The 57671-nt window shown below is 72.7% G+C and carries 48 protein-coding genes (2 of these 48 running past the window's edge); 24 read left to right on the forward strand and 24 right to left on the reverse strand.

All coding sequences use genetic code 11. The features are described 5' to 3' along the window. Positions 1-979, forward strand: the 3' portion of a protein-coding gene (locus tag QSK36_RS32635) for a globin domain-containing protein (protein WP_285785030.1). 206 nt of this gene lie to the left of the window's left edge; 979 of the gene's 1185 nt are visible here — the last part of the coding sequence; its start codon lies off the left edge, out of view; it ends in the stop codon at positions 977-979. Positions 980-1059: 80 nt separating this feature from the next. Then, entirely contained in the window at positions 1060-2136 is a 1077-nt protein-coding gene (locus QSK36_RS32640) for a WD40/YVTN/BNR-like repeat-containing protein (RefSeq protein WP_285785031.1), read from the forward strand. A gap of 123 nt (positions 2137-2259) precedes the next feature. Here QSK36_RS32640 and thyX read toward each other — a convergent pair whose 3' ends face one another. After that, entirely contained in the window at positions 2260-3042 is a 783-nt protein-coding gene (thyX, locus tag QSK36_RS32645; protein ID WP_183532692.1) for an FAD-dependent thymidylate synthase, read from the reverse strand. 86 nt (positions 3043-3128) lie between these two features. Continuing rightward, positions 3129-3941 (reverse strand): TetR/AcrR family transcriptional regulator, encoded by an 813-nt coding sequence (locus QSK36_RS32650; RefSeq protein ID WP_285785032.1) that lies wholly within the window; start codon positions 3939-3941, stop codon positions 3129-3131. Positions 3942-4060: 119 nt separating this feature from the next. Between QSK36_RS32650 and QSK36_RS32655 the strand changes: the two genes are divergently transcribed. Continuing rightward, on the forward strand, positions 4061-4486 hold the full coding sequence (locus QSK36_RS32655; RefSeq protein ID WP_139577953.1) for a nuclear transport factor 2 family protein: 426 nt from the start codon (positions 4061-4063) through the stop codon (positions 4484-4486). Between the two features lie 13 nt (positions 4487-4499). Here the strand turns inward: QSK36_RS32655 and QSK36_RS32660 are convergent, their stop codons facing one another. Both QSK36_RS32660 and QSK36_RS32665 read right to left on the reverse strand, forming a co-directional pair. Continuing rightward, positions 4500-5726, reverse strand: coding sequence for an amidohydrolase family protein (locus QSK36_RS32660; RefSeq protein ID WP_285785033.1), 1227 nt, complete (start codon positions 5724-5726; stop codon positions 4500-4502). A 58-nt stretch (positions 5727-5784) separates the two neighbouring features. Next, positions 5785-7920, reverse strand: coding sequence for an anthranilate synthase component I (locus QSK36_RS32665; protein WP_285785034.1), 2136 nt, complete (start codon positions 7918-7920; stop codon positions 5785-5787). 282 nt (positions 7921-8202) lie between these two features. Between QSK36_RS32665 and QSK36_RS32670 the strand changes: the two genes are divergently transcribed. Together QSK36_RS32670 and QSK36_RS32675 are read left to right on the forward strand one after the other, a co-directional pair. Next, complete coding sequence (locus QSK36_RS32670) at positions 8203-9876, forward strand: CocE/NonD family hydrolase (RefSeq protein WP_285785035.1); 1674 nt, start codon at positions 8203-8205, stop codon at positions 9874-9876. A gap of 44 nt (positions 9877-9920) precedes the next feature. Continuing rightward, positions 9921-10418, forward strand: coding sequence for an NUDIX domain-containing protein (locus QSK36_RS32675; RefSeq protein ID WP_285785036.1), 498 nt, complete (start codon positions 9921-9923; stop codon positions 10416-10418). A gap of 63 nt (positions 10419-10481) precedes the next feature. On the opposite strand, the gene QSK36_RS32680 is transcribed toward QSK36_RS32675, so the two are convergent. After that, positions 10482-12110 (reverse strand): ABC-F family ATP-binding cassette domain-containing protein, encoded by a 1629-nt coding sequence (locus tag QSK36_RS32680; RefSeq protein ID WP_285785037.1) that lies wholly within the window; start codon positions 12108-12110, stop codon positions 10482-10484. A gap of 40 nt (positions 12111-12150) precedes the next feature. Next, positions 12151-12678, reverse strand: a complete 528-nt coding sequence (locus QSK36_RS32685; RefSeq protein WP_285785038.1) for a DUF1697 domain-containing protein — start codon at positions 12676-12678, stop codon at positions 12151-12153. A gap of 336 nt (positions 12679-13014) precedes the next feature. Here QSK36_RS32685 and QSK36_RS32690 point away from each other — a divergent pair, with 336 nt between their 5' ends. The 4 genes from QSK36_RS32690 (at position 13015) to QSK36_RS32705 (ending at position 19658) form a co-directional block, all read left to right on the forward strand. Beyond that, on the forward strand, positions 13015-13236 hold the full coding sequence (locus QSK36_RS32690) for a DUF3311 domain-containing protein (protein ID WP_205826108.1): 222 nt from the start codon (positions 13015-13017) through the stop codon (positions 13234-13236). Further along, a complete protein-coding gene (mctP, locus tag QSK36_RS32695; protein WP_285785039.1) occupies positions 13233-14825 on the forward strand; it encodes a monocarboxylate uptake permease MctP in 1593 nt (530 codons plus the stop codon). Before QSK36_RS32690 ends, mctP begins: the two co-directional genes overlap by 4 nt. A 116-nt stretch (positions 14826-14941) precedes the next feature. After that, on the forward strand, positions 14942-16261 hold the full coding sequence (locus tag QSK36_RS32700) for an amidohydrolase family protein (RefSeq protein ID WP_285785040.1): 1320 nt from the start codon (positions 14942-14944) through the stop codon (positions 16259-16261). Positions 16262-16343: 82 nt separating this feature from the next. Beyond that, positions 16344-19658 (forward strand): ATP-binding protein, encoded by a 3315-nt coding sequence (locus QSK36_RS32705; protein WP_285785041.1) that lies wholly within the window; start codon positions 16344-16346, stop codon positions 19656-19658. 56 nt (positions 19659-19714) lie between these two features. On the opposite strand, the gene QSK36_RS32710 is transcribed toward QSK36_RS32705, so the two are convergent. Then, a complete protein-coding gene (locus tag QSK36_RS32710) occupies positions 19715-20377 on the reverse strand; it encodes a DUF4386 family protein (RefSeq protein WP_183532703.1) in 663 nt (220 codons plus the stop codon). Positions 20378-20555: 178 nt separating this feature from the next. Here QSK36_RS32710 and QSK36_RS32715 point away from each other — a divergent pair, with 178 nt between their 5' ends. The 3 genes from QSK36_RS32715 to QSK36_RS32725 all read left to right on the forward strand — a co-directional run bounded on the left by QSK36_RS32715 (position 20556) and on the right by QSK36_RS32725 (position 23117). After that, positions 20556-21722 (forward strand): sensor histidine kinase, encoded by a 1167-nt coding sequence (locus QSK36_RS32715; protein WP_183532705.1) that lies wholly within the window; start codon positions 20556-20558, stop codon positions 21720-21722. Beyond that, positions 21719-22402, forward strand: a complete 684-nt coding sequence (locus QSK36_RS32720) for a response regulator (RefSeq protein ID WP_285785042.1) — start codon at positions 21719-21721, stop codon at positions 22400-22402. Before QSK36_RS32715 ends, QSK36_RS32720 begins: the two co-directional genes overlap by 4 nt. Positions 22403-22469: 67 nt before the next feature. Further along, the gene (locus tag QSK36_RS32725; RefSeq protein ID WP_183532709.1) at positions 22470-23117 is read left to right on the forward strand and encodes a hemerythrin domain-containing protein; all 648 of its coding nucleotides are present in this window, start codon (positions 22470-22472) and stop codon (positions 23115-23117) included. Positions 23118-23187: 70 nt separating this feature from the next. Here the strand turns inward: QSK36_RS32725 and QSK36_RS32730 are convergent, their stop codons facing one another. From QSK36_RS32730 to QSK36_RS32745, 4 genes are all read right to left on the reverse strand, one after another. Continuing rightward, positions 23188-24660, reverse strand: a complete 1473-nt coding sequence (locus tag QSK36_RS32730; protein WP_285785043.1) for an alpha/beta fold hydrolase — start codon at positions 24658-24660, stop codon at positions 23188-23190. 129 nt (positions 24661-24789) lie between these two features. After that, the gene (locus QSK36_RS32735) at positions 24790-25683 is read right to left on the reverse strand and encodes an IS982 family transposase (protein ID WP_285785044.1); all 894 of its coding nucleotides are present in this window, start codon (positions 25681-25683) and stop codon (positions 24790-24792) included. 297 nt (positions 25684-25980) lie between these two features. Beyond that, on the reverse strand, positions 25981-26160 hold the full coding sequence (locus QSK36_RS32740; RefSeq protein WP_139572980.1) for a hypothetical protein: 180 nt from the start codon (positions 26158-26160) through the stop codon (positions 25981-25983). Positions 26161-26163: 3 nt separating this feature from the next. Continuing rightward, positions 26164-26775 (reverse strand): TetR/AcrR family transcriptional regulator, encoded by a 612-nt coding sequence (locus QSK36_RS32745; protein WP_183532715.1) that lies wholly within the window; start codon positions 26773-26775, stop codon positions 26164-26166. Between the two features lie 53 nt (positions 26776-26828). Here QSK36_RS32745 and QSK36_RS32750 point away from each other — a divergent pair, with 53 nt between their 5' ends. After that, on the forward strand, positions 26829-27854 hold the full coding sequence (locus tag QSK36_RS32750) for a glycoside hydrolase family 113 protein (protein WP_285785045.1): 1026 nt from the start codon (positions 26829-26831) through the stop codon (positions 27852-27854). Between the two features lie 74 nt (positions 27855-27928). Here the strand turns inward: QSK36_RS32750 and QSK36_RS32755 are convergent, their stop codons facing one another. After that, on the reverse strand, positions 27929-28480 hold the full coding sequence (locus QSK36_RS32755; RefSeq protein WP_285785046.1) for a TetR/AcrR family transcriptional regulator: 552 nt from the start codon (positions 28478-28480) through the stop codon (positions 27929-27931). A gap of 375 nt (positions 28481-28855) precedes the next feature. Between QSK36_RS32755 and QSK36_RS32760 the strand changes: the two genes are divergently transcribed. From QSK36_RS32760 to QSK36_RS32775, 4 genes are all read left to right on the forward strand, one after another. Further along, positions 28856-29062: a hypothetical protein gene (locus QSK36_RS32760; protein WP_285785047.1), complete on the forward strand. Its 207-nt coding sequence runs from the start codon at positions 28856-28858 to the stop codon at positions 29060-29062. A gap of 101 nt (positions 29063-29163) precedes the next feature. Next, the gene (locus QSK36_RS32765) at positions 29164-32487 is read left to right on the forward strand and encodes an ATP-binding protein (protein ID WP_285785048.1); all 3324 of its coding nucleotides are present in this window, start codon (positions 29164-29166) and stop codon (positions 32485-32487) included. Between the two features lie 92 nt (positions 32488-32579). Then, positions 32580-33209, forward strand: coding sequence for a hemerythrin domain-containing protein (locus QSK36_RS32770; protein ID WP_225897505.1), 630 nt, complete (start codon positions 32580-32582; stop codon positions 33207-33209). A 6-nt stretch (positions 33210-33215) separates the two neighbouring features. After that, entirely contained in the window at positions 33216-33680 is a 465-nt protein-coding gene (locus QSK36_RS32775) for a nitroreductase/quinone reductase family protein (protein ID WP_139577940.1), read from the forward strand. 146 nt (positions 33681-33826) lie between these two features. On the opposite strand, the gene QSK36_RS32780 is transcribed toward QSK36_RS32775, so the two are convergent. Both QSK36_RS32780 and QSK36_RS32785 read right to left on the reverse strand, forming a co-directional pair. Further along, positions 33827-35656, reverse strand: coding sequence for an MFS transporter (locus QSK36_RS32780; protein ID WP_285785049.1), 1830 nt, complete (start codon positions 35654-35656; stop codon positions 33827-33829). A 207-nt stretch (positions 35657-35863) separates the two neighbouring features. Continuing rightward, on the reverse strand, positions 35864-36475 hold the full coding sequence (locus QSK36_RS32785; protein ID WP_285785050.1) for a TetR family transcriptional regulator: 612 nt from the start codon (positions 36473-36475) through the stop codon (positions 35864-35866). A gap of 144 nt (positions 36476-36619) precedes the next feature. On the opposite strand from QSK36_RS32785, the gene QSK36_RS32790 reads away from it, so the two are divergent. Beyond that, positions 36620-38059, forward strand: coding sequence for a serine/threonine-protein kinase (locus QSK36_RS32790; RefSeq protein WP_285785051.1), 1440 nt, complete (start codon positions 36620-36622; stop codon positions 38057-38059). A gap of 113 nt (positions 38060-38172) precedes the next feature. On the opposite strand, the gene QSK36_RS32795 is transcribed toward QSK36_RS32790, so the two are convergent. The 3 genes from QSK36_RS32795 to QSK36_RS32805 form a co-directional block, all read right to left on the reverse strand. Continuing rightward, entirely contained in the window at positions 38173-39804 is a 1632-nt protein-coding gene (locus tag QSK36_RS32795) for a WS/DGAT/MGAT family O-acyltransferase (protein ID WP_285785052.1), read from the reverse strand. 61 nt (positions 39805-39865) lie between these two features. After that, complete coding sequence (locus QSK36_RS32800) at positions 39866-40816, reverse strand: peptidylprolyl isomerase (RefSeq protein WP_285785053.1); 951 nt, start codon at positions 40814-40816, stop codon at positions 39866-39868. After that, positions 40813-45159, reverse strand: coding sequence for a glycoside hydrolase family 38 N-terminal domain-containing protein (locus tag QSK36_RS32805; protein ID WP_285785054.1), 4347 nt, complete (start codon positions 45157-45159; stop codon positions 40813-40815). The genes QSK36_RS32800 and QSK36_RS32805 overlap by 4 nt, the downstream gene beginning before the upstream one ends. 190 nt (positions 45160-45349) lie before the next feature. Here QSK36_RS32805 and QSK36_RS32810 point away from each other — a divergent pair, with 190 nt between their 5' ends. Further along, complete coding sequence (locus QSK36_RS32810) at positions 45350-45643, forward strand: putative quinol monooxygenase (protein WP_285785055.1); 294 nt, start codon at positions 45350-45352, stop codon at positions 45641-45643. On the opposite strand, the gene QSK36_RS32815 is transcribed toward QSK36_RS32810, so the two are convergent. Beyond that, positions 45633-46340, reverse strand: coding sequence for an MBL fold metallo-hydrolase (locus QSK36_RS32815; RefSeq protein ID WP_285785056.1), 708 nt, complete (start codon positions 46338-46340; stop codon positions 45633-45635). The genes QSK36_RS32810 and QSK36_RS32815 overlap by 11 nt on opposite strands. 193 nt (positions 46341-46533) lie before the next feature. On the opposite strand from QSK36_RS32815, the gene QSK36_RS32820 reads away from it, so the two are divergent. Then, complete coding sequence (locus tag QSK36_RS32820; RefSeq protein WP_285785057.1) at positions 46534-48819, forward strand: glycoside hydrolase family 3 N-terminal domain-containing protein; 2286 nt, start codon at positions 46534-46536, stop codon at positions 48817-48819. A 37-nt stretch (positions 48820-48856) separates the two neighbouring features. Here the strand turns inward: QSK36_RS32820 and QSK36_RS32825 are convergent, their stop codons facing one another. The 4 genes from QSK36_RS32825 to QSK36_RS32840 all read right to left on the reverse strand — a co-directional run bounded on the left by QSK36_RS32825 (position 48857) and on the right by QSK36_RS32840 (position 50985). Beyond that, positions 48857-49273, reverse strand: a complete 417-nt coding sequence (locus QSK36_RS32825) for a DUF3592 domain-containing protein (protein ID WP_183532742.1) — start codon at positions 49271-49273, stop codon at positions 48857-48859. Positions 49274-49341: 68 nt separating this feature from the next. Then, entirely contained in the window at positions 49342-49755 is a 414-nt protein-coding gene (locus QSK36_RS32830; RefSeq protein ID WP_285785058.1) for a PH domain-containing protein, read from the reverse strand. 143 nt (positions 49756-49898) lie between these two features. Further along, positions 49899-50456: a DUF5709 domain-containing protein gene (locus QSK36_RS32835; protein ID WP_285785059.1), complete on the reverse strand. Its 558-nt coding sequence runs from the start codon at positions 50454-50456 to the stop codon at positions 49899-49901. A 37-nt stretch (positions 50457-50493) separates the two neighbouring features. Next, positions 50494-50985 (reverse strand): metallophosphoesterase family protein, encoded by a 492-nt coding sequence (locus QSK36_RS32840; RefSeq protein ID WP_183532748.1) that lies wholly within the window; start codon positions 50983-50985, stop codon positions 50494-50496. Between the two features lie 131 nt (positions 50986-51116). Here QSK36_RS32840 and QSK36_RS32845 point away from each other — a divergent pair, with 131 nt between their 5' ends. Further along, entirely contained in the window at positions 51117-51257 is a 141-nt protein-coding gene (locus QSK36_RS32845; RefSeq protein WP_161628093.1) for a hypothetical protein, read from the forward strand. Between the two features lie 90 nt (positions 51258-51347). Here the strand turns inward: QSK36_RS32845 and QSK36_RS32850 are convergent, their stop codons facing one another. Further along, positions 51348-51662: a hypothetical protein gene (locus QSK36_RS32850; RefSeq protein WP_183532750.1), complete on the reverse strand. Its 315-nt coding sequence runs from the start codon at positions 51660-51662 to the stop codon at positions 51348-51350. Between the two features lie 126 nt (positions 51663-51788). Next, positions 51789-52742 (reverse strand): Ppx/GppA family phosphatase, encoded by a 954-nt coding sequence (locus QSK36_RS32855; protein ID WP_183532752.1) that lies wholly within the window; start codon positions 52740-52742, stop codon positions 51789-51791. 248 nt (positions 52743-52990) lie between these two features. Here QSK36_RS32855 and QSK36_RS32860 point away from each other — a divergent pair, with 248 nt between their 5' ends. From QSK36_RS32860 to QSK36_RS32870, 3 genes are all read left to right on the forward strand, one after another. After that, complete coding sequence (locus tag QSK36_RS32860; RefSeq protein WP_285785060.1) at positions 52991-54739, forward strand: RecQ family ATP-dependent DNA helicase; 1749 nt, start codon at positions 52991-52993, stop codon at positions 54737-54739. 125 nt (positions 54740-54864) lie between these two features. After that, positions 54865-55245, forward strand: coding sequence for a hypothetical protein (locus QSK36_RS32865; protein ID WP_183532756.1), 381 nt, complete (start codon positions 54865-54867; stop codon positions 55243-55245). Between the two features lie 585 nt (positions 55246-55830). After that, positions 55831-57671, forward strand: partial view of a Tex family protein gene (locus QSK36_RS32870; RefSeq protein WP_285785061.1) — the 5' portion only. 589 nt of this gene lie beyond the right edge of the window; the window shows 1841 of its 2430 coding nt (coding positions 1-1841); its start codon is at positions 55831-55833; the stop codon falls past the right edge of the window.

Here is a 57671-nt window from a genome sequence, read left to right on the forward strand (position 1 = left end):
GGCGTCCTATCTCGCCCAGCTAGGGCGGGACCATCGCAAGTACGGCGTGTCCCCCGAGCACTACAGAGCCGTGGGAAGCGCACTTCTCGCAACGATCAGGCATTTCGCCGCCGAGATCTGGACCGACGAGATCGAGGCCGCCTGGACCGAGGCGTACGACATGGCGGCGAAGATCATGATCGACGCCGCCACCGCGGAGACCACGCCCGCCTGGTGGCTGGCGGAGGTGATCGACCACGAGCCGCGCACCCGGGACATCGCGGTGCTCACGCTGCGGCCCTCGCAGCGCATGGACTTCGTCCCCGGGCAGTACGTCACGGTCCAGACGGCGAGGTGGCCACGGGTGTGGCGGCGGTTCTCCATCGCCAACGCGCCCCGCGCGGACGGCACGCTCCGCCTGCACGTGCGCGCCGTGCCGGGCGGCTGGGTGAGCACCGCACTGGTCCGCCACACCCGTATCGGCGACCAGCTCCTGCTCGGCCCGCCGGTGGGCACGATGACGCCGCCCGAGTCCGATCGCGACCTCCTCTGCGTCGCCGGCGGCACCGGCCTCGCGCCGCTCAAGGCCGTCATCGAGCACGTCATCGCCTCCGGCGACCGCCCGAACATCCACCTGCTGTTCGGCGTCCGCCGCGCGTGCGATCTGTACGACATGCCGGACCTGGCGAGGATGGAGGCCAGTTTCCCCTGGCTGCGGGTCGTGCCGGCGGTCTCCGACGACCCGGCCTACGACGGAATGCGCGGCCGGCTCCCCGACGTGGTCGAGAGGTTCCACTCCTGGGCCGACCACGAGGCGTACGTCTGCGGGCCGACCGCGATGGTCAACGAGACCGTACGGCGCCTGCAGATCTCGGGGGTGCCGCTCGCGCGGATCCACCGCGACCCGATACAGAGCGACACAGTGCGGAGCGACACAGTGCGGAGCGACACGCTGCTGAGCAGCACAGCGCAAGGCCGAGCAGCGCAGAGCGAGGCTTGACCGGAACGGCGGGCGACGTGGACGCTTTCCTGGCAGGATTCGAATCGAAAACATAATCGAAATCGACACAGGGAGGACATATGACCGCACTGCTCGCGATCGGTACTCGCAAGGGATTGTTCCTCGCGCGCTCCTCGGAAGGCGGCTCGTTCGAGGTCGAGCCCGTGCGGTTCTCCACGATCGCGATCCACTCGGTCGCGATCGACACCCGCGGGAGCACGCCCCGCCTCCTCGCCGGCATCGAGTACGGCCACTTCGGCCCGTCGGTGATGTGGTCCGACGACCTCGGCGAGACCTGGGAGGAGGCGACGACCCCGCCGGTCGCCTTCCCCGAGCGCACCGGGGCCGCACTGGCCCGGGTCTGGCAGCTACAGCCGTCGCCGTCCGAGCCGGACGTGGTCTGGGCGGGCGCCGAGCCCGCCGCGCTGTTCCGGTCGGAGGACCGCGGGGCCACCTACACCATGGTCGACGGCCTGTGGGACCATCCCACCCGGCCCCAGTGGCAGCCCGGTGGCGGCGGCCTGTGCCTCCACACCGTGATCCCCCACCCCTCCGACCCGCGGCGCATCGGGGTCGCCGCCTCGGCCGTGGGGTTCTTCCGCAGCGACGACGCGGGGGCCACCTGGCGGCCGTCCAACAAGAACATCCGCGCGCCCTTCCTTCCCGAGGGCGCACAGTATCCCGAGTTCGGCCAGTGCGTGCACAAGGTGACGCAGCATCCCGCGGCGCCCGAGCGGCTCTACCTGCAGCACCACTTCGGGGTCTACCGGTCCGACGACTTCGGCGACTCCTGGACCGAGATCGGGTCCGGCCTGCCCTCCGACTTCGGGTTCCCGATCGCGGTCGATCCGGACGACCCGGACAGGCTGTACGTCTTCCCGCTGCACGGTGACGTCGACCGGACGCCGCTCGGCCACCGATACCAGGTGTTCCGCAGCGACGACGCCGGGGCCACGTGGCACGGACACTCCGCCGGGCTGCCCGAGGGCCCGGTGCACGCCTCGGTGCTCAGGGACGCGATGTCCGCCGGGCCCGCCGGGGTGTTCTTCGGCGCCAGGGACGGCGAGGTGTACGGCTCGGCCGACGCGGGCGAGACCTGGTCGCTGATCGCCCGTCACCTGCCCGACGTGCTGTGCGTGCGGGCCGCCGTGCTCTGACCCGCCGCCACTGACCCCGCGGCGCCCTTCCGGGCGACCGCGGGGCGGCGGTTCACGACCTCCGCGGATCAGACCTCACTGGCCCTTCGGGGCCCGACCTCCGACGAGGCAGGCCTCGATGGCTCAGACCTTGCGGTAGCCGGGAACCCAGGCGCCGTCCTCGACGACGTAGTCGCCGAACAGGGCCGGGGCCTCCTCCTGCATGATCTCCCCGATGCGGTTGAAGACGAGGCGGATCTCCTCCTCGGCTCCCGCGGCCGTACGGGCCTCGATCGTGTGCCGCAGGGTGCGCACGTTGGCCGTCCAGACCAGGCCGGTCCCGACGCCCTCGGGCGCGAAGCGGCGCATGAACGAGGTGCGGTGCTTCTTCTCCGCGAACGGCACACCGTCCTCGTCCAGCCCGAAGTGGGCCGCCATCCAGTTCTGGAACTCCTCCATCCGGTCGAGCATCTCGGTCGCCCGCTTCATCAGCTCGGCGTCCTCCCGCGCCCACTCGGGGAACCAGAACGGGATGTCGCTCAGCCGGACGAACCGCAGCGACTCCTGCGAGATCGCGACCCCGGGCCGGTGCCGTACCAGCTCGTGGGTGAGCACCCGCGAGACGTTGTGCAGCACGAAGCTGAAGCTGAGGTGCTCCAGGACGCTGCCGTGCGCGCTGGCCAGGATGTTGCGCAGGTACGCCTCCTGGTCGGTGCGCACCCTCGTGACGTTCGGGTTCAGGCCCGGCTCGAACGACCGGTAGCACAGTCGTCCGGCGAACTCGGCGAGGTTCTGGGCGTCGAACTCGCCCCGCTCCAGCCGCTCAAGCCAGCTCTCCCCGCCGATCTCGTGGAGGTAGCGGGCCAGTTCGTCGTAGTCGACGGACGGTTTGGCGACGAGGAAGACCTCGGGCTCGACGCTGCGCATTCACATTCCCCGTGAAGTGGTGCCGATGGGTGACCGTCCAAGCAAACCAGCTCAGGCCCACGATCGCGACCCGGCCCCCGCCCGCCTCAGCGCGCGGCGGCCCGGCGGCGGTGCGCCTTCTGCCGGCATGCGGGGCCGCAGAACCGGGCCGGCCGCCCCGTGCGGGAGAGCCGGAGGGGCCGACCACACTCCGGGCAGCGCGGTCCATCCTCCTCTCCGGATCCGTCCGCGCCGTCAGTTCCGTTACCGCCGGCCACACCCGCAACCGAGTTCCGTGACAGATCGGGAGGAAGTTTCGTTACGGCGGGGAGCGGAGGACGCCCGCCCGCCGGGGAGGGACGCAGCCCGTCGAGGACGATCGCCGTCGCCCGTCCGGGGGCGCGACCCGGCCTGCCCTCCATCGCCAGGCAACCGGCGAGGAGCGCCTGCATGTCGGCCGCGTCGACGTCCGGCCGTACGGCGCCGGCCCGCTGGGCCCGGTCGAGCAGCACGCCGAGGGCGGCCGCGTACTCCTCCCGGACCGGCGCGGCGAGGCGCAGGTCCACCCCGGCGGACAGGGCGTCGCACAGCGCCTTGTTCAGCGCCGCCCGTTCGACCGTGAGGCGGACGGCGTGGAAGAAGGCCTCGGCTGGACGAGGCGAAGCGGCCAGGGCGAGGACCTCCTCGGCGAGCCGTTTCAGGCGCTCCAGCACCACGGCCTCGAACAGGGCTTCCTTGCTCGGGAAATGCCTGTAGACCGTGCCGGCTCCCACTCCCGCGCGCCGCGCGATCTCGTCGAGCGGCACCGCGAGGCCGAGCTCCGCGAAGGCACGCTGCGCCGCCCCCAGCACGCGCCCCCGGTTGCGCCGCGCGTCCGCCCGCGCGGGCGCGGCGCCGACGCGACCGTCGTCGTCGGACATGTGCTCCTCCTTCGCCCGCGTTGACAACCGGGGCGACCGTTCCGTAACGTCCCAACCGGGCCGATCGTTCCGATTCTATCCGCGGCCGCCGCACGGCCGGGCTTCCCTGAAGGAGTTCCATGAGCACGCCCTCCCCCCGCGAGATCGTCGACCGCTTCCTGCGCGCCTCGGCCGCCAACGCCTGGGACGACCTCGCCGACCTGTACGCCCCGGACGCGATGGTCGAGATCCCCTTCGCGCCCGAGGGCGTCCCCGCCCGATCACAGGGGCGGGAGTTGTTCCGCGCCCGGTTCAAGGCCGCCGCACCGCTGCGGCGGTTCGAGAAGGCCGCTCCCGTCGTCGTCCACGAGACCCGCGACCCGGAGGTCGTCATCGTGGAGTACGACCTCCACGGGTCCATGACGAGGTCCGGCCGGCCCTTCGTCTTCTCCTACGTCATGGTGATGCGCATCAGGGACGGCCTGATCGTGCACTCGCGCGACTACGCCAACCCCCTGGCCGGGGCCGAGTTCCGCGACGAGCTGGCCGAAGCGATCAGGCAGTGAGCCGGCTCGACGATCACAGCCGGTAGACGCGGCGGGCGTTGCCCGAGCCGATCATGTGAGCGATCCGGGCGGCGTCGGCAGGGCTCCACTCGCCTTCGGCGATCCGGTCGGCGAGCACGCGGGCCAGGCCGCGGCGGTGGCAGAGCGCGGCAAGGAAACACAGCTCGGCGGCGCCATGGCAGCCGGAGCCGTACATCTGTTTGTGGAACGGGACGAGTTCGAGCAGCTCGCGCAGGACGTGGGCGGAGCCGGCGGCGGTGTGGGCGACGGCGGGCCCGGCGTCCACGTACACATGCGGGAAGACGCCCGCGAGGTGCGCCGCCTGGCGGTGGTAGGGGTAGCAGTGCAACAGGACGACCGGCACCCCGAGAGGGGCGAGGGCACGGACGAACCCGGTCAGCAGTGCGGGATCGGTCAGGTGGCCGGCCCCGATGCCGGGCAGCGCACCACCGGACAGCCCACCGCCGGACAGGCCCCAGCCGGACAGACCACCGCCGGATAGACCACAGTGGAACTGCAGCGGCAGGCCCCGCTCTCTGGCGACGTCGACCGCCGCCCAGAGCAGGTGCCGTACGAGGACGGGGTCGTCCAGGCGCGACTTGGGGTCGGCGAGCCTGCGGCCGGCCGCCGCGATCACGCTGCCGCGCGAGGGCCTGGAGGGGTCGAAGCCGAGGCCGCAGTGGTGCGCCGCGACCGACTTGAGCGCGGCGGCGCGGGCGGCGCGGACCGCGAGCTCGTCTCGCAGCATCCCGGCGTAGTCGGCGGCGGGCAGCCCGGCCTCGGCGACGTCCTGCTCGGCCTGCTCCAGCCGGACGATCTCGTCGGCGGCGGCCGAGCCGAGACGCCCCATCTCGGCGGGCGAGAGCAGCGCGGGGACGTCGGGCCCGGTGTCGACGAGGAAGGCCGACACCCCGGCGCCGCGCAGCAGCCGCCGGTTGACCTCGGCCGCGCCGAGTTCGGCGCGGCGCGACAGGTAGACGGTGGGCGAGGCGTGCGGCTCCAGGCCGAGGACCGGCGCGCACCAACGGCGGATGGCGGCGCCGGCCGGGGTGTCGAAGTGCGTGGTGCCGGGCGGCGCGGGCGTGCCGCCCTCGCCGATGAGCTGCTCGAATCCCGACCTGGTGGTGTCGTCTCTGCGCACGCCGCAGCAGTGCTGGTCGACCATGGGCGCGAGCAGGGCGGCCCGCACCGCGTCGGGAAGGGGTACGGGCAGCATGTCGTGGGATCTCGGCTCCGGCACGGCAGTGGACTCTACGGCTCCCCCGCCGCGCCGGCACCGCCCTAAACGGCCCCTTTACTCAGCCATGGCGTGCGCAAAGCCGCAGGACGTTGGCGATGATCCGCGCTCCGGCCCCGCCCTGCGTGGTCAGGATCGACTCGGGGTGGAACTGCACGCCGAAGCGCAGGTTCTCGGCGTCCTCGATCGCCATGGCCGCGCCGTCCGGCGTGTACGCGGTGACCTGGAAGCCCTTGACTCCCGGCTCCTTGGCGTGCACGGAGTGGTAGCGGGCCGCGACGAACTCGCCGGGCAGGCCGTCGAGCAGCGCGCTGTCTCCCTCGCGGCGGACCCGGCCGCGCTTGCCGTGCTCCGGGTAGGGCAGCAGTTCGAGCGTGCCGCCCGCCTGCTCGATCATGGCCTGCAGGCCCAGGCACACCCCGAACACCGGGAGCCTCCGGGCGTACAGCGCCTCGATCAGCGCCGAGCAGCCGAAGTCGGACGGCCAGCCGGGCCCGGGCGACAGCACGACGAGCGTGGGCGCGATCTCGTCCAGCTTCTCCAGTGGGAACCCGTGCCGCAGCGTGACCACCGACGCGCCCTGCTGGCGGAAGTAGTCGGCGAGCGTGTTGACGAAGGAGTCCTCGTGGTCCACGAGCAGCACGCGGTGGCCCTCGCCCGGCAGGTCGGCGCGGGGCTCCGTCCGCGCCTCCTCCCGGGGACGGGCGGACGCGGCGAGCGCGCCGAGGAGGGCGCTGGCCTTGAGCTCGGTCTCCCGCTCCTCGGCCTCGGGGTCGGAGTCGTACAGCAGCGTGGCCCCGGCGCGCACGGTGGCGACACCGTCGCGGATCTGCGCGGTGCGCAGGGTGAGGCCGGTGTTCATCGAGCCGTCGAAGCCGATGAAGCCGACCGCGCCGCCGTACCAGCGCCGGGTGGTCTCCTCGTGGTCCTCGATGAACTGCATGGCCCACGTCTTGGGGGCGCCGGTGACGGTGACGGCCCACATGTGGGTGAGGAACGCGTCGAGGGCGTCGAACTCGGGGCGCAGGCGGCCCTCGATGTGGTCGACGGTGTGGATGAGCCGGGAGTACATCTCGATCTGGCGGCGGCCGATCACCCGGACGCTGCCCGGCACGCAGATCCGCGACTTGTCGTTGCGGTCCACGTCCGTGCACATGGTCAGCTCCGACTCCTCCTTCACGCTGGACAGGAGCGTGCGGATCGCCTCGGCGTCCTCGACGGGGTTGGCCCCGCGGGCGATGGTGCCGGAGATCGGGCAGGTCTCGACCCGGTCGCCGGTCACCCGGACGTACATCTCCGGCGAGGCGCCGACCAGGTGCTCGCCGTCGCCGAGGCTGAGCAGGAATTCGTACGGCGCCGGGTTCTCGGTGCGCAGCGAACGGTAGAAGGCGGACGGGTCGGCGCAGGCGCCGTGGAAGACCTGGCCGGGGACGACCTCGAACAGGTCGCCGCGCTGGAACTTCTCCTTGGCCTTGGCGACGACCTCGGCGTAGGTCCCCGGCACCGGGTTCGGCGGGATCTCGCGGGGCGCGGCCAGGGGGATCGTCTCGCCGGTGCGCTCGAGGCCGCTGGTGGAGACGCCGTCCACGGTGAACTCGTAGCAGTGCTCGACGCTTGTCTCGCGGACCCGGTCGATCACGACGAGCCGGTCGGGCAGGTGCAGCACCAGGTCGCGCTGGTCGCCGGGGCGGGTCAGGCGGTAGCGGATCGGCTCGAACTGGAAGGCCAGGTCGTAGCCGAAGGCGCCGTACAGGCCGAGGTGCGGGTCGTCGGACCGGAAGGCCGCGATGATCTCGCGGATGGCGGTGAAGACGGTGGGCCTGCGGCTGCGCATCTCCTCGGGCAGCAGGTCCTCGGACTCCGGGACGTGCACCTCGACGTAGCCGTGGGCCGGCTCGGCCACCGGCTTGCCGGCCGCCAGCAGGCAGGAGGCGACAACGGGCAGCACGACCTGTCCGCGCTCGTTGAGCGCGCGTGCGGAGATGCGCCGCCCCCGCGCCACGATCTCAAGGCAGGGATCGACGTAGCCGAACGCCCACCTGCTGTACCTGCCCGGGTAGTCCATGCCGGATGAGAAGGCCCCGCCGCGCCGCTCCCCCAGCGACGTGACGATCTGCTCCAGCGCCTCCTCGGGCACCTCGCGCACCCGGCGCTCGACCGCGATGCCGCCGGCCGTGGTATATCCGCTGATCTCCACTGTCCACGCCCCTTTTTTCGTATGCCCCGGGGCGGACACACAGAAGGCCGCCACTCATGGGGCGGCCGGTCTATTCGACGCGAATGCGAAAACGCCGCCTGTCAGCGGCGCCACCACTGGGAGGGTGCATGAGTTCGCATGCGTCAAGGGTAGCGGCGGAAACCGCGATCATGCAACGCGGCATGACTGGAAGGGCGAACAGCGGATAGATATTCTGTTACTGGTAGGGAAACCTCACTCTCGGCACGAGGCGATCCGCCCGAGGCCGGGGAAGGAGGGGGCATGGTCCGCGTGCCGGCCCGCCTGCCTGTGCATCGCCACGGCCCGGGAGGGCTGGGCGAGCTGAGGGGTACGAGCGGGAGTTCGAACGGGCCACAGGGCCGCCGGGTCCGGGTCCGCCGTGACATGCCCGTGCCGATGCCGGACGGCGTGACGCTCCTGGCCGATCACTACGCGCCCGTCGGCACCGACCGGCCCCCGACGATCCTGATCCGCACGCCGTACGGCAGGGGCGGAGTGGTCGGCTGGATGTACGGCTGGACCTTCGCCCGGCACGGGTTCCAGGTGCTGCTGCAGAGCTGCCGGGGCGGCTTCGGCTCCGGCGGGCGGCTCGATCCCCTGGTCCACGAGCAGGAGGACGGCCTGGCGACGGTCGAGTGGATGCGGGCGCAGTCGTGGTATGGCGGCAGCTTCGCCATGCACGGGCCCTCCTATCTCGGCTACACCCAGTGGGCGATCGCGGCGGAGACGCCCGACCTGCGGGCGATGGCCGTCCAGGTGACCGCCTCGTGCTTCCGGGACGCGGCGTACGTCGGAGGGTCGTTCGCGCTGGAGTCGACGCTGATCTGGACGACGCTCACCGCGCATCTGGACGGCAGGCTGGGGGGCGTCGCCGCGTTCACCGCGCCCCGGCGTACGCGGCGGGCCGTGCTGTCGGGCCGCCCGCTGCCCGAGCTCGACCTGCTGTCGGCGGGCAGGCCGCTGCCGTTCTTCCGCGAACTGCTGGCCCACCATGGCGAGACCCTCTGCTCGTACTGGGACAAGGCGGACTTCTCCGCGTCGGTGGGGCAGGTCGGCGCGGAGATCACGATGACCGGCGGCTGGTACGACGTGTTCCTGCCCTGGCAGCTCAAGGACTACGCGGCGCTGCGGGCGGCCGGGCGGCAGCCGCACCTGACCATCGGGCCGTGGTATCACGCCGACGTCCGCCATGGGCGGGCCGCCAACGCCGACGCTCTTGCCTGGTTCCGCGCCCACCTGCTCGGCGACCCGTCGGGGCTGCGCACCTCCCCCGTCCGGCTGTACGTCACCGGCGCGGGCGAGTGGCGGGACGAACCCGACTGGCCGCCGCCTCTCATGCGGCGCGAGCGCTGGCACCTGCAGCCGGGCTTCGCCCTGTCGCGGGACAACCCGGCGGGCGGCGAGCCGGACCGCTACCGCTACGACCCCGCGCACCCCACGCCCGTGATCGGCGGCCCGGTGCTGATCGGCAACTCCGAGCCGAGGGACAACCGCCGTCTGGAGGCCCGGCGTGACGTGCTCGTCTACACCTCGGACGTGCTCGGCCGGGACACCGACATGATCGGCCCGGTGAGCGCCGAGCTGTTCGTGCGCACCGGCAGGGAGCACACCGACCTCGTCGTACGGGTGTGCGACGTGCATCCCGACGGCACGTCGATGAACGTCTGCGAGGGCGTGCGCCGCCTGACCCCCGCGGACCGCGGCGACGAGGACGGCGTGCGCCGGGTGGAGATCGACCTGTGGCCGATCGGCCACAGGTTCCGCCGCGGGCACCGCATCCGGGTGCAGGTGGCGAGCGGTGCCTATCCGCGCATCGCGCGCAACCCGGGCACCGGCGCGCCGCTGACGGCGGGCACCCCGATGGTCGCCTCCGACCAGGAGATCCTGCACGATTCCCGCCATCCCTCGGCCGTGATCCTCCCCGCGCTGCCCTGAGCCGGCCCACGACCGTTCCGGCGGGCGTTGCTACCCTCGCGATCGTGGCGATCAGGAACTCCCACTGCTCCTTCTGCGGAGCGGCCTACGCGCCCGGCCTGCCCTGGCCGAGGACCTGCCAGGAGTGCGGCGGCACCAGCTATCTCAACCCCCTGCCGGTCGCGGTCATGGTGCTTCCGGTGGACGACGGCCTTCTCGTGGTCCGCCGGGACGTCGAGCCGCACCGCGGCCTGCTCGCCCTCCCCGGCGGCTTCATCGACATCGGCGAGTCCTGGCAGCAGGCCGCCGTACGGGAGCTCCGCGAGGAGACGGGCGTCGTCGTCGACGCGGCCGGCGTGCGGCTGTTCGACGCGGTCAGCGCGCCCGACGGCACCGTGCTGATCTTCGGCCTCGGGCCGCGGACGACCGCGGACGCCCTCCCGCCGGTCGCGCGCACCGCGGAGACCAGCGAGTGGCTGGTGATCGACGGCCCTCAGGAGCTGGCGTTCCCGCTGCACACGCGGGTGGTTGCCCGCTACTTCGGCTCCGCCCGATCGTCGTGAGCGTGGGAGCACCGGATCGCTTCGCCCCGGCGGCCGCTCTGACGCGCGTACGCGGCCGGGCTTTCAGCCTTCGTGGATCCGGCCGGCCTCGACGACGATGCGGCGTGTCGTGTGGACGGCCTTCAGCATGCGCCGGTCGTGGGTGACGAGCAGCAGGGTCCCCGTGTACGAGGCGAGCGCGGACTCCAGCTGTTCGATCGCCGGAAGGTCGAGGTGGTTGGTGGGCTCGTCCAGGACGAGCAGGTTGACCCCACGGGCCTGCAGCAGAGCGAGGGCCGCCCTCGTGCGCTCGCCCGGCGACAGCGTGGCCGCCGGCCGGAGCACGTGGTCGGCTCGCAGGCCGAACTTGGCCAGCAGCGTGCGGACGTCGGCGGGCGGCAGGTCGACGAGCGCGCCGAACGCGTCGAGCAGCGGCTCGTCGCCTTCGAAGAGGGCGCGGGCCTGGTCGACCTCGCCGACGACCACACTGGGGCCGAGCGCCGCCGTCCCCTCGTCGAGGGGCACCCGGCCGAGCAGCACGCCGAGCAGGGTGCTCTTGCCCGAGCCGTTCGCACCGGTGATCGCGACCCGGTCCGCCCAGTCGATCTGCAGGTCGACGGGCCCGAACGTGAAGGCGCCACGTCGCGCGACCGCGCCGCGCAACGTCGCGACCACGGCCCCGGAGCGAGGCGCGGCGGCGATCTCCATCCGCAGCTCCCACTCCTTACGCGGCTCCTCGACGACGTCCATCCGCTCGATCAGTCTCTCGGTCTGCCGGGCCTTGGCCGCCTGCTTCTCCGTCGCCTCGGTGCGGAACTTCCGCCCGATCTTGTCCCCGTCGGTGGCCTTGCGGCGCGCGTTCTTGACGCCCTTCTCCATCCAGGCGCGCTGGGCCCGGGCGCGGGCTTCCAGAGACGTCCTGGTCTCGGCGTACTCCTCGTACTGCTCGCGTGCGTGCCTGCGGGCGACCTCGCGCTCCTCCAGGAAGGCGTCGTAACCGCCGCCGTACGCGCGGACCTGCTGCTGGGCCAGGTCGAGCTCGACCACCCTGTTCACCGTGCGGGCGAGGAACTCGCGGTCGTGACTGACGACCACGGTCCCGGCGCGCAGCCCCGTCACGAAGCGTTCGAGCCGGTCCAAACCGTCGAGGTCGAGGTCGTTGGTGGGCTCGTCGAGGAGGAACACGTCGTAACGGCTGAGCAGCAGCGAGGCCAGCCCCGCCCGGGCCGCCTGGCCGCCGGACAGGGACGTCATCTCCTGCTCCAGGCTGACCGTGAGCCCGAGGTCGGCGACCACCTCCTCGGCCCGCTCCTCCAGGTCGGCGCCGCCGAGGGCGAGCCAGCGATCAAGGGCCTCGGCGTACGCGTCGCCGGGATCGCCGCTCACGAGCGCCTCGGTGGCCGCGTCGAGGGCCCGCTGTGCGGAGGCGACCCCGGTCCGGCGGGCGAGGAAGGCGGCGACGGTCTCACCGGGCCGCCGTTCGGGCTCCTGCGGCAGATGGCCGATGTTGGCGGTGGGCGGGCTGAGCCGGACGCTGCCGTGCTCGGGGGCGTCGAGGCCGGCCAGCAGGCGCAGCAGCGTCGACTTGCCCGCGCCGTTCACGCCCACCAGCCCCACGACGTCCCCGGGCGCGACGACCAGATCGAGATCCGTGAACAGGACGCGGTCGCCGTGCCCGGCGGTGAGTTCCTTCGCGACAAGAGTGGCGCTCATCAGGACACAGACCCTACTGGGTCCGAGCCGAGGAGTATTCCTAGAGGCCCTCGGCGAGCGAGAGCAGGCGGGTGACGGTGTTCCAGTTGCGCATGGTGGCCGGGCCGGTCGAATACTTCTCCATGAGCGGCGGCAGCTTGGGACGCCGCAGCCCGTCGGGGAAGTAGATGTAGAGCTCCCGCTCGCCTATCCGCATCTCCTCCGGGGCGTACGCCGCCGGATCGATGCTCGCCAGCCCCTCCCGGTCGGGCGGCCGGGCCAGGAAGACCACGGCGAACCGGGCGGGGTCCCGGACCTCCAGGGGGTTGTGCTCCACCACTCCGCGAAGCTGCTCAGCCGTACGGACGATCACCGCTACGGACAGGCCGAGCTCCTCCCGGATCCCACGCTCGATCGCGGCGGCGATCGGCTCGGCGTCCCCGTCCGCGGTGAACAGGGCGTTCCCGCTGCGCAGGTGCGTGCGCACGTTTCCGTGTCCGAGCCGTTCCAGCAGTGCCCTGAGATCGGCCATCGCCACCGCGGTGGCGGGGTTGACGTTGATGCCGCGCAGCAGCGCCACGTATCGCATCGCATCGCCTCCTTCCGGCGGGAGGCTATCCCCCGTTCCTGTCAGACCGCGTCAGGTATCCGGCGGTCATCTGGTCGGCGGCCTCCCCCGCGATCGCCGCCGAAGGCGCCCTGGTCCGCGTCGTCGCCATGTCGGCCGCCGATCACTCGCCGGTCACTCGCCGATCAGTCGCCGATCGTCGCTGGGCGCGCCAACACGACCGTTCGGCGATCGGTGATCTCCCTGTGACCTGTGAGTCCTTACGCTGCCGCCGAGCAACCGTCCCGCTGGTCCGCGCGACGGCCCCGTCACGCGGATCTGCCGGGCACGCCTGGTCCGTGTCCGATTGGAGAACGTGTGACGACCCCCCGCGCCGACCGCGGCCGAAACCCCGACCGAAGCCCGCTGAACTGGCTGCTCCTGCTGCCGATCGTGATCCCGCTCATCCCGCCCCTGTTCAACGCCGACGAACCGCGGCTGTTCGGCATCCCGATGTTCTACTGGCTGCAACTCGCCTTCATCATCCTCGGCGTCACCTCCACCACCCTCGTCTACCGCGCGACGAGGAGGAGCCGGTGAAGACCACCGAAATCGTCATCTTCACCCTCCTGTTCCTGGTCGTCAGCGGCATGGGCTTCCTCGCCGCCCGCTGGCGCCGTCCCGGCGACCTCGCCACGCTGGACGAGTGGGGTCTCGGCGGGCGCAGCTTCGGCAGCTGGATCACCTGGTTCCTGATCGGCGGCGACCTCTACACGGCCTACACGTTCGTGGCCGTACCCGCCCTGATCTTCGGCGCGGGCGCCATGGGCTTCTACGCCGTGCCGTACACGGTGGTCGTCTACCCGATGGTGATGCTCGTGCTGGTCCGGCTGTGGTCGGTCTCGCACGTGCACAACCTCGTCACGCCGGCCGACTTCGTCCGCGTGCGCTTCGGCTCCCCGACGCTGGCGCTGCTCGTGGCGATCACCGGCATCGTCGCGACCATGCCGTACATCGCGCTGCAGCTCGTCGGCATCGAGGCGGTGCTGAAGACGATGGGACTGACGGGCGACCTGCCGCTGATCATCGCGTTCGCGATCCTCGCGGCCTACACCTACCAGTCCGGGCTGCGCGCCCCCGCGCTGATCGCGTTCGTCAAGGACTCGCTGATCTACCTGGTGATCCTGGTCGCGATCATCTACATCCCGGCCAAGCTCGGCGGCTGGGACGCGATCTTCGGCGCCGCGAAGGCGAGGTTCGACGCGACCCCGGCTCCGGGCGACGGCACCCTGCTCAACGCCAACAACCAGCTCCAGTACGTCACGCTCGCGTTCGGCTCGGCGCTGGCGCTGTTCCTCTATCCGCACAGCGTCACCGGGATCCTCGCGTCGCGGAACCGGAACGTCATCAAGCGGAACATGTCGGCCCTGCCGGCCTACAGCCTGCTGCTCGGCCTGATCGCCCTGCTCGGCTACATGGCGATCGCGGCCGGGGTCAAGCCGATCGGCAAGGACAGCAACACGATCGTGCCGCAGCTGTTCGACAACGTGTTCCCCGACTGGTTCGCCGGAGTGGCCTTCGCCGCCGTCGGCATCGGCGCGCTCGTGCCCGCCGCGATCATGTCGATCGCCGCGGCCAACCTGTTCTCCCGCAACATCTACAAGGAGTACATCAAGCGGGACGCCACCGCCGCCCAGGAGGCCACGGTCAGCAAGATCGCGTCGCTGGTCGTGAAGATCGGCGCGGTGCTGTGCATCCTGCTCATCGAACCGCAGTTCTCGATCGACCTGCAGCTCATCGGCGGCGTGATCATCCTGCAGACGCTCCCGTCGGTGGGCCTCGGCCTCTACACCCGCTGGTTCCACCGGGGCGGCCTGATCGCGGGCTGGGCCGCCGGCATGGCGGCCGGGATGGTGCTGCTGTACAACATCGCCAACCCGGCCACCAACCACGCCCACTTCGGCGGCTCGGCCTTCCCGTTGTCGCAGCTCGGGTTCGACACCAAGATCACGGTGTACGCCGGGTTCCTCGCGCTGATCGTCAACCTGGTCGTCGCCGTGCTCGGGACCTTCGTGGCCCGTGCCCTCAAGAGCACCGACGGCCCGGACGGCACCCGGCCGGAGGACTACTTCGCCGACCAGGGCGACCCGCGCGTCCACGAACTGGAAACCACGGCGCCCGCCGCCTGACCGGGGTCCACACCGACTTGTGGCCGGCTTGACGCGGCGGCGCGCGCTACGTGGAGCCGGCCACAAGCATGCGGTGGGACAAAGAGGCATCACCTCGAACAACGAAGGAGCGAAGGATGCCTCTCACCAACGACCTGATCGTCACCGGCGGCCACGTGATCGGCATGGACCCGGCGGCGCCGGACGGCCCCGCCGACGTCGTCGTCCGCGACGGCGTGATCGTGGCGGTCGGCCCCGCCGCCGAAGTGTCCCCGGAGGCGGAGGTCGTGGACGCCTCGGGCTGCGTGGTGATGCCGGGCCTGGTCGACACCCACCGCCACACCTGGCAGTCCGCGCTGCGTCACATCGGGCTGGACTGGAGCCTGATGGACTACCTCGGGGCCGCGTTCCTCCAGCTCGGGCCGAACTTCCGGCCCGAGGACGTCTACGCGGGCACCCTGCTCGGCGCGCTCGGCGCGCTGGAGTCCGGGATCACGACACTCGTCGACTGGTCCCACATCCAGAACACCCCCGAGCACAGCGACGCCGCCGTGGCCGCGCTGCGCGACAGCGGGATCCGCGGGGTCTTCGCCTACGGCTGGCCCCAGATCGACCCGCTCAGCTGGGTGGGCGACCACAGCGACGCGGAGCTTCCCGCCGACGTCCGCCGGATCAGGGACGTGCTCCGCGACGACACCGCCCGCGTGACGATGGCCCTGGCGGCGCGCGGCCCCGAGATGTCGGCTCCCGCCGCCGCCCGGCGTGACCTGCTGCTCGCGCGGGAGCTCGGCCTGCGGGCCACCATGCACGTCGGCTCCGCCGACAAGGCGGGCAGCGTCGGGTGGCTGCACGACGAAGGCCTGCTCGACGAGACGATCACGCTGGTGCACGCGAGCGCGACCGGCGACGACGAACTGAAGGCCGCAGCGGGCGCCGGCGCGACCGCGAGCGTGTCGCCGTTCATCGAGATGACCATGCCCGGGCTCGGCACGCCCGCGACCGGCCGTCTCCTGCGGGCGGGCCTCGTCACCGGCCTCAGCACCGACACCGAGGTCGCCACCTCGGGAGACATGTTCACCCAGATGCGCGCTGCCCTGGCGCACCACCGGTTCACGCAGGACCCGGCGCCGCTGACCGCCGACGGCCTGCTGCGGATGGTCACCGCCGACGGCGCCGCGGTGGCCGGGCTGTCCGCCGTCACCGGCAGCCTCACGCCCGGCAAGCGGGCCGACCTGATCGTGGTCGAGGCCGGCACCCCCGCCATGGCGCCGATGCTCGATCCGCGCGCCGCCGTCGTCCTCGCCGGCCACCCCGGGCTGGTCCGCACGGTCGTCTGCGACGGCGTGGTCGTGAAGCGGGACGGCGTGCTCACCGGGCCGGTCGGGCGGGCCATGGACGCCGCGGCGGCGAGCCTCGCCCACCTCCGCGAAGCCGTGCCCGGGGCGCTCTGCGCCTGAGAACACGGTGCTCTGCGCCTGAAGCGCAGTGCTCTCCGCCTGAGGGCTCAGTCTCGGCCGATGATCGTGGCACAATCCCGGCATGGCGGTCATGTTCCGGGTGCTCGGCCCGGTCGAGGCGTACGTCGACGGCGTTCCCGTCGACCTCGGCGGGCCGCGGCCCCGGTTGCTGGTGGCCCGCCTGCTGATCGCCAGGGGCGCGACCGTGTCGGTGGACGCGATCCTCGACGACCTGTACGACGGCACGCCGCCGCCGCGCGCCCAGAGCACGCTGCACAGCTACATCTCCAACCTGCGCCGGGTGCTCGAACCCGGCCGCGCTCCGCGCACGCCCTCGTCCGTGCTCCTCAGCCGCCCTCCGGGGTACGCGCTCGGGCCGCACGAGGTGGACGCCGACGAGCTCGTCCGCCTGGCCCAGGCAGGCGAGCCGGAACGCGCCCTGGCCCTGTGGCGCGGCATGCCGTACGAGGAGTTCGGCGACGTGCCCTGGCTCCGGCCGGAGATCGAGCGGCTCGCCGAGGCGCATCTGGTGACGCGGGAGCGGCTCCTGGCCGGGAGGGTGGGCGACCCGCACGTGGTGGGCGAGCTGGAGGCCCTGGTGGCCGCGCATCCCCTGCGCGAAGGGCTGTGGGAGCTGCTCGCCCGCACGCTCTACTCCCTGGGCCGGCAGGCGGACGCCCTGGAGGCGCTGCGCACGGCCCGGGTCCACCTGGCCGAGGAGCTCGGCCTCGACCCCGGCCCGGCGCTGCGGCGCCTGGAGGAGGCGATCCTCGCCCAGGACCCGGCCCTCGACGGCCCCGCCCCCGTACGGCAGGGCCGGGCGGCGCCAGTCCAAGCAGCACGCGCCGAAGCAGCACGGGCCGAGGCGGACCGGCCGGAGCGGCGCGCCGTCGGCCGGGGGACGCAGTTCGACCGGCTCGACGAGCTGGCGCGGGAGGTCATCCAGGCGGCCCGGGGAGTGGCCCAGCGCGGGCCGGGGATCGCGGTGATCTCCGGTGAGCCGGGGATCGGCAAGACGTGGCTGGCGGAGGCGTTCGCCGGGCGGCGGGCCGCCGAGGGCTGGCTAATCGCCTGGGGCAGATGTCACGAGACCTCCGGCGTGCCCGCGCTGTGGCCGTGGCAGCAGATCGTCCGGGATCTCGCCGCCCGGGTCCCCCCTTCCCCCGCGCAGGCCGCCGCCCTGCGGGTGCTGCTCGGCGACGCCGCCCCGGGAGACGGCCCCGCCCCGAGGGCAGAACGGCCCGCCGAGGCGAGCGAGGCGCGGTTCCGGCTGCACCAGGCGACCTCGGCGTACCTGGGGACGGCCGCGGCCGACCGGCCGCTGCTCGTGGCGATCGACGATCTCCAGTGGGCCGACACGGCGTCGCTGGGCCTGCTGTCCGACCTCGCGTTGCTGCTGCGCGGCGCGGTCTGCATCGTGATCACCGTGCGGTCCGGCGAGGGCCCGGCCGCGGTGCACGACACGCTCGGCCTGCTCGGGCGGCACGACGCCCTCCGCCTGCCGCTGGCCGGGCTCGACCGCGCCGCGGTCGCCGAGCTGTCGGGGCTGCGCGACGCGGCGAGCGTGGCGGCGCTCGCCGAGCGCACCCGGGGCAATCCGCTGTTCATCCGCGAGACCCTCCGGCTGGCCGAGGACCAGGGCATCGAGAGGGCGCTCACCGGGGTGCCCGAGGGCCTGGCCGACGTCCTGCGCCGCCGCCTGCTCGACCTGCCCGCCCGGCACCGCCCCGCCATCGACGCGGCGGCCGTGCTCGGCACCGGCGCGGACCGGCGGCTGCTGGCCGAGGTCGTCGCGGACGCCTCGGGCGCGGACGTGGACGAGGCGCTCGACGCCGCGACCGCCCTCCGCGTTCTGGACGAGGACCTGCGCTTCACCCACGATCTGGTCCGGGAGACGGTCTACGCCGACATCCCGCCGCGCCGCCGGGCCGGGCTGCATCTGGCCGCGCTCCGGGCGCTCGAACTGCGCCCGGGGGCCGACCTCGCGGTCCTCGCCAGGCACGCGCTGGCCGCCGGGCCCGCCGCCGCGGCGGACGCGGTGCGCTGGGCGTCGGCCACGGCGGGGCAGGCGGCCGGACGGCACGCGTACGAGGACGCCGCGCAGTGGTGGCGCCGGGCGGTGGAGGCGCACGGGACGCTGCCCGGCGCGGACCCCCGCGAGCACGTCGAGCTCCTGCTCCAACTGGTCCGCGCGCAGCTCGCCGCCGGTCACGGCTTCTCGGCACGGCAGACCCGGGCGGAGGCGGTGCTCGCGGCCGACAGGTCGGGCGACCCGCTGCTCGCCGCGCGGGCGCTGACCAGCCTGGACGCCCCGGGGTTGTGGAAGTTCTACACCTATGGCGACATCGAGCTGCACACCGTGCGGCGCATCGAGGACGCCCTCACCGCGCTGCCGGAGGGGGACTCCGAACTACGCTGCAGGCTGCTCGGCTGCCTGGGAATGGAACGTTACGACGGCTCGGCCGACCCCCGCTGCGACACCGCCACGGCCGAGGCGCTGGCGATGGCCCGCCGTCTGGTGGCCTCCGGTGAGGCCGGCCGGGAACTGCTGGCGATCACCCTGAACGCGCGGTATCTGGGCGTGCAGCTGCCCGAGCACATGGCGGAGCTCGACGCGATCGGCGAGGAGCTCACCCGGCTCGGGCTGCCCGGGTTCGAGCTGCTCGGTCACATGATCAGAGAGCGAACCCGGATCGACCTGTTCGACGTGGCCGACGCCGACCGGGCCGCCGAGCGGGCGGGAGTGCTGGTCGAGCGGCTCAACCTGCCCTGGCCCCGGTTCCAGCACCTCATCTGGACCGGGACCCGGCGCCTCCTCGACGGGGACTTCGAGGGCGCGGGCAACGCGTACGCCGCGGCGGCCGAGGCCGGTGAGCGGCTCAACCTGTGGCACACGAGCAGCACGCTCTCCTCGGCGCTGCTCACCCGGCACTTCGCGATGCGGGACTTCGACGGCGCCGAGGAACTGATGGCGCACTACTCCCCCTTCCCCGCCCACCGGCAGGTGATGGGCGTGCTCATCGGCGACTGGCGGGGCGACCGCACGGCGGCTGAGGCGGCGCGCGAGCAGGGCTGGCACCCGCTGCCGCGCGACTTCGGCGAGCTGCCCGGGCTGTGCCTGCTGGGCGAGGCCCAGATCGTCGCCGACGACCACGAAGCGTGCGCCCTGACCTATCGCAGGCTCCTGCCGTACGAGGACAGGATCGCCTTCGGGGCGGGCACGTTCTGCGCCGGGCCGGTCGGCTACTACCTGGGGCGGATGGCCTACCTGGGCCGGGCGGCCGGGCCGGAGACGGCGCGGGCGCATCTGGACACGGCCGCCAAGCGCTGCGCGGCGGCCGGGCTGACCTGGTGGGCCACCCGGATCGCCCGCGAGCGGGACCAGGTCGCGCCCTGAGCTGTGCCCTGAGCTGTGCCCCTGACCTGCGCCCTGATCCGTGCCCTGACCCGTGCTCAGCCCGCGGCCGGCGACGCCGCGGGCTGTCCCACGACCACCCTGCCGCCGCGCCACAGGGTGGCGGCGAACGCCACCAGTGCGACGGCGAGCGGCGCGTGCCCGGCTGCACCGGCGACCCCGCCAGCCGGAGCGCCGAATGCCGCGACCGCCGCGACGACGAGCAGGACGGGCTGCCAGAGCGGCGTCGCGCGGGTGTGGATCAGCGCGGCGGCGAGCACCAGCATCCCCACGGTGAACAGGGGGGCCAGATAGAAGGGCACGCCGATGAAGGCGTCGTCCGAGGCCATGTCGTAGACCTTCCGTGCGAGCGCGGGGTCGTGCGCCGTGAGCATGCCCATGGTGAACCCGATGGTGGAGGCGCCGACGGCGAGGCCGGCCGCGCCGACGGCCGCGAGCGTCGAGCCGACGGCCGCGAGCCGGGGGCTGCGCTCGCCGGCGAGCCGGCCGATCCCGTACGCCGCGGGCGCCAGCAGCACCGCCGCGATCGAGGTGAGCAGTGTGGCGGCGGCGAACCTGCCGTGGGCCTGGGTGACCTCGTTGACGTAGTCGGCGGCCGGCAGCGTCGAGGGCGTGTTCCACAGATGTCCGAGCACGAGGCAGACCGCCGCCGCGGTCATCGAGCCCGCCAGCAGCCGGGGGCTCGTCTCACTGGTGGTCATGTGCGTGTCCTTTCGGTTCGTCCGGCTGGTGATGGCCGAACGGTAGGAGCCCGCGGGGCTTCTGCGGATCGGCCGTGGCGCGCAGACTCCGGGGGGCGCGGCTACGACCTTCGATCGACGGCGGGGACCGACCTCCGGCCGATGTAGGGGCGTCACCGGCCTGCCTACACTGACGGGCGTGTGGCGTGATCGGGTGCGTGGCCGGCCAGCGGACGCGGCGCTGGCGCTGGCGCTGGTCGTCGTGGGTCAGGTCGAAGTGCGGTATGGCAGCGTCGGCTACCTGGGCAGCGCGCCGTACGCCGTCAGCGCGGTACTGGCCGCGCTGATCCCGCTGCCGCTGATCTGGCGGCGGCGTGCCCCGCTGACGGTCCTGGTGCTGGTCGGGCTGGCGATGGCCCTGCCGACGCTCGTCGTCGACCGCAGCATCCCGTTCTGGGGCGGGCCGATGACCCTCGACGTGGCGGTCTACAGCGCCTCCCGTCACGCCGCTCCGCCACGGGACCGGTGGGCGCTGCTGGTGCCGGCCGTGACCGTCGGGCTGGTCGCCACTGCCCTCCCGGTCTTCCGCAGCCTCAACGAGGTGGCGTTCTCCACCGGCGTGTTCGGCGTCGGGTGGGCGGGCGGGCAGGTGATGCGGAGCTGGCAGCGCCGGCACGAGCTGCTCGGGGACGACCTGCTGACCCTGGCCGAGTCGGCGGCGCTGCGCGAACAGGCCGCCGCGGCCGCCGAGCGGGCCCGCATCGCCCGCGAACTCCACGACGTCGTCGCACACAGCGTGAGCGTGATGGTGGTGCAGGCCGGGTCGGCCCGGCTGCGGTTGCGTCGGGATCCCGCCGCCGCGGAGGAGGCGCTGCGCGTGGTGGAGGAGAGCGGGCGGGAGGCGCTGGGCGAGCTCAGGCAGCTGCTCGGGGTGCTCCGCGCCGACGACGAGGCGACCGCCGTGGACCCGCAGCCGGGCCTGGCCGGGATCGACGACCTGCTCGCGCAGCTGCGGGCGTCCGGTCTCGACGTGCTCCTGGAGGTCCACGGCGTACGACGCGACCTACCGCCGGGCCTGGACCTGTCGGCATACCGGATCGTGCAGGAGGCGCTGACCAACGCGCTCAAGCACGCCGGGCCGACCACGGCCACGGTCCGCATCGGCTACGGCCAGGGCCGCCTGGACCTGCAGGTGTGCAACGCCGACGGACGGCGGCCCGTGCTGGCCCGGGCGGGGGCGGGGCACGGGCTCGTCGGGATGCGGGAACGGGTCGCGCTGTTCGGCGGGCGGCTCGAGGCGGGCCCCCGGGCCGGCGGCGGCTACCTCGTGCGCGCCACCCTCCCGCTGCCGGAGCCTGCCGCATGATCCGCGTCGTCATCGCCGACGACCAGGCGCTCGTCCGCGGCGGGTTCCGCGCCATCCTCGAGAACGACGGCGACATCGAGGTGATCGCCGAGGCGAACGACGGACTCGAAGCGGTCGAGGCGTGCCTGCGACTGCGGCCGGAGGTCGTGCTGATGGACGTCCGGATGCCGCACCTCGACGGGCTCGCCGCCGCCCGCCGGCTGCTCGCCGGCGACTCCGCCCCGCTGCGGGTCCTGATGCTCACCACGTTCGACCTCGACGAGTACGTCTACGCCGCGCTGCGCGCGGGGGCCAGCGGATTCCTCCTCAAGGACACGCCCGCCGACCAGCTCGCCCCGGCCGTCCGCACCGTCGCCGCCGGGCAGGCCCTGCTCGCCCCCTCGGTGACCCGCCGGCTGATCGAGCGATTCGCTCAACAGCCCGTCACTACGGGAGTGCCCGGCGAGCGGCTGGCGAGGCTGACCGAACGCGAGACCGACGTGCTCCGCGCCATGGCGAGAGCGCTGACGAACGCGGAGATCGCGCGTGAGCTGCACCTGTCCGAGGCGACGGTGAAGACGCACATCACCCACCTGCTCGCCAAACTCGGCCTGCGCGACCGCGTCCAGGCCGTCGTCCTCGCGTACGAGGAGGGCCTCGTGCGTCCCGGCGCGTCCGACCTCCCCTTCACGACACGCTGACGCCGCCGGGAGTGGGCCGCAAGTGGACGTTGAGTGGCGGTGAAGGGGGCGGGCCCATCGTGGGGCCATGACAACACCGACGCAGACCCGGCGCCGGCCGGGCGACCCCGCTCCCGACCTCGTCACGTTCCTCGTCTTCCACACCGGCCTGCGGCGCGAGTTCGGCAGGCTGGCCGAGGTCCTCGACCGCTGCGATCCCCGCGACGAGCGGCGCCGCGCGGTCGTCGACGAGCACCTCGCGCTGCTGCTGCGCGCCCTGCACCACCACCACACCGAGGAGGACGAGGCGATCTGGCCGCTGCTGCGCGGTCTCGTCCCCGAGGCCCGGACGGTGCTGGACCGGCTGGAGGCCGACCACCAGGAGATGGACGCCGTCATCGGCAGGCTCTCCGGCGGCGGCAGGCCGGCCCGCGAGGTCGCGGCCGACCTGCGCACGCTCGACCGGCTGCTGAACACCCACCTCGACCTGGAGGAGTCCGAGGTCGTCCCGCTCATCAGAGAGCACGTCAGCGCGGCCTGGTGGGAGGAGTCGGGCAAGAAGGTCACCAAGAGCCACGGCCGCGACCTGCCGATGCTCGCCGCCTGGCTGCTCGACGTGGCCACCCCCGCCGACCGCGACCACATCTTCGGCTCCGCTCCGGCCATCATGCGGGTCCTCTACCGGCTCTCCTGGCGCCGCGCCTACGAGCGCCGGGTGTCGCAGGTATACGGGTGAACAGGTGTACGGGTGACCTGGCCGGCGGCCTCCGCCGGGATCGAGCGGAGGCCGCGCCCGGAGAGCCCGGTCAGTCGCCGGGAAGGCAGACGGTGCCGGGCGGGGGCAGCGTCAGGTCCGTGAGATACCGCGTGGCGTGTCCGATCGCGCACCGGTTGCCGGAGAGGTAGAGCACGTGGCCGGGGCCGTCGTACCGGACGGCGGCCGAGCCGGGGACCCGCCGGACCAGGCTGTCGGTCAGCGTGTAGTCGCTCCAGGTGCCCGCGCCGAGCAGCGGCGGCAGGCCGAGGACCGGCAGGGGGCGGGACGGGTTCGCGACCGGCAGCGGCCACCCCGCGCAGGCGAGCTGGTCGAAGGTCGCTCCCCCGAAGTCCGGGGAGATCCTGCGCGCCTCCCGGCGGACCCTGACGTACTCCTCGTACCCGTGGTAGCCCCTGTCGTCCCCGCAGGTCATGCCGAGCGCGAGGGGCATCGTCCAAGCGCGGGCGTTGCCCAGGGCCACGTCGGCGAAGCCCGAGCCGTCGCCGTGCCGGGCCTTGTCCACCGCCTCGGCGAACGCGAGCCATCGGGAGTCGCCGGGCCCGGGGTCGGCGGCGAAGCCGAACCAGCGCAGGGAGGAGCCGGTCAGCTCCCCCCGGCCGAACCGCTGGGAGGTGACCGGGATCGGCGACCTGTCGGCCCGCGCGGTGAGGTCGCGCCAGACCTTCCCGGCGTCCTCGCCGTGCAGGGCGCAGGCGGGCGTCGCCGAGCACCAGGCGGTGAAGCGGCCGAACATCCGCTCCAGGCCCCGGTAGGCCACCAGGTTCTGGTTCGCCCAGCCGGCGGTCTGGTTGATCACGCCGTCCAGGTACATGGCGCGGACGCGTTCCGGGAACAGCCGGAGGTAGGCGGCGGCCGGCACCCCTCCGTAGGAGTTGGCCATGAAGCTGAGCCGCCGCTCACCGATGGCCGCGCGGATCGCCTCCATGTCGCGGGCCACCGACACCGAGTCGAGCCTGCCGTACAGCCCGCTGCGGTCCTCGGCCCGGCATTCGCGGATGGCCGCGGCGATCGCGCGGGCCTGGGCGTCGTACTCGGCCCGGTCGCGGGGCTCTATCAGGGCCGGCACCGCCGGCCGCGCGCAGGACTCCGGCAGCTTGGCGGCGAGGTCGGTGTTGCGCGGGTCGTAGGAGACGAGGTCGAAGCGTTCTCTGATGCCGGCGAGATCGCCCGCCGCCTGCTTGATGTCCTCGATCCCGCTGTTGCCGGGGCCGCCGGGGATGTGCAGCACGCTGCCGATCCTGTGGGCGGGATCGGTGGCCGGCAGCCGCGCGACGCGCAGGGTCGTCGTCCGCCCGTCCGGGTGGGCCCAGTCGAGCGGCACGTCGATCGTGCCGCATTGCGTTTCCGCGGGGAACCCTGCCCCCTCGCAGCCCGTCCACTCGATCGCCGGCCGATCCTTCGCCGCCCGATGCTCGGCAGCCTGCGCCTGCGCCGGGACGAGCCCGGCCGTCATCGCCGCCGTCGCGAGCCCGGCGGCCACGAGTCGTGTTCTGCCACGCATGCGCCGTGTCCTCCTCCGCGTTGTGCCGCTTCTTCTCACGCTCGCCGAGACGCGTACGCGGGCGGAATCCGACGGGCCCCCCGATCGGAGGTAGGGCTGTCCCCCTAGACGAGTAAGTCCGATCTCCGGTCAGTGGTCGTAGGCGATCAGCGACCGGGTGATCGGGGCGTTGGTTGCGTTGTTGTGCCAGATCGCGGTGGCCATCGTAAGGACGCGCTGGGCGACGCGGACGGCGACACCCTCGAAGGACCGGCCACCATGGTCTTCCAGGTTGAGCTGGCCCTTGAGGGTGTCGTTGACCGACTCGATCAGTTGCCGGACCTTCTTGAGCATCGGCTCGCCGTAGCGGGCCTTCTCGTCCTTGCGGGACGGCCGCAACATCCTGATCCCATACTCGCCCAGCAGCGTCTCGAAGTCCTTCCCGGCGAACCCCTTGTCGCAGATCAGCAGGATGCCGTCGTGCTCAGCCGCCACGCCCGCCTCGACTTCGAGCAGCGCGGCCAGTACCTCGCGCTCGCCGATCTTCAGGTCGGCCAGGGCCCACAGGATCGGCATGCCCGCAGGGGTGCACACCAGGTACAGCTTCAGCCCCCAGTAGAACCGCGAGTGGCTGGCGCAGTAGCCGTAGCCCGCCCATCCGGCCAGGTTCGAGCGTTTCACGGTGGGCCGGGACATGCCACAGGGTATCGGGGTGGAGTCCACGATCCAGCAGTCGTCGAGCCAGAAGTCGCTCGATTTCGCGAGCATCCGGATGACCCGTTTGATCAGCCCGAGCGCGGCGCGCAGCCGCTTGTTGTAGCCGGACTGCTGCGGCAAGTAGGGGAACAGGTCCCTCAGGTGCTTGCGGGCGTAGCGCAGCCAGTGGGCCTCGGAAGTGAAGCCGAGCATCGACTGGGCGACCGCGACACAGACCAGTTCGGAGTCGGTCAACACGGGAGGTCTGCCCATCCATCGCGGTCCGCCCAACTCGTCGTCGATCTTCACGTACAGTGCGGTCAAGAGGGTGTTCAGGTCTTGCGTCACAACATGATCCTGAATGCCCTCTGCTCATTCCTGATCACCGGCCGCAGACCGGGCTGGCGTTCCTGCCGAACACCCTGCTAACCATGCTGGTGGGCCTGAAGGTGACGCCGTGGCTGATGCGCCGCACCGACCATCGCGTGCTCATCGTCGCCGCGGCCGACGCGGGGGCAGCCTCCGGGCTGATGAACACCAGCAAGCAGATCGGCGGCGCGCTCGGCCTAGCCGCCCTGGTCGCTGCAACGGCGGGGGAGGGTGGCGAACCCGGCGGCCCGGCCCCGCGCAGGAGCTGGCGGCCGGCTACGGGCAGGCCTTCGCCGCCATCGCCGTGGTGCTGGCCGCCGTCGCTCTCCTGGCGGCCGCACTGCCGCGACGGCGCCACGCCGCCCCGGCGCACCCGGCGCTTCCCTCGTCGCCGGCCAGCACCGCGTACGAGCGCAGCCCCGCCCCTGGCCACGGCGGCGCCTGCCATGCCGGCATCTCCTACGTGTCGTCTCGATCGTGGCTTGCGAGCAGGGGCAGGACGATCTGGTCGACGATCTCGGCGAGTGCGGTCTCAGGCAGCGGACGGTGATGGACGAGCGTCTCCACGGCGACGAGCGTGATGGGCGCGACAGCGACCCGGGCCGGGGTGCGGGCGTGGTTGATCTCGCCGCGTACCACAGCGCGTTGGAGCAGGGCGTCCATCTCGCGCGTACCGGCCTGGCTGAGGCGCTCGCGCAGGTAGTCGGTGAGATCGCTGTCATCTGCCCGGCCGTCGCCGATGACTTGAAGGACGGGGGCGAGCTCGATCATGCGTGAGCTGACCAGGCGGAGCAGGGTCAGCAGGTCGGTGCGCAAAGAGCCGGTGTCAGGTATGGGCGGGGGTGCCGGCACCTGCTGACGCATGGCGGCCAGCACCAGGTCACGTCGATGCGGCCAGCGGCGATAGAGCACCGTCCGGCTCGTCTGGGCGCGGGCGGCCACGGCGTCGTAGGTGAGCTCGTGGTAGCCGACAGCGCGCAGTTCCTGCCAGGCCGCCTCCAAGAGGACCGTCTGCAGTTCCGCGCCCCGGCGGCGTCTGCGCCGGGTATCGTCCATCTCCGTTTTAGGCACATCATGTATCTTATCTTCTACTTAAGAAACAAAACGAACCTTAGGGGAGAGTCATGCGTGGCAAAGGCGTGCAGTACGACACCGGTACCTTTCCCAACGGCGACAGCAGCCGCAGCCTCTTCGACCCGGCGACCGTCGCACGCGAGATGCGCATCATCGCCGACGACCTGCACTGCAACGCCATCCGGATCACCGGCGGCGACCTCGATCGGCTCACGACCGCCGCCCAGCGCGCGGCCGAGGCCGGACTGCAGGTCTGGTTCTCACCATTTCCCTGTGAACTCACCGAGCAGCAGATGCTGCCCTACTTCGACGACTGCGCCGACCGGGCCGAAACGCTGCGCCGCCAGGGCGTCGACGTCGTGCTCGTCACCGGGTGCGAGCTGAGCCTGTTCGCCCGCGGTTACCTGCCTGGCGACACCTTCACCGAACGCATGCAGGCCCTGCGCGCAGCGCCCGAGGAGCGCGCCGCGGCACTGGCCGCGCTCCCCCGCCCCGTCAACGCCTTCCTCTCCCAGGTCGCCGCCTCCGTACGCCCCCGCTTCGGCGGCCCGCTCAGCTACGCCTCCATCCCCATCGAGCACGTCGACTGGACGCCCTTCGACATCATCGGCGTGGACGCCTACCGCAACCGGCACAACGCCGCCACCTTCCGCCAGGACCTGCGCGAGCACTTCACCCACGGCAAGCCCGTCGCCGTCACCGAGGCCGGCTGCTGCACCTTCCGCGGCGCGGCCGACTGGGGCGCCGGCGGCTGGACCGTGGTTGAGAACGGCCGCGTCAAGCCCGGCACCGAACGCGACGAGGGCGAGCAGGTCCGCTACATGGACGACTTGCTGACCGTCTTCGACGAGGTCGGCATGGACACCGTCTTCTGGTTCAGCTTCGCCGGGTTCGAGCTCCCGCACCGCGCCAACCCCACAGACGACCTCGACATCGGCTCCTACGGCATCGTCAAGATGCTCGACGGCGCCCAAGCCACCACCTATCCCGGCATGCCGTGGGAGCCGAAGGAAGCCTTCCACGCCCTCGCTCGCCACTATGCGAGCAGGACCACGACCGCGACGACATCGCCCTGATCGCCACCACCGTGCCATCACATAGGACTTACTCGTCTAGGGGAGGCACCGGGCGGACGGGTATCCGCGTATGGCTACGGTCCGGCCGGCGACCGGAGGGGGCGAGTGACGGCGTCGTCGATGAGCGCATCGCTCTGAGGCGTCGTGATCCGCCGAGACGTGACGAGCGCCGAGATGCCCTGAACGGTCGCGGCCAGCAGCAGCGTCAGCCGGCCGATCTCGCCCGCCTCATACGCGCCTGCCTCGACCCCGGCGCTCATGATGTCGGTCATGGTCTCGAACAGGCGCTGCGCGGCGTTTCGCACCGCCTCCGACGGGCCGTCCACCTTCGCCGGGAACATGAGATCGAGCAGTGCCGGCTCCCGCACGGCGAAGCTCACGTACGCCGAGGCCGCCGCGCGCATGACGTGTGCGAAGTCTCCGGGCACGCGCGAAACCGCCTCGCGCATCTCGTCGGCGAGCCGGATGAAGCCCCGTTCCGCCAGCGCGTCGAGGAGCGCGCCGCGGTCCACGAAATGACTCCGGGGGGCTCCATGACTGACACCCGCCTCACGCGCCAGTTCCCGGAGGGACAGCGCGTCGATCCCCCGCTCGCGAAGCACCGTCTCCGCCTGGTCGAGCAGCACGGCACGGAGATTGCCATGGTGGAAAGGCCGATCGGACACCGCCCTGTGGTTCGACGAGCGTCGGGAGCAACGCGATCCAGCTCGCCCGCAACGCCGGTTACCGGTCGTCGCGACCGCGTCACCGCACAACTTCGACTACCTCCGATCGCTGGGCGCGGCCGAGGTGGTCGACCGCCGCAGCCGCACCGCCGTCGACGAGATCGTGGACCTGATCGGCGCCGTCCGCTCGCCGGCACGCTCGCGATCGGATCCGGGTCACTCGTGCCGGCGGCCGCGATCGCGTCCCGGACCACGGGCGGCAAGCGGGTCGCGTCGGCGCAGCCCGGGTGGGTCACGCGCATCCGAGGCCCGAGAGCCCGCCGGCCGGGGGTGCGGGTGAGCGGGATCTGGGGCGGCACCCTGAAGGACAACGAGGTCGGGCCGGGAATCTACGTCGACTTCCTCCCAGCCGCGCTCGCTACCGGCGCCTATCGGGCCGCGCCGGATACGACCGTCGTGGGCCACGGGCTCGCCCGCATCCCCGACGCGCTGCGGCGGCTCCGCGGCGGCGTCTCCGCGAACAAGCTCGTCGTCACCGTCTGAATCCGCCGCACCCGCTTCTCAGGCGGAGCGGCCGCCGGCGGCAGCCACCGCCGAATCGTGACTATGCCGGGGCGTGGAACGATCCCTATGCTCTGCTGGAAATGGTGCGTTTGTGGGTTCTCGGTCAGTTCCGGGCCGAAGTGGGCGGGCGTCCGGCCGACCTGGGACCGCCGCTCCAGCGTGCGGTGCTGGCGCGGCTGGTCTGCGCCGGCGGCCATGTCGTCTCGACCGACCGGTTCATCGACGATCTGTGGCAGGGCCAGCCCCCGCCGAAGGCGCTGAGCGCGCTGCAGGTCTACGTCTCCAACCTGCGCCGCCTCCTCGAACCGGGCCGCGCGCCGCGCACCCCGGCGAAGGTCCTGGTGACCGCTCCACCCGGATACGTGCTGCACCTCGACGCCGACGCCGTCGACGCGTGGCGCTTCCCCACGCTCATGAACACGGCGTCGGCCCTCCTCGCCGAGGGGGATCCGCCGGGGGCACTGCGCGTGGTCGACGAGGCCCTGTCGCTGTGGAGGGGGGCCGCCTTCGCCGAGTTCGGCGACGAGGACTGGGCGGTGCCGGAGGCGGCGCGGCTGGAGGAGCTGCGGGTCCTGGCCATCGAGTATCGCGCGGAGGCGAAGCTCGCGCTCGGCCGGCATGCCGAGATCGTGCCCGAGCTGGAGCGGCACGTCGCCGGCCACCCGCTGCGCGAGGACGCCGTACGGCTGCTGGCCCTCGCCTACTACCGCTCGGGCCGGCAGGCCGACGCCCTCGCGGCGCTGCGCAGGACCAGGGCCAGGCTCGCCGAAGAGCTGGGCATGGACCCGGGCCGCGCCCTGCGGGCTATCGAGGCCGGCATCCTCGCGCACAGCGAGGCCCTCGACGCGCCGAAGGCCGTCACGACGCCCGCGCCTCCCGCCCCGTCACCGGCCACCCCGTCACCGGCCACCCCGTCACCGGGCGTGCCATCGCCGGCCGCCCCGGTCGCGGCGTCGCCCGGGATGGTCGGCCGTACGGCGGAGCTCGCCCGCCTGGTCTCCGCCGCCGAGCAGGCGGGGCACGGTTTTCGCGTGGCCTGGGTCGGCGGGGATCCCGGCGCGGGCAAGAGCACGCTGGCCGACGCCCTGCTCCGGCGTCTCGGTGACGAGGGCTGGCGGGTCGCGGTCGGCCGGTGCCCGGAGACGCTCGGCGGGGTGCCTCCCGCGTGGGCGTGGAGCGAGGTCCTGCGGACCCTGTTCGCCGTTCACCCCCCGGACCCGGGTACGGAGGCGCGGCTCGCGCCCCTGGTGCAGGAGGACTCTCCCGGCGCCGGGCAGTTCCGGCTGGCCCAGGCGGTGGGCGACTACCTGGAGAGCGTGCCGGGGCCGCGGCTGCTCGTGCTGGAGGACGTGCACCGCGCCGACGACGCGACTCTCGAGTTGCTGCGTCATCTGGCGGCCAGACTGGCGGACACGCCGGTCCTGGTGGTCCTGACCCACCGGCCCTCGGAGGCGGGCGACGACCTGACGGCGGCCGGGGCCGCCCTGGCCGTGCAGACGGCCGAGAACGTGACCCTGCAGGGGCTCGGCGAGGACGACGTCCGGCGCCTGCTGGTGGAACGGTCCGGCATGGAGGTAGACGCCGGCACCGCCCGGACGGTCGCCGAGCGCACCGGAGGCAATCCGCTGTTCGTGGCCGAGACCGCCCGGCTGCTGGCGACCGAGGGGGCGGCGGCGGCGCACTCGCTGCCGCCCGGGGTCCGCGACCTCATCCGCAGGCGGATCGTCCGCCTGCCCGCGACGGCGCGGACGACCCTGCGCAACGCCGCCGTCATGGGCCGGGACGCCGACATCGATGTGCTGGTCGCCGTTCAGGACGCCGACGAGGAGACCGTGCTCGACGGCCTGGAGGCGGGAGTGCTCGCCGGGCTGCTCACCGAACCGGCCCCCGGCAGGGTCCGATTCACGCACGTCCTGGTCCGCGAGACCCTCTACGAGGACATCCCCCGGCTGCGCCGTACGCGGCTGCACGCGAAGGTCCTCACCGCGCTGGAGCGGGTGCACCCGGGCGACGTCGGCGCGCTCGGCTACCACGCGCTGGCCGCCGCCACGCCGGCCACGGCGCGCGCGGCCGCGGAGTACGCGCGGAGGGCGGCCGGGCAGGCGTCCGGCGTGTACGCCCACAGGGAGGCGGCGACCCTGCTCGAGGGCGCGCTCGAGGCCCTGGATCTCGCGACCGAGCCCGCGGACGACCTCCGGCTGGAACTGCTGTGCCGCCTGGTCTCCGCGCAGGCGAGCGCCGGCGACGAGGGGCAGGCGATGGTCACCCGCAATCAGGCCCTCGCGGTGGCCAGGCGGCTCGGCGATCCGCTCGCTCTCGCCCGTGCCGCGGTCGCCAACGACGCGCCCATGGTCTGGCAGACCGAGCACGAGGCCGACGCCGACGTCGTCGAAGCCATCCGCGGCTGCCTGCCGGGCACGACCGGCGAGCTGCGCTGCCGCCTGCTCGCCGCCCTGGCGCACGAGATGGGCGGCCACGACGAGGAGCTCGTCGAGGCCGCGAGTGCCGAGGCCGTCGCGATCGCCCGCGACCTCGGCGACCCCCGCCTGCTGTGCCTGGCGCTCAACGCGCGCTACTGGGCGATGTTCGTGCCGGGCCGCCCCGGCGAACTGGAGGCGCTCGGGCACGAGCTGCTGGAGATCTCCGTCCGCGCCGGGCTGCTCGGCTACCAGACGCTCGGTCACCACGTGCTGGCGATGGTCGCGCTCGGGCGCAACGACTGGGCCACGACCCAGGCGCACGCCGCGCGGGCGGTGGCATGCTCCACCAGCGGTCAGCTGGGCCTCGTCCTGGCCATCATCGCGTTCCTCGACGCCCTCGGGCTCCTGGTGAAGGGGGAGTTCGAGCAGGCCGAGGCGGCCTACACGGCCCTGTCCGACCGGATGGAAGACGCCGGAGGGTCCAACGCCGGCGTCTTCGGAAGCCTGGCCCGGTTCACCGTGCGCCTCGCGTGCGGCCGTGCGCACGAGTCGGTGGCCGAGCTCGCCGCCGCCCGCGATCACATCGCGCAGGAGATCGACGAGTTCTACGTCAGCGCGCTGGTCGCCGCAGGGCGCCTTGAGGAGGCCAGGTCCGCCTGGCCGGACCGACGGCCGACCCGGTGGGTCTATCACACGATCAACGTGGCGCTCCGCGCCGGCACCGCGATGGCGCTCGGCGCCCGGGAGGTGGCCGAGGAGTGCTACCGGCTTCTCCTCCCGTTCCGGGGAGAGATGGCCGGGCTGCACACGGGCGCGATCACGCTCGGCCCCACCGGCCTCGTGCTCGGGCGGCTGGCGGAGTTCCTGGACGATCCCGCCGCGGCGGCGGAGCACTACGCCACGGCCGCCGACGTCGCCGGGCGGCTCGATTCGCCGCACTGGCGGGGGGAGGCGCTGCGGGCGCTCGACACGCTGCGATCGTGAGGACAGCACCGCCAAGTGGTCGCCAAACAGGCGTTTAGCGGGTGGGGCCAGCGTGGTTTCCGAGACCAGTCCGGACATCTTGGAGGCTCACGTTGGACACTCCCGATCTCACCGGGATCCGCATCATCCACCGCGCCATGCGCGGCGACCTGCACCGGCTCCGCGCGCTCGCCGAGGACCTCGAGGCGGGACGCGCGCGGGCGGACTCCGCCCGCGCCGCCGCCGTCGCCCGCTACGCGGAGGACGTCTGCGCGGCGATCCATCACCACCACACCAGGGAGGACGAGGTCGTCTGGCCGGTGATCGAGCGGTCGGCGGGCGCCGCCGTGGACCTCACCGATCTCTCCGACGACCACTCGGAGCTCGATCCCCTGCTCGACCGGGTCCGCGTGACGGCGCGGGCCTTCGCGGGCGGCCGGAGCGTCTGTGACCTGGCGGCCGCGCTGCGCACGCTCTCGGAGCTCATCGACGAGCACATCGAAGAGGAGGAGCGCAGGATCTTCCCGGTAATCGAGAAGTACGTCTCTGCGGCCGACTGGAAGGAGATGGAGAAATCACTCAAAGGCGGCGACCCGCGTTTCGAGCTCGCCTGGGTCGACCGGTACGCGAGCCCGGACGAGATGGCGCACATCCGCAAGCTCGCGGGGCCGGTCCTCAGCCTGCTGCTGACACTGCTGCGCCCCGGCCACCGTCGCCGCCGGCGGATCGTCTTCGGGAGCTGAGCGGACATGGCACGACGCTCCCGCCTGTTCAACCTGGCGATCAAGTACATCTGCGACTGGCAGGTTCGCACCTACCGCAGGACCGGCGGGCGCAGGCCCGCCACCATGCGCGGCATCCCCGTCCTGCTCCTCACGACCCGGGGCCGCAGGACCGGCCTGCCCCGGACCCGGCCGGTCGGGTACGGCAGGGACGGCCGGCGCTTCGTCGTGATCGCCTCGAACGGCGGCGACGACACCACTCCCGCCTGGTGGCTCAACCTGCGGGACGACCCCGTCGCCGAGATCGAGGTGGGCGGCGCCGGCGGGCTCACCGTGCTCAAGGTGCGTGCCGCCGAGGCCACGGGCGAGGAGTACGAACGCCTGTGGCGGACGATGAGCCGGCGGCACCCCGTCTACGAGGTCTACAAGGGCATGACGCCGCGCCGCATCCCGGTCGTGGTGCTCGACCCTCTCGACGCCCTTCCGGCGTGACCCCGGCTATCGGTACGCAAGGGAGGCGGTGCGCTGAGGGCCGGCCCGACCCGCCGCGCCCCGGCCCCCTGAGGACGAGCCGGGGACGAGCCGGGGACGCAGTGGGGACACGGCGGCGGGGGCATGGCCGGGACACGGCGGAGCCGTCAGGGCTTCGTCGTGTCCGGTGCGGCCCGCTGGGCGTCGAACTCCTCGTCCGGGATGACCAGCTCGTTGCCGGCCAGGCCGGCCTCGCCGGAGACCGCGGCGAGCTCGGAGCCGAGCGACTCGTGGGCGGCGGCGCGGTGCCCGCGGCCGACGCGGTCGGTGAGCAGCGACGACAGGGCCGCCACCACGCACGCGGCCACGGCGAACCAGAAGGCGATGACCAGGCCCTGGTGGAAGGGGCCCGCGATGAGGTGCGGGAAGAACTCCTTGCTCGTCAGGTGGGCGCCGCCGTCGGGCAGGCGGTCCAGGACGCCGCCGAGGAGCTCCCGGAACGGGTTGTATCCGAGGAACGCCGCGAACAGCACGGCGATCGGCGGCAGCTGGGCGAGGCCCTCGGCCTGCGCGGCGGGCACGCCCTGGGCCACCAGCTCGTCGTGCATGGTGTGCGGCAGCGACTGCGACAGGCCCGCGATCATCAGGCTGAAGAACACGCCGATGGACAGGACCATCGAGGAGTTCTGGAAGGTGGCGGTCATGCCCGCGCCGACACCGCGGGACTCCGCCGGGACCGAGTTCATGATCTCCGCCCGGTTGGGCGAGGAGAACAGGCCGGAGCCGAGGCCGTTGATCAGGATGAGCAGCGCGAAGACGCCGTAGCCGAAGTCCGTGGGCAGGGTCATCAGGGCGTAGAAGCTCGCCGCGGTGACCAGCGCGCCGCCGACCGTGAACATCCGCGGCCCGAACCGGTCCGACAGCCAGCCGGAGACCGGCGCCGACAGCAGGAAGCCCACCGTCAGCGGGATCATGTAGATGCCCGCCCACAGGGGCGTCTCCTCGAAGCTGTAGCCGTGCAGCGGCAGCCAGATGCCCTGCAGCCAGATGATCAGCATGAACTGCAGGCCGCCGCGTCCGAGGGCGGTCAGCAGGCTGGCGATGTTGCCCGCGAGGAACGCGCGGTTGCGGAACAGCGAGAGCCGGAACAGCGGCTCGTCCACCCTGGTCTCGATCCAGGCGAACAGCGCGAGCAGCAGGACGCCCCCGCCGAGCGCGGCGATCACCCAGGGGTTGCCCCAGCCCATCACGCCGGTCCCGTACGGCTGGATGCCGTAGGTGATGCCGACCAGCAGCGCGATGAGCCCGACGGCGAAGGTCGCGTTGCCCCACCAGTCCATCCGCGCCCGGCGCCGCACGCCGTTGTCCTTGAGCTTGACGTACGCCCAGACGGTGCCGAAGACGCCGAACGGCACGGAGACCAGGAAGATCGCCTTCCAGTCGACCGGGGCCAGGACCCCGCCGATGACCAGGCCGAGGAAGGAGCCCGCGATGGCGGCGATCGAGTTGATGCCGAGCGCGGTGCCGCGCTGGCGCACGGGGAAGGCGTCGGTGAGGATCGCGGTGGAGTTGGCGAACAGCAGCGCGCCGCCGACGCCCTGCACGATCCGCCAGCCGATCAGCCACATCGCCCCGGCGTCGCCGTCCATCCAGGTCAGCGACAGCATGATCGAGCACAGACTGAAGACCGCGAACCCGAGGTTGTACATGCGGACCCGGCCGAACATGTCGCCCAGGCGGCCGAACATCACCACCAGCACGGCCGTGACGACCATGAAGCCCATCATCATCCACAGCAGGTAGCCCGTGTTGCCGGGGTCGAGCGGGTTCAGGTGGATGCCGCGGAAGACGTCAGGAAGGGCGATCAGCACGATGGACTGGTTGATCGTCACCATCAGGACGCCGAGGGTGGTGTTGGACAGCGCGATCCATTTGTACCGCGAGGACGGCGCCGACTGCGGCGACGCCCCCGCCAGGGACTGGTTCGCTACGGCCACGGAGTGGTTCCCCTCCTCTTGGTCCGTACAGCGCGCGGCCTGTTTCCGCGCAGCGCGCGACGGACGGACAGTTAGTTAGCGCAACTAAATTACCCCGACCGGGTGACATCGATGTTTCACGGGCATGCGCAACGAAGGCCACGATGGGGCCCTTAAACGGATTTGGGCGTTATCTGACCTGATTTGGGCTGACGGGAGAAGGCGACGTCAGGACGTGAGCGCCCCGGCGATCACGTCGGCAAGGCTGTCCACCACCGTGTCGCGGTCGAGCCCGGGGTTCTCCAGCCACCAGTCGCCGATCGCCTGCACCATGCCGACGAACGCGTGGCCGAGCACCCGGGCGCGCACCGGGTCGGCGACGCCCTCCTCCGCGAGCGCCGCGCCCAGTTCCTCGCCGACGCTGCGCACGATGGCGGCCATCTGCGTGCGGGTGCGGCTGTCCTCGGCGCTGGCCCGGTGGAACAGGAAGCGGTAGAGGTTGGGGTTGGCCGAGATGGTCTCAAGGTAGGCCTCGATGGCGCCCCGGGCGCGGACCCGGGGGTCGGCCATGGCCCTGGCGAACTCCGGGCGCAGCAGGTCGATCACGACGCGCGTGTGGCGTTCCGCGAGCGCCTGGTACAGGCCGCTCTTGTCGCCGAAGTGGCGGTAGAGGATCGGCTTGGTGATCCCCGCCTCCGCCGCGATCGCGGCCATCGACGCCTGCGGGCCCTCTCTGCGGATCACCCGGTCGGCCGCGTCGAGCAGGTCCCTGCGCCGCTCCGGGCTCCGGCCGCCCGTCGTGGTGCCTCCCGCCGCGCCACCCGTCGTGAGCCCCGTCATGAGCACAGCATAGGTGCCGATTCCGCGTCTCCTGGATCAAGACCGGGCCCTATGGGCGATCACTCCGGTAATGTGCCGGACGCGGGTTTTCTGGTCCGATTTTTTGTGGTGTCACGGTTCCGCCGGGTCCTCTGGAGGTGCGGGGTGGGCGAGGCGGGCGGACCGCTGGTGCCGGGCTACGAGGTGCTCGGGATCCTGGGCCAGGGGGGCTTCGGGGTCGTGTACCGGGCCAGGCAGCTCGCGGTGGGCCGCGAGGTCGCGCTCAAGGTCGACAACCGCGTGCTCGTCTCCGACCGCGACCGGCGCAGGTTCATGCGCGAGGTGACGTCCGCCGGCGCCCTGTCCGGCCACCCGCACGTGGCCGACGTCTACGACGCGGGCGTGCTGCCCGACGGCCGGCCGTACATGGTGCTGGAGCTGTGCCCGAACGGGTCGCTGGCCGACCGCCTGCGCGACGCCGGCCCGCTCGGCCCCCGCGAGGTGCGCGACATCGGCATCAAGATCGCCGACGCGCTGGCCGCCGCCCACGCCGTGGGTGTCCTCCACCGCGACGTCAAGCCCGCCAACATCCTGGTCAACTCGTACGGCATGGTCGCCCTGTCGGACTTCGGGCTGGCCACGATGCCGGGGCAGGGCGGCGCGGCGCGGGGCGAGATGTCGGTCACGCGCGAGTCGCTCACGCCCGCCTACGCGCCGCCGGAGGCGTTCGACCTCACCGAGCCCACGGCCGCCGGGGACGTGTACGCGCTCGCGGCCACGTTGTACGCCCTGCTCCAGGGCAGGCCGCCGCGATTCCCGGACAGCGGCGTGGTGAACATCGCGGCCATCATGGCGCTGCACCGGCTGCCGATCTCCGACATCCCCGGCGTGCCCGCCGCGCTCACCGCCGTCCTGCGCCACGGCATGGAGACCGATCCGGCCCAGCGGATCCCGACGGCCGCCGGGCTGCGGGACGCGCTCGCCGCCCTGACGCCGGACGGCTCCGCCTCGGGGGATCACCCGCATCCCGCCGCGTCCGGGGACCGAGGCGGCGTCCCGGGGTGGGGCGCCCCGTCCCCCTCCGGACCCGTTCCGTCCCCCTCCGGACCCGTTCCGCCCCCCTCCTGGCCCGCCGCGGCGACCGGACCGCACCCCGGGGAGCGGCGGCCTGCCGAGACCCGCGTTCCCGCCGCGCCGGGGCACTCGCTCACCGGCCCGGCCGGAGGCGTTCCCGCGAGCGGACAGGACCTGCGCCGCGCGGCGACCGCGCCGAACGCGGCGCCCGGCCCCAGACCAGGCGGGCACCGGCCATCCGGTCATCGGCCACCCGGGCACCGGCCAAGCGGGCACCGGCCAAGCGGGCACCGGCCGCAGAGCCCTCGGCAAGGGTCCGCTCAGCCACTCCCGCCGCGCACCGGCATGTCCCGGCAGTCGATCGTGTTCGCCGTGATCGCCGCCGTCTTCGCCCTGCTGCTCACGGCCGGGATCGCGGCGCTGACGCTGGGAGAAGGCGACCGGGGGACACGGCCGCCCGCGGTCCCCGGCTCCACGTCCGGCCTCGGTGCTGACCGCACCGGACCGGACCCCACGGGCGCCTTCTCCTGACCACCGCCTGCGGGTGGCCGGTTGCAGGCGAGGAGGCCCAGGCGGCCGGAGTGCTCACTCACCGGCGGCTACCAGGTGTGCGAGTTGCCTGCAGACCGACCCGGTAGCACCCATCAGGCGGGCGGCGACTCCGGAGGCTTGCGCGTCCGCCTCGGCTTCGGCTCCACGCCCTGCTCCTTCCGCGGCCCGCCGGCCGCCCGCGCGCCACGCGCCGCCCCCGCGCCCGCTTTCGCCGTCCTTCGCGGCTTCGCGGTCTTCCCAGGCTTTCCCGGCTCCGCCATGCCCTGCTCGGACGGGGCCGCCAGAGCGCCGTACTCGGCCAGCGAGTCGCGCAGGTAGTCGATGAGGTCCCACACGTCGGGCACCATGTCGCGGTCGGTGACGATTCCGAAGCCGAGCCTGCCGTCGTAGGAGAACACCGTGATGTTGATCCCCCCGCTGACGTCCGTGATCACCGACATCGGGTAGAGCGCGGTGACCCGCGCTCCGCACACGTAGAGCGGCGTCTGGGGTCCCGGCACGTTGGAGACCAGCAGGTTCATGGCGGGAGCCGCACGCGAGGCGATCCTGAAGGCGGACCTCGCCGCCAGCGCGCTCAGCGCGGCCGGCATCGCCTGGCTGAACTCCAGGAGCCAGGCCGCCGGCGCCGCGGCGAGCCGTTCCTTGAGCAGGCCCATCGAGCGGTTCACCGACAGCAGCCGGTCGCGCGGGTCGGGCACGTCCGTCGGCAGGGTGGTCATGGTCAGCATGACCTCGTTGGCGACCGAGCCGTTGGCGGCCTGTCCACGGGTGGAGACCGGGATCCCGGCGACGAGCGGCTGACGGGGCAGCTCGTCGCGCTTGGCCAGCCAGCGCCGCAGCGCCGTGGCGCACATCGCCATGACGACGTCGTTCACGGTGACGCCGAAGGCGTTCTTGATCCGCTTGACCTCGTCCAGGGGCAGCTGGCCGAAGGCGAACCGGCGGTGCCGCGAGATCGGCCCGGAGAACGGCGTGCGCGGCACCACCATGCGGGGCAGCTCGGGCAGGGCCTCGGCGTCTCCCCCGCCGATGCCGCGGACGAACCGCGAGACCACCCCCACCCCCGGGAGCTGGGCCACGAACGGCACCTCGTCCAGCCGCGGCACCGCCTCGGCGATGAAACGCAGCAGGGCGAACGGGTTGTCCAGCACCCGAGCCACGCCCCTGATCACCATCTCCACCGCGTCGGGGGCCCGCTGCGGCTCGGCCGCGGTCTCCGGGGCGGGAACGGCGGCCGGCTCGGGCTCGAAGTCCATCAGGGCGGCCAGCACCTCGGCCCCGGTGACGCCGTCGACGGCGGCGTGGTGGACCTTCGTGTAGATCGCCACCCGGCCCCCGGCCAGGCCGTGGATCAGGTAGATCTCCCACAACGGCCGTCCCCGGTCGAGCCGTGCCCCGTGCAGCCGGGCGACCTGCTCGGCGAGCTTGTGGTCGTCGCCGGGGGGAGGCAGCGCCAGGTCCCGTACGTGGTAGTCGAAGTCGACCTCGCGGTCCTCCGCCCAGTAGGGGTGGTCGAGCCCGAAGGGCACCTCGACCAGCCGCCTGCGCAGCGGCGGTGCGAGATGGAGCCGCCGCTTGAGCAGCCCGATCAGGTCCTCGCGGGTCAGCGCGCCGCCGGGCCTGCCGGAGGGGTCGAGAATCGTGAGCGCCGCGATGTGGGCGAGGTTTGTGCCCGTCTCGAAGTTGAGGAACTGCGCGTCGAAGGCGCTGACTTGCTCTGCCATGCCTACTCACGTGCCCCGAAACTCCGGGGTCGGACCGCCCGGGAACCGGGTGTTTCCCAGGTCAGTGCCGGTGGTCGGCGTCGGGCTGGGCCGGGTCGGCCGGATGCTCGTGCCCCGGCGTGAGCACGACCGAGTCGGCGTGCCGTGCGTCGAGCCACCGGGCGAAGGCCCGCTCCCCGTTCTCCTTCGCCAGCTCCGCGCGGATCCGCTCCCGCACGGCCGCGTACGGCTCCCGCCGCGCCGCCTCGATCCGCTCGACCACCAGGGTCCAGGGGCCGCCGGGGCCTTCCACGGGCCCGACCGTCTCACCTTCGCGGGCGGCGAAGACCGCGTCCTCGATCGGCCCGGCGAGCTGCCCGCGCCGGACCGGCCCGAACGGACGGACCCAGCGCGTCTCCGGGGTGGTGAACCGGTCGAGGTTGCGCCGGTAGTAGTCGCGCACCTCGTCCTCGGACGGCTCGCAGCCCGCGGCGAGCGCCCGGCACACCGCCCTGGCGGCCGGCGTCGTCACCAGGACGGCGGCCGCGACGCCGCCCGTCCGGAGCGCGCCCGCCAGGGTGAGCACCGCCTCGGGTCCGGATGGAGCCGCACGCCCGGCCGGCGGAGGACTTCCCGGCGGCGCAGGGTCTCCCAGCGGCACAGGGTCTCCCAGCGGCACAGGGTCTCCCAGCGGCACAGGGTCTCCCAGCGGCGAGTGCCCGGCAGGCAGGCCGAGGCGGGCCGCCTCCTGCTCGGCCAGCGCCTCGGCCACCATGACCTGCACCAGCCAGCGGCGCAGGTTGCGGCCCTCGGCGGTCTCCGGGCGCGGCAGCCGCGCCGCGAGCGGGCCGCTGCGCAGCAGGCGTAGCCGCCGGTCCACCTCGGCGACCGTGATCACCCGATCCCCCGCCGTCGCCGCGGCCCGCACGGCAGACGGACCCGGGCGTGGGCGGCCGGCCGAGCGCCACCCGCCGCCCTCTCCGCGTGCCTCCGGCGCGGCGCCGCCGGTCAGGGGAGCGTCCGGGCCGCTCACGGCTCGACCTCGACCTCGATCGTGTCGGTGTAGTGCAGCCACCCGGCGCAGGCGATCTTCACGAGCGCCCACCAGCGGCCCGGGCGAGCGCCCGGCGGCACGCGTACCGGGAAGCGCACCTCCGCCTCACCCTCGGGCGGCACGACGGCCCCGCTGTTCCACTCGGGGAACATCTCGAACGTCTGCCACGGGCTGACGAGCTGCGCCTGCGCGGCGACCGGCGACCGTGCCTCGGAACGCAGCCGGACCACGACCTCCGCCCGGCCGCCGGGCGTCAGCCGCAGGTGTGGCGGGTGGCCGAGACCATCCAGCGTCACCTCCAGCCCCGGCGACCGCCGTCCGCCCTCCCCCGGCCGGAACACGTGCAGCCGGGTCACGTCCTCGTACGCCTGGCCGCCGAACTCGGTGCGCGCGGTGAGCAGGTAGAGGCCGCTCTCGGCGCCGGGGGGCGGCGTGAGCCGCACCGGCACGGTGGCGTGGCCTCCCGGAGGCAGCACGTACGGCCGGACGGCGGGCGCCACCGACCAGCCGTGGGGGGCAGTGAGTGTGACCACACCCTCCGCCCGGTCCTCCGTGAGGCTGGAGGCGATGGTCAGGGTCAGCTCCACCGGCCCCGCGACGTCCAGGTCCGGCGGGGACAGGTGCACGGCGACCGGCAGGTCTCCCATCGGCGCGGGCCCGGTGTTGCCGAGCCAGTAGCGCGTGTGAACCGGCTGGTGCGGCTCGGTCTCCGGCACCTCCGGCACGGTCCCGCAGGCCGCCACCCTGCCACCCGTCCCCGCGCCGCCCGTCCCCGCACCGTCCGCCGCCTCGCCGTCCGCCGCCTCGCCGTCAGCCGCCTCGCCGTCCACCGCCGCGACGCCCGCCCAGGGACCGGCCGCCCGCTCCCCCACCACGTCCACGGGCGGCCCGGGACGGAGCGGAGCGACCAGCGTGACGATCTCCATGCCGTCGAGCGTGACGGGGGCGTCCCCGGTGGCGTTCTCCAGGAGGTCGGCCCGCCGCCACAGTCCCAGGGGCAACGTCGTGGCGACCGACAGCGGGACGGTCCGGCCGCCGGCCTCGTGGACGCGGGCGGTCAGCGCGGTCACCGGACCGGGCGTCCGGCCCGAGGCGATCGGGTTCCCGGCCGCCTTGAGCGCGGTGAGGACCAGGCCGGGCCCGGTCTCCAGGAACGACCGCGACTCGCCCGCCGGCCCGTCCCGCCCCACGGTCGCCGCCAGCGGGTGGTTGACGTCGTGGCCGAGCCGTACGAGATCGGCCGCGCGCCAGTCGCCCGGGGCGGCCACCAGCGAGCACTCGAACGAGTGGGTCCAATGCTGGAGCTGGAAGCCGGAGCCGTCGGGCGCGGTGCGGCGCGGCGGGTCGATCCACACGCCGGACGGCCAGCCGGTGCACGACCGCATCAGCGACACGTGCAGCGCCCCGGACGGGTCGACCGCGAAGCCCGGGATGCCCCGGTTCACCAGTCCGATCGTGTAGTCGTCGAGGACGGCGTCCGCCGGCTCGGCGTCCGTCACCACCTCCACGGCCGCGTCGGCGAGGTCCGCGACCAGCTCCTCGACCGCGCCCTCGCCGCAGACCACGAGCACCGGAAGGTCGCGGGGGCCGGTGAGATCCGCGCCCGGCACCCAGACCTTCTCCAGCGGCTCGTCCGCGGGCACCCACAGGCGGGCCCGGCCCTCGGCGTCGAGACGCGCGCGCAGCTCCGCGGCCTCCGCGTCGTCCAGCAGCGCCGCGACGAACGGGTTCTCCTCGGGCGTGCCGACCGCGATGCGCACGTCGGGCAGGTTGGAGTCGACGGCGAGGTTGCCGTACCGGGGGCCGGGCCCGGTGGAGCACGTCGAGGTCACGCCCTGCCGTACGAGCGCCACGGCGAGGTCTCTCAGGTCGCCGGCGGCCGCGTCCGGCGGCGCGATGATCTCGGCGACGCCGACGGCCCGCGCGCCGAGGGGGAGTCCGGCGGGCGAGCGCAATGCGACGCGGGCCGTGGACGACAGCGCGAACCAGTTGTGCGCGGGGTTGTCCAGCGTCCACGGATGCTCCGCGGAGTCCACGTCGATCAGGCCGAACCCGCGGCCGACGACGGCGCCGGCGACCTCGCTGACCGGCAGCGCCCCCGGCACCCGCACCGGCCAGCGCAGCCGGAGCAGCACGTCGGAGCCGTGGAACTCGTCCACGTGGGTGGTGAGATCCACCCGCGGCAGCCCGTCCCAGAGCGTGATCTCCTGCGTGTAGACGACCGGGCCGACCCGGCCGCCGACGATGATCCGCCGGCCCGCCGGGCACTCGGCGACGGCGACCTCCGCGGGGGCAGCGGCCGAGCCGCTCACCCCGCCGCTCGGCACCAGGTGCCAGGGGCCCTCGCCGAAGCGGGGGTGCGCCGGGTGCTCGTCGTAGACGAGCAGTTCGTTGCCCACCCGGTCCTGCTGCAGCAGCTCGCGGCCCTCGACGGTGAGGCTCGACACCGTCCCGCCGCGCTCGGGGTCGACCTCCACCACGTGCGTGGCGTTCTCGATCCTGCTCCCCTCACGTACGGCCCAGCCGATCGGAGCGGGCTCGGCGGTGGGCACCAGCCGGAACGTGCGATACCCGAGCGCGGGCACGTCGCCGGCGACGAAGACCGCGTCCACGGCCGCGAGGCTGCCGTCGGGGTGCCGCTCGGGATGCTCAAGCAGCAGACCGCCCATGGGCGGGTCGAGCGCGACGCCGTACGCCCCCGGCTCGGGCAGCGTCAGCCGCACGCGGACGAGGTCGGTCCTGGCCCAGGAGGAGGGGTTCCAGACGGCGACGCCGGTCAGCCCCTCGCCGAGGCGGCGCAGCGACGCGTCGAGGACCCGCCCGCCCAGGTCGTACGCCTCCCGCCAGCTCGTCATCAGGTCGAGGTAGACCTGGTCGGACTCCGATCCGGTGATGCCGTCGTGGTGCGCGCCGTACGCGATCTGACGCCAGGCCTTGTCGAGGGCGGCGTGCGGATAGGGCGCACCGAGGGTCACGGCGGCGACGGCGGCGAACTTCTCTGCGTCGGCGAGCCGCGTCTCGGCGTGCCGCTGCGCCTGCTTGGTGTCGATGTACGACACGTCCTTGCCGGTGTAGATCGGGTTCATGTCCCGCGTCTGCGGCGTCAGGCGGACGCCCTCGTCCCGCACGGCGGCGAAGAACTCCCTCGGCAGCCCGCAGACGAACCGGGGCGAGACGTAGCGCCGGTTCCAGTCGCGCTGGATCTCCATGACCCACTTGTTGGGCGGGGTGTAGTCGGTGCCGACGGGCAGCAGCACGTTGCGGGTCGCGGCGACCTTCTTGAGCAGCGTGAACAGTTCGTAGACGGCGGCCTCCGCCTGCTCCAGGGCGGGCGCGGAGTCCATCCACCACCCGGCGCTGTAGTGGGCCGGCATGTAGTGGGTCGTGACCCCGCGCCCCGACGGCGACAGCCACTCGAACTCCGAGGGGAACTGCATGACCGACGGGTCGCCCCAGCCGCCTCGGTCGAGCATCGGGCCCCATTGGTGGTAGGGCCCGCGCGCCCACGAGCTGGAGGTCAGCCCCGCCTCGGCGATCAGCCCGGGGAACTGGGGGTCGTGCCCGAACGCGTCGAGCTGCCAGGCGGTCGCCGGATCGCCGCCGAGCACGTCGCGCTGGAAGCCGATCCCGTGGACGATGTTGCGGATCGTCGCCTCGGGGCCGGTCAGGTTGGTGTTCGGCTCGTTGTACGTGCCACCCATGATCTCCAGCCGGCCCTCCGCGAGCAGGCGGCGCAGGTAGGCCCGGTCCTCGGGGTGGGCGTTCCAGTACGGCTTGAGGTAGTCGACCTCGGCGAGCACGAACTTGTATTCGGGCTCCCTCCTGGCGGTGTCGAGGTGGAGCCGGACGAGGTCGAATCCCGCGTGCTGGAACTCCTGCCGGTTCGCCTGCGCCAGGCCGCCCGCGTGGTCCCAGGTGGCGGTGTAGGCGGCCTGGGTGTTCCACCAGACCGGGTCGTAGTGGAAGTGGGGGATCATCCAGACCGTCCACCCCGGCTCGGCCACGAGCAGTTCGCCCTCGGCCGTGCACCGCTCCCGGCCGGCGGCGGCCCGCACGGTGATCGGGACGCGCACGCCCGGGACCGCGGCCGGCGCGGCCGCCCCCACCGGCACCGCCACGGGCACCTCCACCACCACGGGCGCCGTGCCGGAAGGCCGCCCGTCCGCCGTGTGCTCGCCCCGCACCCCGGGGCCGGTGACCTCGACCACCGGTGACGCGTCGTCCGGCACCTCGTCGAGGACGACGCGGACCACCTGGCGGGGGCCCTCGCCGGTGGCCACGCGGACGAACAGCTCGGTGGACTCGACGGCGGTGATGCGCATGCGCACCCCTAACTGCGGCTCCCACGGCGGCCGCTGGGGGACAGGTGACGGTCGAGACATCCCCCCTCCGCACCGGCCTCACCCCTGCGATATCGGCGGGCCGTCCCGCTCCGATACCGCTTCCGCGCGCCGCGCCTTAGGCTGATCATGATCAGCGGCTCAGAGGTCCTGCCCGAGAGGAGACCGGACGGTGTCGGTGTGCGTGGCGATCCTGCGGGCCAAGCCCGAACACGCGGACGAGGTGGAGGCGACGCTTCGCGACATCGTCGCCGCCACCCGGGACGAGGAGGGAGCCGTGGCCTTCGTGCTCCATCGACAGGGCCCCGCCACGTTCGTCATCTACGAGAAGTACGTGGACGAGGCGGCGCGTGAGGCCCACTTCGCGATGCCGTACGTCTCGGGTTTCGTGGCCCGGTTCGGAGAGCTGCTCGTCGCCGAGCCCCAGATCGAGTTCGCCGAGGAGCTGGCCGGCTTCACCCGGTGAGGCGGGCCGCGACGTCCCTGATGAGTCCGGAGGCGCCCTCGGTGACGGGCTCGCCGTGGCCGAAGCAGGCGATCTCGGCGTCGAGAGTCGCCTGCCGTGCGAGCGAGGCGACCGCACCGGCCGGGTCGGCGTTGAACACGCCGAGGATGACCTGCCCGTCGGGGGCGCGGGCGACGGTGTCACCGGTGAACAGCACGCCCGGCCCGGGCAGGTGCACGGCGAGGCTGCCGGGAGTGTGACCGGGCACGGCCAGCACCTGCGCCCCGCCGCCGAAGTCCAGCGTGTCGCCGTCGCCCAGTTCGCGGTCCACGCGCACGGGCGGCGCGGGCACGTGCGGCATGTCCGCGTGGACCGCGTCCCACAGCTCCCGCTCCCATCCGGACAGGACCGGCGGAGGTCCGGCCGCCTCGCCCCGGACGAAGCGCGCGTCGTCGCGGTGGGCGTACACGGTGACGTCACCCCAGGAGGCGATGTCGGCGGCCGAGCCGGTGTGGTCCTCGTGGAAGTGCGTCAGCACCAGGCGCCGTACGTCGGACGGCGAGTGCCCGAGCGAACGGACGGCGTCCGCGATGAGCGGCGCGGAGCCGGGAATCCCGGAGTCGATCAGGGTCAGCCCGTCGGAATCGCGCCACAGGTAGACGTGCCCGACGGGAAACCGCAGGAAATACAGGCTGGGAAGCAGTTCGACCAGATCCATGTGGCGACGTTAGGGCCGCCCGGCCGGCCATCGGCGCGATCTTCGCCGGTAGCGGATCCGCCAGGAGCGGAAGCCGGGTTGCGTGCGTGAAACTTTCCTCGCCCAGGGCTGGTGGCGAGTGTCCGGGAGTCACATCGTTTGACCCGAATTCGCGGCGATTCCTACGGTCGGCGGGACCACCTAGGAGGACGTGATGACATCCCGGCTGAGACCCGTCTGGATACCGGCGCTCGTGGCGCTGCTCGCCGTGGCGCTGGGCGCCGTCTCCATCGCCGGCCGCGGGGTCGCGCGGGCGGCTGACGCCCCCTACAAGGATCCGAGCCTTCCGGTCGCGGCGCGGGTGGACGACCTGCTGTCCAGGATGTCGCTTGACGACAAGGTCGGGCAGATGACCCAGGCCGACCGGTCGGCCCTGACGACGATCTCCGACGTGGCGACGTACCGGCTGGGCTCGATCCTGTCCGGCGGCGGCTCGGCGCCCTCCCCCAACACCCCGTCGTCCTGGGCCGACATGTACGACAACTTCCAGCGGCAGGCGCTGTCCGCCCCGCTCGGCATTCCGATGATCTACGGAATCGACGCGGTGCACGGGAACAACAACGTCGTCGGCGCCACGATCTTCCCGCACAACATCGGGCTCGGGGCGACCCGCGACCCCGATCTGGTGGAGCGAGTCGGGCGTGCGACGGCCGAGGAGGTGGCGGGCACCGGGATCGACTGGACCTTCGCGCCCTGCCTGTGCGTGGCCCGCAACGACCGCTGGGGCCGCACGTACGAGTCCTTCAGCGAGGACCCGCAGCTCGTCACGCAGATGACGACGATCGTGGACGGCTTCCAGAAGGCCGGGAACGCCTCCATCCTCGCCACCGCCAAGCACTACGTGGGCGACGGCGGCACCACGGGCGGCAAGGACCAGGGCAACACCGAGCTCAGCGAGGCCGACCTGCGGGCCATCCACCTCGCGCCGTTCAAGGCCGCCGTGCAGCGCGGCGTGGGCTCCGTCATGGTGTCCTACAGCTCCTGGAACGGCGTGAAGATGCACGGCAACAAGTACCTGATCACCGACGTGCTGAAGGGCGAGCTGGGCTTCACCGGCTTCGTGGTCACCGACTGGGCGGGCATCGACCAGCTCGACGGCCAGACCGGCTTCACGGCCAGCGAGATCACCACGGCGATCAACGCGGGCGTCGACATGGTGATGGTGCCGACCGACTACAAGAGGTTCATCTCACTGCTGAAGTCGGAGGTCCAGGCGGGCCGGATCGCGACGTCGCGGATCGACGACGCCAACCGGCGCATCCTGACCAAGAAGTTCGAGCTGGGGCTGTTCGAGAGGCCGCTGACCGACCGGTCCTACACCTCCACCGTGGGCGGCGCCGCACACCGCGCCCTCGCCCGCGAGGCCGTACGCGAGTCGCTGGTGCTGTTGAAGAACGCGGGCAACGTGCTCCCGCTCGGGAAGAGCGGCGGCAAGATCTTCGTGGCGGGCAAGAGCGCCGACGACATCGGCAACCAGAGCGGCGGCTGGACGATCAGCTGGCAGGGCTCGTCCGGCAACACCACCACCGGCACGACGATCCTGCAGGGCATCCGCGACGCCGTCGGCTCCGGCACCCAGGTCACCTACAACCGCGACGGCAGCGGCATCGACTCCTCCTACCGCGCGGCGATCGCCGTCGTGGGCGAGACGCCGTACGCGGAGGGGCAGGGCGACCGGCCCGGGTCGATGGGCCTCGACTCCACCGACCTGGCCACGCTGCAGCGGCTCAAGGCGTCCGGCGTGCCGCTGGTCGTGGTGCTCGTCTCCGGCCGGCCGCTCGACATCGCCGGCCAGATCGACCAGTGGAACGCGCTGGTGGCGGCGTGGCTGCCGGGCACCGAGGGGCGCGGCGTGGCCGACGTGCTGTTCGGCGACTACGCACCGGCCGGGAAGCTGCCGATGACGTGGCCGCGCAGCGCCGACCAGGAGCCGATCAACACCGGGGACGGCAAGCAGGCGCTGTTCGAGTACGGCTTCGGGCTGACCTACACGGGCTCCAGCCCGTCCCCCTCCCCATCGCCCTCAGCGTCCCCCTCGCCATCCCCGTCCCCGTCGCCTTCTCCGTCGCCTTCTCCGTCCCCCAGCCCCTCGCCCAGCGCCAGCCCGTCGCCCTTGCCTGGCGGGTGCGTGGTGACGTACAAGGTGAACGACTGGGGCAGCGGGTTCACCGCCGACGTGACGATCACCAACAGGTCGTCGAGCCCGGTCAACGGCTGGCGGCTCCAGTGGACCTACGCCGGCGACCAGAAGGTCACCGGCTACTGGAACTCGACGATCACCCAGTCGGGCCGGCAGGTCACCGCGTCCAACGCCACCTGGAACGGAACCATCGGCGCGGGCGGCGGCACGGCGAGCTTCGGCTTCCAGGGGTCCTACAGCGGCGCCAACCCCGCCCCCACCGCGTTCACCCTGAACGGGACGGCCTGCACGACCGGATGACCACGCGCCGGTGGGGGCGGGGACGGAACGTCTGGGCTCAGAACGTCTGGGCCAGCGCCACCCCCGCCCCCGCGGTGAACAGGACGATGCCGACCGTGAGGAAGATGCCGCCGAGGAGCGCGCCGCTCCCGGCCGCGCTGTCGATGCGGATCCGCGTCGGCCTGGCCGGGTCGTACAGCACCGTGACCTCCTCACCCGGCCGCGCGGGCGGCGGGTTGCTCCCGTAGGTGGTCTCGGCCTCGACCTGCTGGCCGTAGACGGTCGTGAAACGAATGGTCGGGTAGTACGAGGTTCCGTCGTCGGACCGGCTCGCCCGCAGTCCGACGACCAGGCCGCGGCTGCGCTGCGCCCGGCGGCGGAACTCCCGGGCGTTCATGGTGATGCCGCCGCCGATGAGGCCGAAGACGAGCCCGAGCCCCGAAAGGATCAGTGTGATGAGAGCGGTTTGTGACACGATCGGACCTTAGGACCCCACGCTTGCGATCGGCTTGCACCGTTCCCAAACCGCGACGCGCGTACGGATCAGGGGCGCATCCGCATGAGCGTCTCGGCCACGTCGACGACCGGCTCGCCGAGGTCGAAACGGCTGAACAGGTGGATCTGCTCGCCCGCGTCGATCTCCAGCAGCTCGGTCGTCAGGCCGTAACGGCGGTGGGAGTCCACCCGGATGCGGTCCACGTCGTTCCAGGAGATGCGTTCCCGGCCGGAGAGCCCGGTGACGACCAGCCCGTCCTCCCCCGCCGCGAGCCGCACCGGCGCGACCAGGTCGCGGCCGGTCAGCAGGCCGAAACCAACGGTGGCCACGCCGGCGAGGAAGAGCTGCGCGCCGTCGCCGGCGATCGCCAGCACACCGCACAGCATCGTGCCGACGGCCTTCAGCGCAACGATCCCGCGCGGCACCCGCCATTCGTGCCGCGGCTCCTCAACTCCCGCCATCGAGGCAGCGTAACGAATGCGAGGTCCTCTCGCGGCTCCTTCCCGGCCCCTCACGCCGTGCGGCGGCGGCCCGGCCGCACGGCCGCCGCCGTCTCCGCCTGTGGCGTCTCGCTCTGTGTCGTCCCGTCTTGTGTCGTCTCGTCCTACGGCGTCTCGTCCTCTATGTGCATCGCCTGCTCCTCCGCCGTGTAGCCGCCGAAATCCGGCCCCACGTCCTCGGCGATCATGTCCTTCTCGGTGTCCACGCCCATGCCGCCGTCCGGATCGACGAGCCGGCCGGCCTGGCCGGGCTCCGCGGCGCCGGCGCCGTACCTCTCGTACGGCTGGTCGCCGCTCTCGCCGAGGACGTCGGCCTCGGCTCCCGAGGAGTAGGCCAGTTCGTCCTCGGAGAAGTCGAGCAGCTCGTCGTCGGCCTCGCCGGCCTTCTCCTCACGACGGCCACCCGCCGTGCCCGGCTCCGTGCCGAACCGGACGTCCACGTCGGGGACCTCGCGGGAGAGGCGACGGCGGAGGGACTCGCCCTCGCGCATCTCGTTGGGCGTGGTGCCGTACTCGTCGAGGCCCAGGGGCCGGTCGCCGGGCAGCGGCATCTCCTGCGGGTCTTCGGCCCACTGCTGCTCGGGCGTGCCCTCCTGCAGGTCCGGAATGCCTTCGTCCTCGAACCGCGAACGCGGGTCGGGCTGTGGTTTGTTCTCTCTCATACCGGCCCCATGCCCCGCCGTACGGCCCTTAGGCAGGTCAGGTGACGGGGACGATCTCGGCCCGCCGCAGCACGCCGCTCTCGACGTCGAGTATTCCGACGGTGCCGTGCGGCTGACGGCGGCGGTCGGTGGGCGAGCCGGGGTTGAACACCCGCACCCCGTCGCCGGTCAGATCCATGGGGATGTGCGAGTGGCCGAAGACGACCAGGTCGGCCTCGGGGAAGCGGCGCCCCATGCGCGCGGTCCGTCCGGCGGCCTGTCCGCTGTCGTGGATCATCGCCACCCGGAGCCCGCCGAGGTCGAGTTCGAGCGTCTCGGGGGCGCCCCAGGCCGCGACGTCCTGGCCGTCGTTGTTGCCGAGCACCGCGTGGACCGGAGCGTACGCCGACAGCTCCACCAGGACGTCGGCGGTGCAGACGTCGCCGGCGTGCAGGATCAGGTCCGCCCCCCGCAGGTGCTCGGCGACCGCGGGCGGGCAGGACTTCCAGCGCCGGGGAGCATGGGTGTCCGCGAGCACGACGACCTTCACCGTTCCATCTTCCCCGCGGAGAAGAGGTGCCAAATCACATATTCGGGGAATAGAGATCCACGACCCGCACGACCCTCATGTCCTGCACCCCTACACCGGTCTCCCCCGGCCGGTCCCGCTTGGGAGGAACGATGAGCAGGCAGATCGCCGACGGCTACCAGGCCCCCACCCTGTCCGAGCTCGAGGCGCGCGTACGCGGGCTGGAGACTCAGGTCGCCCACCTGACCGAGCTGGTCAAGACGCTGTCCGGCCAGAGCAGGGAGAGCCGCTGACGGCGGCCCGTCCGGCAGCGAGGCGCCCCAGACGACGGCGTCCCCGCCAGGACAGACCTGACGGGGACGCTGACGCCGGCGTGGGCCTCGCTACGCGCGACGCGCGGAGGCGGCGACGGTCCGGACCTGCCGGTCCACGCCCCGGCCCGCGGCGCGCCCGTTCACGTGTCCGTTGCCGGACGCGTTGACGAGCGCTATCCCGGACGCGTTGACGGGCGATATCCCGGACGCGTCCGCATCCGTGCCCGCCGGGACGGGTTTCGCCCGCCCATAGGACTCGCGCCCGGTGCTCACCGCCATCGCACCCAGCCAAACGAGGGTCGCGATCGCGATGACCACCACGGCTCCGAGCACCAGCACCGCCACCGCCGCCAGGGAGACCACGGCTCCCAGCAGCTCCACCATTTAGATTCCTCCAGAGGTCGACCCCGATTACGGCACTCCGGTGGCCGGCGGAAGATCACCTGCCACGTAGAGGAACGGAAATTGCCGGTTATTGGTGCCTTGCCCCGTTTGGATGGCCCTCATACCTTACTGATCGGCTAGCGGGGGCCGACCCATGGGCAGGCCGTCGAGCCTGCGCAGGATCACGCCCTCCCGCAGCGCCCACGGGCAGATCTCCAGCACCGGCAGCTCGAACAGGTCCATCGCGGCGTCCGCGACGACCGCGCCGGCGAGAAGCTGGGCGGCCCGCCCCGCGGACACGCCGGGAAGCTCCGCCCGGCGGGCCGCCGGCATCGTGGCCAGCCGGGCCGTCCACTCGACCAGGTCCTCGTGCGTCAGCGTCCGCTTGACGTACGGGCCCTCGCTGGACGACGCCGCCCCCGCGATGCGTGCGAGCTGGCGGAAGGTCTTGGACGTGGCGACCGCGTGGTCCGGCCTGCCGTACCTGGCGACCGCCCCGACCGTCCGCGCGATCTCGGTGCGTACGTGCCTCCGCAGGACGCGGACCTCTTCGGGATCGGGCGGGTCGGCGGTGAACCAGTCGCGGGTGAGCCGTCCCGCGCCGAGCGGGAGGGAGACGGCGACGTCGGGCTCCTCGTCGATGCCGGAGGCGATCTCCAGCGACCCGCCCCCGATGTCGGTCACCAGCAGCCGCCCCGAGGACCAGCCGAACCAGCGGCGGACGGCCAGGAACGTCAGCCTGGCCTCGTCGTCCCCCGACAGCACCTGGATGTCCACCCGGGTGTCGGCCTTGATCTGGGCCAGCACGTCCTCGCCGTTGACCGCGTCGCGGACCGCCGAGGTGGCGAAGGCGACCAGGTCCTCCACGCCCTTGTCCTCGGCGATGCGGGCCGCTTCGCGCACGAAGGCCCCCAGTCGCGCCGCGCCCTCCTCACTGAGCCTGTCGCCGTCGACGAGATGCTCGGCCAGCCGCAGCTCCTCCTTGTGGGAGAACGCGGGCAGAGGCCGGGCACCCTGATGCGCGTCCATCACCAGCAGGTGCACCGTGTTGGAACCGACGTCCAGGACTCCGAGTCGCATGCCCCGACGCTACCGCCCGCCGGGGAAAGATCCACCGCCCCTCCCGGCCCTCGGACTCACATGGGGCTCACTCCGTCGCGACGTCCACGACGCCCTCGGCCACGGTCAGGCAGCGATGCGCGGTCAGCGCGGGGATGCCGAGACTCGCTCTCATACCGGCTCTGAGCCGCCGGGTCCGTGACGCTATTCCGGTTCGGCCCTTTCCGCTCGGGTAGTTGCAGGCCGATCGGGCGAGGGGGTGCGGTGGAATGAGCGTCAGGCAGAGGTACGGGGGCCTGTCCGGTGGAAGGGCCGGTGACAGGCTCGGCGGCACGGGAGGCGGCTGGTCGAGGGACTGGTCGGGAAGCTGGGCCAGAGGCTGGGCGGGGGGCCGCTTCGGCCGGCATTACGGACGCAGGGGCAGGCGCCTGCGGGCCACGGCCAGGGAGGCCTTCGGCTGGCAGCAGCTGCGCCCGGGCCAGCAGGAGGCGATGGAGCTCCTGCTCGCGGGGCGCGACGTGCTGCTGGTGATGCCGACCGGCGGCGGCAAGTCGGCCGTCTACCAGGTGCCCGGCTTGCTCCTGGAGGGCCCGACGGTCATCGTCTCGCCGCTCATCGCCCTGCAGCGCGACCAGGTCATGAGCCTGCTCAAGGCGGGGGCCGCGGGCGCGGTGGCGGTCAACTCGGCCGGCTCGGTCGAGGCGGGGCTCGACCAGGTCACCGCGGGCGACGCCGAGTACGTGTTCCTGTCGCCGGAGCAGCTCGCCAAGCCCGAGGTGGTCGAGCGGCTGGCCCAGGCCCGGCCCTCCCTGATCGCGGTGGACGAGGCGCACTGCGTCTCCACCTGGGGCCACGACTTCCGGCCGGAGTATCTGCGGCTCGGCAAGGTCATCGAGCGTCTGGGCCATCCCCCGGTGATCGCGATGACGGCCACGGCCGCGCCGACCGTGCGCGAGGAGATCGTCGAGTCGCTCGGCCTGATCGGGGCCCAGCAGATCGTGCGGGGATTCGACCGGCCCAACCTGCATCTCGAGGTCCACCGGTTCACGAGCGACGACGACAAGCGCAGGGCCCTGGCCGACCACGCCGCCGGGCTGGACGGCGTGGGGCTGGTCTACGTGGCGACGCGGCGCCAGGCCGAGGAGTACGCCGACCTGCTGAAGGAGCGCGGCCGCCGGGCCGAGGCGTACCACGCGGGGATGAAGGCGAAGGAACGCCGCCGCATCCACGAGCGGTTCCAGGACGACGACCTCGACACCGTCGTGGCGACCTCGGCCTTCGGGATGGGCATCGACAAGCACGACGTGCGCTACGTGCTGCACGCCGCGCCCCCCGAGTCGCTCGACGCGTACTACCAGGAGATCGGCCGGGCGGGCCGGGACGGCAACCCGGCCGAGACCGTGCTGTTCTACCGGCCCGAGGACCTGGGGCTGCGCAAGTTCTTCGCCTCGGGCCGCGCGGACGAGGCCCTGATGCGGCGCGTCGCGACGCTGGTCCACGAGCACGGCGGGGAGGTGGCCGCCGCCGACCTGCGCGAGCTCCTCGACATCGGGACCGCCAGGCTGACCTCGCACGTCAACCTGCTGGAACGGGCGGGCGCGGTCGAGGTCAGCCACGGTGGCTCCCTGCACTACGCGCCGGACGGCCCGCCGCCGGACGAGGCCGCCGCCCGCGCGGTGGAGATCGACGATCTCCGGCACCGGATGGAGGACTCCCGGCTGGAGATGATGCGCGGCTACGCGGAGACGACCGGCTGCCGGCGCCGCTTCCTGCTGGAGTACTTCGGCGAGCCGTACGAGCGGTCGTGCGGCGACTGCGACACCTGCCGCTCGGGGACGGCGACCCCGCCGGAGACCGGCGACGGGCGGTTCCCCATGCACGCAAACGTACGGCACGCCGAGTGGGGACACGGGATCGTGATGAGCCGCGAGCAGGACCGGATCACCGTGCTGTTCGACTCCGTGGGATACAAGACGCTGGCGCTCGGCCTGGTCGACGAGCTGCTCCAAGTGGTCTGACGGAGCACGAGAAGCACCCGCCCGGCTGGGCAATCATTACTGTTCGTGTCCTTCGCACCACTTGCAGTGGTTTCACCCTGTGTTGAGACTCGTAGGCGGAGGTCGTGAGTTCGGGGGTGGTACCGGTGCGGGAGGCAATCAGCACCAGGGAGACGTGGCCGTTCGAGTGCCTGCACTGCCTGCGCGTCTGGGAGGAGGAGTACGTCGTCCGCCGCGCGCGCGACGAGCAGGGCATCGACGTCGTGGTGTGGACGCGGGACGACGTGGCCGTCCAGCCGCCCTGGTCCGGGATGACCTGCCCAGGATGCGGCTGCGGGACCGTGACCACGTTCCCGACCGGCTACCTGGCCCACCATCCGGAGATCACGCTGGGCCGGCCCGCGTTGAAGGCCCCGGCCGGCGAGACGCCCGCCCGGGGCGCGCCGTTCGCGTCGCACGCGCTGCTCACCCTCGCGCTCCTGCTGCTGACCGGCGCCGGTCTGTACGAGCGGCTCCACGTCCGCTGAGCACGCGCCCGGGCCGCGGCGTCCTCCGGCGGAGGTCGGTGGAGGTCGACCGGCACCGCTTCCACGTCGCTCGACTTGTACGGGTAGCGTTCGCCGGCGTTGCTCCGCACCGACTGCTCGTATCGCGTCTCCGCCAGATCGCGGCTCGGATAGTCGATGACCCGCCAGTCCCCGCCCGACTCACGGATCCTTTCGAGCACGAAGCGCACGGCGTCGTCGAACGGATCGCGGTATTCGGTCAGGGTGATGGCTCCCTCGAACAGGGAGTGCGTCTCCGTGCGGCGCAACGTCATGCCGCCGTGAAAGGCGCGTCGCGCAATTCCCACCGCATCGCGGGCCGGAATCGCAGCGTGTCCGCGTCGAGCGGCATACCGGGATCCATATGCGCGACAAGGACGATAAGTCCATCGTCCTTTCTCCTCCAATGGCCGGGCGGAAGATTCGATGGCGGTAGCATCCGACATCGCGGCCCGCACGGGTTGTCCACAGGTGGAGCGAGGGGGCCCGGCGGATCCGGCAGAATGAGAGCCTCCGGAGAGGGTGGCCCCCGGAGAGGGCGGACTCGGAAGAAGGCGGATCAGGATCGTGACCACGTCCATTCAGCAGCGGATCGCCGAAGAGCTCGGCGTGCGCGAGAGTCAGGTCACCGCGGCCGTCGACCTGCTCGACGGCGGGGCGACGGTGCCGTTCATCGCCCGTTACCGCAAGGAGGCCACAGGGGCGCTCGACGACGCCCAGCTGCGCACGCTGGAGGAGCGGCTGCGCTACCTGCGCGAGCTGGAGGAGCGGCGGACCGCCATCCTCGACTCGATCCGCTCGCAGGGCAAGCTCGACGAGGCCCTGGAAGCGCGGATCATGGAGGCCGACTCGAAGGCCCGGCTGGAGGACATCTACCTGCCCTTCAAGCCCAAGCGCCGCACCAAGGCGCAGATCGCCAGGGAGCTGGGGCTGGAGCCGCTGGCGGACGCGCTGCTCGCCGACCCGTCGCTGGACCCCCAGGCGACCGCCGAGGGGTACGTGCGCGAGGGCGTGGCCGACGCCGCCGGTGCGCTGGAGGGCGCCAGGGCCATCCTGGTCGAGCGTTTCGCCGAGGACGCCGACCTCATCGGCGACCTGCGGGAACGGATGTGGTCCCGCGGGCGGCTGATCTCCCAGGTGCGGGAGGACAAGCAGGAGTCCGGGGCCAAGTTCTCCGACTACTTCGACTTCTTCGAGCCCTTCACCCGCCTGCCCTCGCACCGCATCCTCGCGATGTTCCGGGGCGAGAAGGAGGAGGTGCTCACGCTCACCCTCGACCCGGAGGCCGAGGAGCCGAACGACTACGAGGCGCGGATCGCCCGGCGCTTCGGCATCGCCGACCTCGGCCGCCCGGCCGACAAGTGGCTGCTCGACACCGTGCGCTGGGCCTGGCGGACCCGCGTTCTCGTGCATCTGGGCATCGATCTGCGCACCCGGTTGTGGCAAGCGGCCGAGGAGGAGGCCGTGCGCGTGTTCGCGGCCAACCTGCGCGACCTGCTACTCGCCGCCCCCGCCGGGGCGAGGCCGACCATGGGCCTCGACCCGGGGCTGCGCACCGGCGTGAAGGTCGCGGTCGTGGACGGCACCGGCAAGGTCGTGGCCACCGAGACGATCTATCCGCACGAGCCCAAGCGGCAGTGGGACCAGTCGCTCGCGGTGCTGGCCCGGCTGGCGGCCGAGCACAAGGTGGAGCTGATCGCCATCGGCAACGGCACCGCGTCGCGGGAGACCGACAAGCTCGCCGGCGAGCTGGTCAAGCACATGCCGCACGTCACCAAGATCGTGGTCTCGGAGGCCGGGGCCTCGGTGTACTCCGCGTCGGCCTACGCCTCGCAGGAGCTGCCGGGCCTGGACGTCTCGCTGCGTGGCGCGGTGTCGATCGCGCGGCGTCTGCAGGACCCGCTGGCCGAGCTGGTGAAGATCGACCCCAAGTCCATCGGCGTCGGCCAGTACCAGCACGACGTGTCCGAGCTGAAGCTGTCGCGCTCGCTCGACGCGGTGGTGGAGGACTGCGTGAACGCGGTGGGCGTGGACGTCAACACCGCGTCCCCCCCGCTGCTGACCCGCGTCTCCGGCATCGGCGCCGGACTGGCGGAGAACATCGTCGCGCACCGTGACGCCAACGGGCCGTTCCGCTCGCGGACCGGGCTGAAGGAGGTGCCGCGGCTCGGCCCGAAGGCGTTCGAGCAGTGCGCGGGCTTCCTGCGGATCCCCGGCGGTGACGACCCGCTCGACGCCTCCAGCGTGCACCCGGAGGCCTACCCGGTGGTGCGCCGCATCCTCGACTTCACCAAGGGCGACCTGCGCACGCTGATCGGTAACACCTCGGCGCTCCGCTCGCTGAAGCCGTCGGAGTTCGTCGACGACACCTTCGGCCTGCCGACCGTCACCGACATCCTCAAGGAACT

It is taken from the genome of Microbispora sp. NBRC 16548 (genome assembly GCF_030268985.1).
GTDB classification, from domain to species: Bacteria; Actinomycetota; Actinomycetes; order Streptosporangiales; family Streptosporangiaceae; genus Microbispora; species Microbispora catharanthi.

Coding starts and splice junctions, on each gene's coding strand:
- QSK36_RS32640 (WP_285785031.1), top strand. CDS start 1,060: ATGACCGCACTGCTCGCGATCGGTACTCGCAAGGGATTGTTCCTCGCG.
- thyX (WP_183532692.1), bottom strand. CDS start 3,042: ATGCGCAGCGTCGAGCCCGAGGTCTTCCTCGTCGCCAAACCGTCCGTC.
- QSK36_RS32650 (WP_285785032.1), bottom strand. CDS start 3,941: ATGTCCGACGACGACGGTCGCGTCGGCGCCGCGCCCGCGCGGGCGGAC.
- QSK36_RS32655 (WP_139577953.1), top strand. CDS start 4,061: ATGAGCACGCCCTCCCCCCGCGAGATCGTCGACCGCTTCCTGCGCGCC.
- QSK36_RS32670 (WP_285785035.1), top strand. CDS start 8,203: ATGGTCCGCGTGCCGGCCCGCCTGCCTGTGCATCGCCACGGCCCGGGA.
- QSK36_RS32680 (WP_285785037.1), bottom strand. CDS start 12,110: ATGAGCGCCACTCTTGTCGCGAAGGAACTCACCGCCGGGCACGGCGAC.
- QSK36_RS32685 (WP_285785038.1), bottom strand. CDS start 12,678: ATGCGATACGTGGCGCTGCTGCGCGGCATCAACGTCAACCCCGCCACC.
- QSK36_RS32700 (WP_285785040.1), top strand. CDS start 14,942: ATGCCTCTCACCAACGACCTGATCGTCACCGGCGGCCACGTGATCGGC.
- QSK36_RS32705 (WP_285785041.1), top strand. CDS start 16,344: ATGGCGGTCATGTTCCGGGTGCTCGGCCCGGTCGAGGCGTACGTCGAC.
- QSK36_RS32710 (WP_183532703.1), bottom strand. CDS start 20,377: ATGACCACCAGTGAGACGAGCCCCCGGCTGCTGGCGGGCTCGATGACC.
- QSK36_RS32720 (WP_285785042.1), top strand. CDS start 21,719: ATGATCCGCGTCGTCATCGCCGACGACCAGGCGCTCGTCCGCGGCGGG.
- QSK36_RS32725 (WP_183532709.1), top strand. CDS start 22,470: ATGACAACACCGACGCAGACCCGGCGCCGGCCGGGCGACCCCGCTCCC.
- QSK36_RS32730 (WP_285785043.1), bottom strand. CDS start 24,660: ATGCGTGGCAGAACACGACTCGTGGCCGCCGGGCTCGCGACGGCGGCG.
- QSK36_RS32740 (WP_139572980.1), bottom strand. CDS start 26,160: ATGCCGGCATGGCAGGCGCCGCCGTGGCCAGGGGCGGGGCTGCGCTCG.
- QSK36_RS32750 (WP_285785045.1), top strand. CDS start 26,829: ATGCGTGGCAAAGGCGTGCAGTACGACACCGGTACCTTTCCCAACGGC.
- QSK36_RS32765 (WP_285785048.1), top strand. CDS start 29,164: ATGGTGCGTTTGTGGGTTCTCGGTCAGTTCCGGGCCGAAGTGGGCGGG.
- QSK36_RS32775 (WP_139577940.1), top strand. CDS start 33,216: ATGGCACGACGCTCCCGCCTGTTCAACCTGGCGATCAAGTACATCTGC.
- QSK36_RS32785 (WP_285785050.1), bottom strand. CDS start 36,475: ATGACGGGGCTCACGACGGGTGGCGCGGCGGGAGGCACCACGACGGGC.
- QSK36_RS32795 (WP_285785052.1), bottom strand. CDS start 39,804: ATGGCAGAGCAAGTCAGCGCCTTCGACGCGCAGTTCCTCAACTTCGAG.
- QSK36_RS32805 (WP_285785054.1), bottom strand. CDS start 45,159: ATGCGCATCACCGCCGTCGAGTCCACCGAGCTGTTCGTCCGCGTGGCC.
- QSK36_RS32815 (WP_285785056.1), bottom strand. CDS start 46,340: ATGGATCTGGTCGAACTGCTTCCCAGCCTGTATTTCCTGCGGTTTCCC.
- QSK36_RS32820 (WP_285785057.1), top strand. CDS start 46,534: ATGACATCCCGGCTGAGACCCGTCTGGATACCGGCGCTCGTGGCGCTG.
- QSK36_RS32830 (WP_285785058.1), bottom strand. CDS start 49,755: ATGGCGGGAGTTGAGGAGCCGCGGCACGAATGGCGGGTGCCGCGCGGG.
- QSK36_RS32835 (WP_285785059.1), bottom strand. CDS start 50,456: ATGAGAGAGAACAAACCACAGCCCGACCCGCGTTCGCGGTTCGAGGAC.
- QSK36_RS32845 (WP_161628093.1), top strand. CDS start 51,117: ATGAGCAGGCAGATCGCCGACGGCTACCAGGCCCCCACCCTGTCCGAG.
- QSK36_RS32850 (WP_183532750.1), bottom strand. CDS start 51,662: ATGGTGGAGCTGCTGGGAGCCGTGGTCTCCCTGGCGGCGGTGGCGGTG.
- QSK36_RS32855 (WP_183532752.1), bottom strand. CDS start 52,742: ATGCGACTCGGAGTCCTGGACGTCGGTTCCAACACGGTGCACCTGCTG.
- QSK36_RS32860 (WP_285785060.1), top strand. CDS start 52,991: ATGAGCGTCAGGCAGAGGTACGGGGGCCTGTCCGGTGGAAGGGCCGGT.